The organism is Salinicoccus carnicancri Crm (genome assembly GCF_000330705.1).
In the GTDB taxonomy this organism is placed as follows: domain Bacteria; phylum Bacillota; class Bacilli; order Staphylococcales; family Salinicoccaceae; genus Salinicoccus; species Salinicoccus carnicancri.
This window is the reverse complement of sequence record NZ_ANAM01000010.1, coordinates 115,343-173,013: the sequence shown is the minus strand read 5'-3', so window position 1 is coordinate 173,013 and position 57,671 is coordinate 115,343. Positions and strand designations below refer to the sequence as shown.

General features: G+C 49.1%; 57 protein-coding genes and 1 pseudogene (1 of these 58 cut by a window edge). 39 read left to right on the top strand and 19 right to left on the bottom strand.

The features are described from left to right. Positions 1-431, bottom strand: partial view of a bifunctional hydroxymethylpyrimidine kinase/phosphomethylpyrimidine kinase gene (thiD, locus tag C792_RS0113290; RefSeq protein WP_017549951.1) — the 5' portion only. Its footprint begins 400 nt before the window's first position; 431 of the gene's 831 nt are visible here — the first part of the coding sequence; the start codon lies at positions 429-431; the stop codon falls past the left edge of the window. Positions 432-545: 114 nt separating this feature from the next. Here thiD and C792_RS0113285 point away from each other — a divergent pair, with 114 nt between their 5' ends. From C792_RS0113285 to C792_RS0113255, 7 genes are all read left to right on the top strand, one after another. Continuing rightward, the gene (locus tag C792_RS0113285; protein WP_017549950.1) at positions 546-1,199 is read left to right on the top strand and encodes a uracil-DNA glycosylase; all 654 of its coding nucleotides are present in this window, start codon (positions 546-548) and stop codon (positions 1,197-1,199) included. Next, the gene (locus C792_RS0113280) at positions 1,196-1,522 is read left to right on the top strand and encodes a DUF5327 family protein (RefSeq protein ID WP_017549949.1); all 327 of its coding nucleotides are present in this window, start codon (positions 1,196-1,198) and stop codon (positions 1,520-1,522) included. Before C792_RS0113285 ends, C792_RS0113280 begins: the two co-directional genes overlap by 4 nt. A gap of 27 nt (positions 1,523-1,549) precedes the next feature. Beyond that, on the top strand, positions 1,550-1,915 hold the full coding sequence (locus tag C792_RS0113275; RefSeq protein WP_017549948.1) for a DUF423 domain-containing protein: 366 nt from the start codon (positions 1,550-1,552) through the stop codon (positions 1,913-1,915). Between the two features lie 13 nt (positions 1,916-1,928). Then, a complete protein-coding gene (locus tag C792_RS0113270) occupies positions 1,929-2,144 on the top strand; it encodes a hypothetical protein (RefSeq protein WP_017549947.1) in 216 nt (71 codons plus the stop codon). Positions 2,145-2,278: 134 nt separating this feature from the next. Continuing rightward, positions 2,279-2,659 (top strand): GntR family transcriptional regulator, encoded by a 381-nt coding sequence (locus C792_RS0113265; RefSeq protein ID WP_017549946.1) that lies wholly within the window; start codon positions 2,279-2,281, stop codon positions 2,657-2,659. Then, a complete protein-coding gene (locus tag C792_RS0113260) occupies positions 2,652-3,533 on the top strand; it encodes an ATP-binding cassette domain-containing protein (RefSeq protein ID WP_017549945.1) in 882 nt (293 codons plus the stop codon). Before C792_RS0113265 ends, C792_RS0113260 begins: the two co-directional genes overlap by 8 nt. After that, positions 3,530-4,228, top strand: coding sequence for a hypothetical protein (locus C792_RS0113255; RefSeq protein WP_017549944.1), 699 nt, complete (start codon positions 3,530-3,532; stop codon positions 4,226-4,228). Before C792_RS0113260 ends, C792_RS0113255 begins: the two co-directional genes overlap by 4 nt. Before the next feature lie 195 nt (positions 4,229-4,423). Here the strand turns inward: C792_RS0113255 and hemQ are convergent, their stop codons facing one another. After that, a complete protein-coding gene (gene hemQ, locus C792_RS0113245; RefSeq protein WP_017549942.1) occupies positions 4,424-5,170 on the bottom strand; it encodes a hydrogen peroxide-dependent heme synthase in 747 nt (248 codons plus the stop codon). Positions 5,171-5,304: 134 nt separating this feature from the next. On the opposite strand from hemQ, the gene pta reads away from it, so the two are divergent. The 11 genes from pta (at position 5,305) to C792_RS0113190 (ending at position 16,572) form a co-directional block, all read left to right on the top strand. After that, the gene (gene pta / locus C792_RS0113240; protein ID WP_017549941.1) at positions 5,305-6,291 is read left to right on the top strand and encodes a phosphate acetyltransferase; all 987 of its coding nucleotides are present in this window, start codon (positions 5,305-5,307) and stop codon (positions 6,289-6,291) included. Then, positions 6,284-7,102, top strand: a complete 819-nt coding sequence (locus C792_RS0113235) for a lipoate--protein ligase family protein (RefSeq protein WP_017549940.1) — start codon at positions 6,284-6,286, stop codon at positions 7,100-7,102. The genes pta and C792_RS0113235 overlap by 8 nt, the downstream gene beginning before the upstream one ends. Positions 7,103-7,653: 551 nt before the next feature. Beyond that, a complete protein-coding gene (locus C792_RS0113230) occupies positions 7,654-7,875 on the top strand; it encodes a hypothetical protein (RefSeq protein WP_017549939.1) in 222 nt (73 codons plus the stop codon). A gap of 96 nt (positions 7,876-7,971) precedes the next feature. Further along, positions 7,972-9,273 carry an HD domain-containing protein gene (locus tag C792_RS0113225; RefSeq protein ID WP_017549938.1) on the top strand — a complete coding sequence of 434 codons (1,302 nt, stop codon included), beginning with the start codon at positions 7,972-7,974 and terminating at the stop codon, positions 9,271-9,273. A gap of 12 nt (positions 9,274-9,285) precedes the next feature. Further along, on the top strand, positions 9,286-9,810 hold the full coding sequence (locus C792_RS0113220; protein ID WP_017549937.1) for a YwhD family protein: 525 nt from the start codon (positions 9,286-9,288) through the stop codon (positions 9,808-9,810). Between the two features lie 212 nt (positions 9,811-10,022). Continuing rightward, positions 10,023-10,421, top strand: coding sequence for a YwiB family protein (locus C792_RS0113215; protein ID WP_017549936.1), 399 nt, complete (start codon positions 10,023-10,025; stop codon positions 10,419-10,421). Next, complete coding sequence (gene argS, locus C792_RS0113210) at positions 10,422-12,071, top strand: arginine--tRNA ligase (protein ID WP_017549935.1); 1,650 nt, start codon at positions 10,422-10,424, stop codon at positions 12,069-12,071. Positions 12,072-12,126: 55 nt separating this feature from the next. Next, positions 12,127-12,981: an ABC transporter substrate-binding protein gene (locus C792_RS0113205; protein WP_017549934.1), complete on the top strand. Its 855-nt coding sequence runs from the start codon at positions 12,127-12,129 to the stop codon at positions 12,979-12,981. Further along, positions 12,974-13,927: a FecCD family ABC transporter permease gene (locus C792_RS0113200; RefSeq protein ID WP_017549933.1), complete on the top strand. Its 954-nt coding sequence runs from the start codon at positions 12,974-12,976 to the stop codon at positions 13,925-13,927. Before C792_RS0113205 ends, C792_RS0113200 begins: the two co-directional genes overlap by 8 nt. Positions 13,928-14,018: 91 nt before the next feature. Further along, positions 14,019-15,974: a S9 family peptidase gene (locus tag C792_RS0113195; protein WP_017549932.1), complete on the top strand. Its 1,956-nt coding sequence runs from the start codon at positions 14,019-14,021 to the stop codon at positions 15,972-15,974. Between the two features lie 67 nt (positions 15,975-16,041). Beyond that, entirely contained in the window at positions 16,042-16,572 is a 531-nt protein-coding gene (locus C792_RS0113190; protein ID WP_040608946.1) for a sugar O-acetyltransferase, read from the top strand. 25 nt (positions 16,573-16,597) lie between these two features. Here C792_RS0113190 and C792_RS0113185 read toward each other — a convergent pair whose 3' ends face one another. Then, complete coding sequence (locus C792_RS0113185; protein ID WP_017549930.1) at positions 16,598-17,203, bottom strand: hypothetical protein; 606 nt, start codon at positions 17,201-17,203, stop codon at positions 16,598-16,600. A gap of 92 nt (positions 17,204-17,295) precedes the next feature. On the opposite strand from C792_RS0113185, the gene C792_RS0113180 reads away from it, so the two are divergent. Next, positions 17,296-18,420: a M24 family metallopeptidase gene (locus C792_RS0113180; protein WP_017549929.1), complete on the top strand. Its 1,125-nt coding sequence runs from the start codon at positions 17,296-17,298 to the stop codon at positions 18,418-18,420. Between the two features lie 56 nt (positions 18,421-18,476). On the opposite strand, the gene C792_RS0113175 is transcribed toward C792_RS0113180, so the two are convergent. Together C792_RS0113175 and C792_RS0113170 are read right to left on the bottom strand one after the other, a co-directional pair. Next, positions 18,477-19,379, bottom strand: coding sequence for a VOC family protein (locus C792_RS0113175; RefSeq protein WP_017549928.1), 903 nt, complete (start codon positions 19,377-19,379; stop codon positions 18,477-18,479). 169 nt (positions 19,380-19,548) lie between these two features. Beyond that, a complete protein-coding gene (locus tag C792_RS0113170; RefSeq protein ID WP_026090365.1) occupies positions 19,549-20,430 on the bottom strand; it encodes an EamA family transporter in 882 nt (293 codons plus the stop codon). Positions 20,431-20,539: 109 nt separating this feature from the next. On the opposite strand from C792_RS0113170, the gene C792_RS0113165 reads away from it, so the two are divergent. Both C792_RS0113165 and C792_RS0113160 read left to right on the top strand, forming a co-directional pair. Beyond that, positions 20,540-21,358, top strand: coding sequence for a ZIP family metal transporter (locus C792_RS0113165; protein WP_017549926.1), 819 nt, complete (start codon positions 20,540-20,542; stop codon positions 21,356-21,358). A gap of 61 nt (positions 21,359-21,419) precedes the next feature. Further along, positions 21,420-22,043, top strand: a complete 624-nt coding sequence (locus C792_RS0113160; protein ID WP_017549925.1) for an SDR family oxidoreductase — start codon at positions 21,420-21,422, stop codon at positions 22,041-22,043. A gap of 40 nt (positions 22,044-22,083) precedes the next feature. Here C792_RS0113160 and nhaC read toward each other — a convergent pair whose 3' ends face one another. The 4 genes from nhaC to C792_RS0113140 form a co-directional block, all read right to left on the bottom strand. After that, positions 22,084-23,547, bottom strand: coding sequence for a Na+/H+ antiporter NhaC (nhaC, locus tag C792_RS0113155; protein ID WP_017549924.1), 1,464 nt, complete (start codon positions 23,545-23,547; stop codon positions 22,084-22,086). 144 nt (positions 23,548-23,691) lie between these two features. Then, positions 23,692-23,892 (bottom strand): hypothetical protein, encoded by a 201-nt coding sequence (locus C792_RS0113150; protein WP_017549923.1) that lies wholly within the window; start codon positions 23,890-23,892, stop codon positions 23,692-23,694. Between the two features lie 113 nt (positions 23,893-24,005). Then, entirely contained in the window at positions 24,006-25,379 is a 1,374-nt protein-coding gene (locus C792_RS0113145) for an SLC13 family permease (protein ID WP_017549922.1), read from the bottom strand. After that, positions 25,379-26,575 carry a glycerate kinase gene (locus C792_RS0113140; protein WP_017549921.1) on the bottom strand — a complete coding sequence of 399 codons (1,197 nt, stop codon included), beginning with the start codon at positions 26,573-26,575 and terminating at the stop codon, positions 25,379-25,381. The genes C792_RS0113145 and C792_RS0113140 overlap by 1 nt, the downstream gene beginning before the upstream one ends. A 180-nt stretch (positions 26,576-26,755) precedes the next feature. Here C792_RS0113140 and relB point away from each other — a divergent pair, with 180 nt between their 5' ends. Both relB and C792_RS0113130 read left to right on the top strand, forming a co-directional pair. After that, complete coding sequence (relB, locus tag C792_RS14555; RefSeq protein WP_017549920.1) at positions 26,756-26,962, top strand: type II toxin-antitoxin system RelB family antitoxin; 207 nt, start codon at positions 26,756-26,758, stop codon at positions 26,960-26,962. Positions 26,963-26,988: 26 nt separating this feature from the next. After that, the gene (locus C792_RS0113130) at positions 26,989-27,186 is read left to right on the top strand and encodes a hypothetical protein (protein ID WP_017549919.1); all 198 of its coding nucleotides are present in this window, start codon (positions 26,989-26,991) and stop codon (positions 27,184-27,186) included. A 103-nt stretch (positions 27,187-27,289) separates the two neighbouring features. Here C792_RS0113130 and C792_RS0113125 read toward each other — a convergent pair whose 3' ends face one another. Next, positions 27,290-28,138 (bottom strand): SDR family NAD(P)-dependent oxidoreductase, encoded by an 849-nt coding sequence (locus C792_RS0113125; RefSeq protein WP_017549918.1) that lies wholly within the window; start codon positions 28,136-28,138, stop codon positions 27,290-27,292. 1 nt (position 28,139) lies between these two features. Further along, entirely contained in the window at positions 28,140-28,577 is a 438-nt protein-coding gene (locus tag C792_RS0113120) for an acyl-CoA thioesterase (protein ID WP_017549917.1), read from the bottom strand. Positions 28,578-28,737: 160 nt separating this feature from the next. Between C792_RS0113120 and C792_RS0113115 the strand changes: the two genes are divergently transcribed. Together C792_RS0113115 and C792_RS0113110 are read left to right on the top strand one after the other, a co-directional pair. After that, complete coding sequence (locus C792_RS0113115) at positions 28,738-30,765, top strand: glycoside hydrolase family 3 protein (RefSeq protein ID WP_017549916.1); 2,028 nt, start codon at positions 28,738-28,740, stop codon at positions 30,763-30,765. A gap of 117 nt (positions 30,766-30,882) precedes the next feature. After that, the gene (locus C792_RS0113110) at positions 30,883-32,082 is read left to right on the top strand and encodes an MFS transporter (protein WP_017549915.1); all 1,200 of its coding nucleotides are present in this window, start codon (positions 30,883-30,885) and stop codon (positions 32,080-32,082) included. Between the two features lie 55 nt (positions 32,083-32,137). Here C792_RS0113110 and C792_RS0113105 read toward each other — a convergent pair whose 3' ends face one another. Beyond that, positions 32,138-33,340 carry an acetyl-CoA C-acyltransferase gene (locus tag C792_RS0113105; RefSeq protein WP_017549914.1) on the bottom strand — a complete coding sequence of 401 codons (1,203 nt, stop codon included), beginning with the start codon at positions 33,338-33,340 and terminating at the stop codon, positions 32,138-32,140. 389 nt (positions 33,341-33,729) lie between these two features. On the opposite strand from C792_RS0113105, the gene C792_RS0113100 reads away from it, so the two are divergent. The 5 genes and pseudogenes from C792_RS0113100 (at position 33,730) to uxuA (ending at position 39,005) form a co-directional block, all read left to right on the top strand. After that, entirely contained in the window at positions 33,730-34,740 is a 1,011-nt protein-coding gene (locus C792_RS0113100) for a TRAP transporter substrate-binding protein (protein ID WP_017549913.1), read from the top strand. Then, positions 34,727-35,224 (top strand): TRAP transporter small permease, encoded by a 498-nt coding sequence (locus C792_RS0113095; RefSeq protein ID WP_017549912.1) that lies wholly within the window; start codon positions 34,727-34,729, stop codon positions 35,222-35,224. Before C792_RS0113100 ends, C792_RS0113095 begins: the two co-directional genes overlap by 14 nt. Further along, positions 35,221-36,529 (top strand): annotated as a pseudogene (locus C792_RS14550) (TRAP transporter large permease). The gene C792_RS0113095 and the pseudogene C792_RS14550 overlap by 4 nt, the downstream one beginning before the upstream one ends. Positions 36,530-36,557: 28 nt before the next feature. Continuing rightward, positions 36,558-37,955: a glucuronate isomerase gene (gene uxaC, locus C792_RS0113085; RefSeq protein ID WP_017549911.1), complete on the top strand. Its 1,398-nt coding sequence runs from the start codon at positions 36,558-36,560 to the stop codon at positions 37,953-37,955. An 18-nt stretch (positions 37,956-37,973) separates the two neighbouring features. After that, the gene (uxuA, locus tag C792_RS0113080; RefSeq protein ID WP_017549910.1) at positions 37,974-39,005 is read left to right on the top strand and encodes a mannonate dehydratase; all 1,032 of its coding nucleotides are present in this window, start codon (positions 37,974-37,976) and stop codon (positions 39,003-39,005) included. A gap of 481 nt (positions 39,006-39,486) precedes the next feature. On the opposite strand, the gene C792_RS0113075 is transcribed toward uxuA, so the two are convergent. Then, the gene (locus tag C792_RS0113075; RefSeq protein WP_017549909.1) at positions 39,487-40,656 is read right to left on the bottom strand and encodes an ROK family transcriptional regulator; all 1,170 of its coding nucleotides are present in this window, start codon (positions 40,654-40,656) and stop codon (positions 39,487-39,489) included. A gap of 97 nt (positions 40,657-40,753) precedes the next feature. On the opposite strand from C792_RS0113075, the gene C792_RS0113070 reads away from it, so the two are divergent. Continuing rightward, on the top strand, positions 40,754-41,596 hold the full coding sequence (locus tag C792_RS0113070; protein WP_017549908.1) for an SDR family oxidoreductase: 843 nt from the start codon (positions 40,754-40,756) through the stop codon (positions 41,594-41,596). A gap of 84 nt (positions 41,597-41,680) precedes the next feature. Here the strand turns inward: C792_RS0113070 and C792_RS0113065 are convergent, their stop codons facing one another. Together C792_RS0113065 and eda are read right to left on the bottom strand one after the other, a co-directional pair. After that, positions 41,681-42,694 carry a sugar kinase gene (locus tag C792_RS0113065; RefSeq protein ID WP_026090364.1) on the bottom strand — a complete coding sequence of 338 codons (1,014 nt, stop codon included), beginning with the start codon at positions 42,692-42,694 and terminating at the stop codon, positions 41,681-41,683. Further along, entirely contained in the window at positions 42,691-43,332 is a 642-nt protein-coding gene (eda, locus tag C792_RS0113060) for a bifunctional 4-hydroxy-2-oxoglutarate aldolase/2-dehydro-3-deoxy-phosphogluconate aldolase (protein WP_017549906.1), read from the bottom strand. Before eda ends, C792_RS0113065 begins: the two co-directional genes overlap by 4 nt. A gap of 111 nt (positions 43,333-43,443) precedes the next feature. Between eda and C792_RS0113055 the strand changes: the two genes are divergently transcribed. Beyond that, positions 43,444-44,409 carry a LacI family DNA-binding transcriptional regulator gene (locus C792_RS0113055; RefSeq protein ID WP_017549905.1) on the top strand — a complete coding sequence of 322 codons (966 nt, stop codon included), beginning with the start codon at positions 43,444-43,446 and terminating at the stop codon, positions 44,407-44,409. A gap of 70 nt (positions 44,410-44,479) precedes the next feature. Here the strand turns inward: C792_RS0113055 and C792_RS0113050 are convergent, their stop codons facing one another. Further along, positions 44,480-45,250: a class I SAM-dependent methyltransferase gene (locus tag C792_RS0113050; RefSeq protein ID WP_017549904.1), complete on the bottom strand. Its 771-nt coding sequence runs from the start codon at positions 45,248-45,250 to the stop codon at positions 44,480-44,482. 209 nt (positions 45,251-45,459) lie between these two features. On the opposite strand from C792_RS0113050, the gene C792_RS0113045 reads away from it, so the two are divergent. Beyond that, positions 45,460-45,867, top strand: a complete 408-nt coding sequence (locus tag C792_RS0113045) for a MarR family winged helix-turn-helix transcriptional regulator (RefSeq protein ID WP_017549903.1) — start codon at positions 45,460-45,462, stop codon at positions 45,865-45,867. 14 nt (positions 45,868-45,881) lie between these two features. Further along, complete coding sequence (locus C792_RS0113040) at positions 45,882-47,084, top strand: MFS transporter (protein WP_017549902.1); 1,203 nt, start codon at positions 45,882-45,884, stop codon at positions 47,082-47,084. Between the two features lie 86 nt (positions 47,085-47,170). Here the strand turns inward: C792_RS0113040 and C792_RS0113035 are convergent, their stop codons facing one another. From C792_RS0113035 to C792_RS0113025, 3 genes are all read right to left on the bottom strand, one after another. Then, positions 47,171-47,482: a nucleotide pyrophosphohydrolase gene (locus C792_RS0113035; protein WP_017549901.1), complete on the bottom strand. Its 312-nt coding sequence runs from the start codon at positions 47,480-47,482 to the stop codon at positions 47,171-47,173. Further along, positions 47,479-49,134, bottom strand: a complete 1,656-nt coding sequence (locus C792_RS0113030) for a DUF2075 domain-containing protein (protein WP_017549900.1) — start codon at positions 49,132-49,134, stop codon at positions 47,479-47,481. Before C792_RS0113030 ends, C792_RS0113035 begins: the two co-directional genes overlap by 4 nt. A gap of 252 nt (positions 49,135-49,386) precedes the next feature. After that, entirely contained in the window at positions 49,387-50,949 is a 1,563-nt protein-coding gene (locus C792_RS0113025; protein ID WP_017549899.1) for a BCCT family transporter, read from the bottom strand. Between the two features lie 721 nt (positions 50,950-51,670). Here C792_RS0113025 and C792_RS0113020 point away from each other — a divergent pair. The 5 genes from C792_RS0113020 to C792_RS0113000 all read left to right on the top strand — a co-directional run bounded on the left by C792_RS0113020 (position 51,671) and on the right by C792_RS0113000 (position 57,520). Continuing rightward, on the top strand, positions 51,671-52,711 hold the full coding sequence (locus tag C792_RS0113020; protein ID WP_017549898.1) for an ornithine cyclodeaminase family protein: 1,041 nt from the start codon (positions 51,671-51,673) through the stop codon (positions 52,709-52,711). A 342-nt stretch (positions 52,712-53,053) separates the two neighbouring features. Next, complete coding sequence (locus C792_RS14690) at positions 53,054-54,211, top strand: aromatic ring-hydroxylating oxygenase subunit alpha (protein ID WP_017549897.1); 1,158 nt, start codon at positions 53,054-53,056, stop codon at positions 54,209-54,211. A gap of 96 nt (positions 54,212-54,307) precedes the next feature. Then, positions 54,308-54,643, top strand: a complete 336-nt coding sequence (locus C792_RS0113010; RefSeq protein ID WP_017549896.1) for a Rieske (2Fe-2S) protein — start codon at positions 54,308-54,310, stop codon at positions 54,641-54,643. A 68-nt stretch (positions 54,644-54,711) separates the two neighbouring features. After that, positions 54,712-55,941 (top strand): NAD(P)/FAD-dependent oxidoreductase, encoded by a 1,230-nt coding sequence (locus C792_RS0113005; protein WP_017549895.1) that lies wholly within the window; start codon positions 54,712-54,714, stop codon positions 55,939-55,941. 148 nt (positions 55,942-56,089) lie between these two features. After that, the gene (locus C792_RS0113000) at positions 56,090-57,520 is read left to right on the top strand and encodes an aldehyde dehydrogenase family protein (protein ID WP_017549894.1); all 1,431 of its coding nucleotides are present in this window, start codon (positions 56,090-56,092) and stop codon (positions 57,518-57,520) included. The last annotated feature ends 151 nt before the right edge of the window (positions 57,521-57,671 follow it).

The window sequence follows — 57,671 nt, the reverse complement described above, 5'->3', positions numbered from 1 at the left end:
CCGGCTTCGAACAGGTTTGGAGTGATTACCGTTGCATGGGGCAGGAGGTGTTCGGCCATCGCGTCCACGAGCCCCGGGTTCAACACTTCGTCGTCACCTTTGCAGACCATGACCGGGTCGATGACAAAATGCTCTGCATTGCTGTTCAGGAATGCATTCTTGCTGCGTTCGATGACCTCCTCAGAAGGGAGCATCCCTGTTTTGATGACGTCAGGTGAGATCGACAGGGCCGTCTCAAGCTGCGCATCGACAACATCAAGAGGGATCGGATTCACACCGTGGGACCAGGTTTCAGGATCCATGGTCACAATGGTGGTAAGGGCTGTCATGCCGTATGTTTCATGTTCCTGGAAAGTTTTCAGATCTGCCGCGATACCGGCACCGCCGCTGGTATCCGAACCGGCAATCGTAAGGGTTTTTTTAAGTGCCATAGGAAATGTCCTCCAATATGATTAATAATAATATTCTACTATAATAAACGCCGTATTTCTAGAGACATGCCTGATGTAATGGTATAATCGAACTTTAGACAGAGGTGATATCCAATGGAATGGAAAGATGTCTTCAGATCGATAAAAGAAGCCCACGATTTCAGCGGGCTGGAAGCGGAACTGGAAGAAAGGTATGCAAGTGGAAAAGTGTTTCCGCCCCGCGAACAGATATATACAGCTTTCGAACTGACGCCGTTTGAGAATGTGCGTGTCGTGATTCTCGGACAGGACCCCTATCACGGTGAACGCCAGTCACACGGCCTCGCCTTTTCCGTGAACGAGGACGTGAAGATTCCGCCGTCATTAAGGAATATCTACAAGGAGCTTGAGAGCGATCTTGGCATCGTCCGCGAAGACGGCAGTCTGAAGGACTGGGCGAGAGAGGGCGTCCTGTTGCTCAATACTGTGCTGACGGTGGAGGCAGGTGAGGCCCACTCCCACAGGGAACTCGGCTGGCAGCCGTTTACCGACGGCATCATCAGGCACGTTTCGGATGCACTGGAAAACGTTGTCTTCATCCTCTGGGGGAAACCTGCCCAGCAGAAGGAAAGGCTGATCGATACGGACAGGCATCTTGTCATCAAATCGGTGCATCCGAGCCCCCTGTCTGCCTCCCGCGGCTTTTTCGGCACGGAGCCGTTCAGCCGGACGAACGATTATCTGGTGGAGCACGGGCGTGAACCGGTCGACTGGAGTGAGAAGAAATGAAGCAGCAGATCATAGCGGAACTGAAGCAGGAACTTCACCGTATGGAGGTATCCAGCCAGCCGCATGAATTCGACAAGCATCTGTATGCCATGGAGCGGCTGATCGGCCTTCTGAAGCAGGACGACAATGCAGCTGTCCCGCCTGTGGCGCCCGCCCCCCGGAAGGGCAGCAGCATGAGCGCGGATGACAGGGAAATGCTCCGCATGATGGGCGGGAGCACAGAAGAGCGCAGGGACAGCCCGGGACGGTCAGAACAGGTTCCGGCGGAAACGCTCGATACGGATGACGGATTCGGTAACGGGGACTCGCTTTTTGATTTTTAACAAATTTGTATCAAAGGAGAAGACGGAATGAAGTTATTCATAATATTCGGTGTAGTGAACGCACTGATTTCTGTTGCGCTCGGTGCTTTCGGCGCACACGGCCTCGAGGGCAGGATCAGCGAACACTATATGGGCGTATGGGAAAAAGCGGTGCAGTATCAGATGTACCATGCACTCGGTCTGCTGGCAGTCGGCATACTGATGCAGATCACCAATGCACCGCTGCTTGGTGCCTCCGGCTGGCTGATGCTGCTCGGCATCATATTCTTCAGCGGGTCGCTGTATATCCTCGCGGTCAGCGGTATTTCCATACTCGGGGCCATCACCCCGATCGGCGGCGTGCTGTTCCTCGCCGGCTGGATATGCCTGATCATCGGCATCGTGAAAATCTGAGCCAGATGGTGGTGTGATTATTTCGAAAAATGATGGTTTGAAACACTATCTGACGATATTCCTGCTGATCATGGCTGTCTTTCTGGCAGTGAAGGGGATTGTCAATCTGGTCACGACACAGACAATCAGCATCGGTGAGATACTGGCGATGCTCGGCCTGCTCCTGATGCTGGCAGTGTATATGAAAAACAGGCTGAAGAAGAAAAAAGCGCAGAAGGAAAGAAAATGATATATATTGGAACCCCGCTCCGGCGGGGTTTTTTAATTCTCCGTAAAAATTCAGGATGCGGGGTTTACAATTTCCACTACAGTGGTATATACTTATATACATAACTATATAACTAGGTGAGAGGGCGTGATGATTTGAGTGGACAGCTGAATGACCGCAAACCGATTTTTGAGCAGATCAAAGACTGGATCAGCGACCAGATCATTAGCGGCACATTAAGGGCGGATGACAGGGTCCCTTCAACCAATGAGATTGTACAGTTCTATAAAGTCAATCATCTGACGGTGGCCAAAGGTGTCAATCAGCTGGTGGACCAGGGCGTAATCTACAAAAAGAGGGGGGTCGGCATGTTTGTAGCACCGGATGCAAAGGAGCGGCTCATTAGCGAGAGGAAGCAGAGTTTCAAGGAGGAATACTTGAAACCGATGTTGGACGAAGCGCGCAAGCTTGGACTGACCGATCAGGAGATCGGTCAGCTTATAACCGAAATGAAAGGAAGTGATGCAGATGAATAGTGTGCTGAAACTTGAAAACGTGTCCCTTGATATCAAAAAGGATGGTATTTTGGAGAATATTTCCGTTGAGATGGAAGCAGGGAAAGTATACGGTCTCATCGGCCGCAACGGGGCAGGCAAGACGTCGATACTGTCGCTGGTTGCATCGTTCAGGAAACCGACAAAAGGGGCTCTGACCATCGACGGTGTGGACCCGTATGAAAATGAAAAACTGATGCCGAAAGTCGATTTCCTGTACGAAGTGGACTACTCGGATGAGTACGATACTGCCGGCAAGATGCTGCAGACGGCAAAAAGGTACAAAGAAGGTTTCGACATGGAATATGCGCTGGAAGTGATGGAAGGGTTCGGCGCGCCGGTGGACAAGGCGCTCCATAAGATGTCGAAAGGCCAGCAGGCGGCGGTCAATGCTGCAATCGGCCTGGCATCAAATTCGCCTGTAACGATATTCGATGAAGTGACAAACGGCATGGACGCACCATCCAGGGAATATTTCTATAAACAGGTGCTCGCAGCTAAGGAGAAAAGTCAGAGGATATTCATCCTGTCGACACATATCGTTTCCGAGATGGACTACCTGTTTGATGAAGTGATCATCGTGCATCACGGCAGAGTGAAACTGCAGGAACCGCTCGATGTGCTGCTCGAACGCGGTTTCAGGGTGAGCGGGCCGGAGGAGAAGGTCGCGCAATTCACAACAGGGAAGGAACTGCTGTCGACAGAACGCCTGGGGCCGATCCGTTCCGACATGGTGCTGGGCAGGTTGAGTGAAGCGGAACTTCAGGAGATTGACAGGCTGTATCTTGATATAAGCACAGTGAAGCTGCAGGACCTTTTCATCAGGCTCACAGAAGACAAGGAGGGTGTGGAATGAGTGGAAAGTCAGGCCTTGCAACAATGGATTATTCGAAGGAATTCGGCAAATGGAGCATGTGGTATATACCGATATTCGCCCTGGTCTACATCATTTTGAATGTATTCATAAGGGAATCGGAACTGAACGATATGTCATTCTTTGCCATGGCCCTGTCGGCTAACAGGGTATATATGCTGGTGCTCGGGATACTGGCGGTATACACGTTCCTGGAGTGGTCGCTGAGCCTCGGGCTGACGCGGAAGGACTTCTTCCGGGCAATGGTGTCCGCCGGGGTCATCGTCACTTTATTGGTCACGGCAGCCACGGCGGCCATATCATTCGTGTTCGGTCTCATGCCGTGGTTCGGCACGGGTATTCCGGAAGTGTCGGGAGGTATGGAAACAATCGTGCATGTGGGTGGATACATGCTGTCGACATTGCTCTACTTCCTCGGCGGCTTTCTGATCAGCGTGGGATTCTACCGTGGATTCGTCCCGGGAATGGGCACGGTGGTACTTAATATCATCCTGTTCATGGCAACGGATGTGATGTGGTCGAGGGAAGGCGCTGCCGGCATTCCGGCCATCGATTCCCTGGATCTCATGAGCGGCATGAACATGGGCGCGGCAGCGGTGATGACCCTTGCTGTTCTCGCCATCGTATGTGCTGTTCTTTATTATACGATCAGGGACATCCCCCTCAAAATCAAATAGGCATGAAAAAGCCCGGTCCACTGGACCGGGCTTTTTATATCATTTACGTCCGCCTTTATTGCGGTTTCTTATTTTTCTGATCAAAAAAGGCAGTGCCATGTATATGATTCTTCTGATCAATCGGCCCATCGTGATTCCTCCCGCTTTGGTTTTGTTTACTTATAACCGAATCTGGAAGGCTTAAAACCACCGGGATTACTGGAAGAAAGCCGGAAGTTCTTCAGCCGGCAGGTGGACACCTACGAAGAAGTCCCCGAACTCGCCGTAGCGTGCGGATACTTCGTCGAATCTCATCTCATAGATCAGCTTCTTGAACTGGATCATGTCATCCGAGAATAAAGTGACTCCCCACTCATATTCATCCAGACCGACGGAGCCTGTGATGAACTGTTTGACCTTGCCTGCATAGCCGCGGCCGATCATGCCGTGTGAATACATGAGTTCACGGCGCTTTTCCATATCGAGCATGTACCAGTTATCATTACCTTCGCGGCGTTTGTCCATCGGATAGAAGCAGATGTAGCGTGATTTCGGCACTTCAGGATAGAGGCGCTTTCTCACATGTTCGTTCTGGTATGGATCTTCATCGGAATCTTTGGCAAGATAGTTGCTGAGTTCGATGACGGAAACGTATGAATAGGATGGAATCAGGAAATCGCTGATGGCGAGTTTGTTGAATTCCAGCTCCAGTGTATTGAGTTCGTCAATCGTCGGACGGAGCATCCAGAGAATCAGGTCAGCTTTCTGGCCGGTGATATTGTAGAAAGAGTAGCTGCCTTCTTTTTTCTGATGCACTTCTTCCTGACGTTCCAGGAAACTTTGAAGTTCTGTGACCATCTTGTCCACTTCTCCTGATTCGAGAAGGCGGAGTGATGGCCAGTCTACGTTATAAAGAAGGTGAAGGCTGTACCAGCCATCCAGTGTTTGTGCTGCTTCATTCATTCAAAATCTCTCCTTTTATATTGTCACATCCAATTCTACTACTAAAGAAAACGTTTTAAAAGCGGATGGGGATGAAATAATGTGACGAAAAGAGTATAATATGGCATGTGTACAGGCTAACCAAGGAGGATATTATGAGTAACTTTTTAAACAATCTCAAATCTAACCTGGAAGGTAAAAATGTAAAAATCGTTTTCCCTGAAGGTACAGACCCAAGAATTTTGACGGCAGCTGTCGAACTCGCGGCAACAACATATGTGGATCCGATTGTACTCGGTGACAAAGAGGCGGTCGAGGGGCTGGCAAAGACAGAAAACCTGGATATCAGCGCTCTTGAGCTGATCGACCCTAAAGTTTGTGAATATAAAGGGGAACTTGCAGAATCGTTCGTCGAACGCCGTAAGGGCAAAGTCACGCACGAGCAGGCGGATGATATTTTGAATGATGTCAACTATTTCGGTACGATGCTGGTCTATACCGGCCATGCTGCCGGTCTCGTTTCCGGAGCGGTTCATTCTACACCGGACACGGTACGCCCTGCGCTCCAGATCATCAAGACAAAACCGGGTGTCTCCCGCACGAGCGGCGTGTTCTTCATGCTCCGTGAAGACGAGCTCTACGTGATGGGGGATTGCGCAATCAATCCTGAGCTCAACGCGGAAGAACTGGCGGAAGTCGCAGTGGAGACGGCAAAGACGGCGGAAAGCTTCAGCATGGACCCGCGTGTGGCATTGCTCAGCTTCTCCACAAGAGGCTCTGCCAAAACAGAAGAGACGGAAAAAGTGAAACTCGCAGCACAATATGCCAAAGAAAAACTGCCGGACACGCCGATTGATGGTGAACTTCAGTTTGACGCGGCGTTCGTTCCAAGTGTCGCCGAGAAGAAAGCGCCGGGTTCTGAACTGGAAGGCCGTGCGAACGTCTTCGTATTCCCTTCCCTCGAAGCGGGCAACATCGGCTACAAGATTGCACAGCGCCTCGGCGGTTTTGAAGCATACGGCCCGATCCTTCAGGGTCTGAATCAGCCGGTGAACGACCTCTCCCGCGGCTGTTCCAAAGACGAAGTGTTCAACCTCGCACTCTTCACGGCAACACAGGCTCTCACCCAGAACAATGGATAACCTGTTCGGCGGAGCCTGGCAGTATGTGCCGATTGAAGCGGCAAGCCATCCGTACCAGTCCTTTGCAATCGATGATCTGCTGCAGGAAATGGTGTCGGCGGACGGCATTCCGAAAATGCGTGCATGGGTCCATGACCCGTACGTCATTCTCGGACTGCATGATGCACGGCTGCCCTATCTGGAGGACGGACTGAAGTTCCTTGAAGATTCAGGATATGATTATATACTGCGGAACAGCGGCGGCCTGGGCGTAGTGCTGGATGACGGGGTGCTGAACATCTCCCTCATCCTGCCGAAATCCGCCGCACCACAGATTGATGACGGCTATGAACTGATGCTCGGGATGGTGCGGGCAGCGTTTCCCGATGCCCCGGTTGAGGCTTATGAAATCGTGAACAGCTACTGCCCCGGCAGTTACGACCTCAGCATCGGCGGCCGGAAATTCGCCGGCATCTCCCAGCGGAGGATCCGCCAGGGCATCGCAGTCCAGATCTATCTGTGTGTGAACGGCAGCGGCAGTCTCCGCGCTGAGATCATGCGTGACTTCTACCGACTGAGCAAGGCGGGGGACATTACACGTTTCACCTATCCCGATGTGCACCCCGAAGACATGGCCTCCTTGAATGAGCTGCTCGATGAAAGCTTCAGGGTGGAGGACGTCCTCCACAGGATGAAAGGCGTCATCGAAAGTTCCGGCGGCACATTGGGAGATCTGCCGCGACTCACGGGCGAACAGCAGGAAAGATATGACGGATTTCTGAAACGCATGAAACAGCGGAATGAAAAAATCAGGGCGGAAAAAGACGGTTAGATCTTCCCCGGGCTGTAATCATATTGGTGATGGACCGGCTTCCCCGGGGGAAGCCGGTTTTTATTGTGGGGGCGGGTGTCGTCGCATCAGTGATATTTTCCGATGAGGTACGCTGTGGAGCACTGTCCCTTATTCTCGGTCCGTGATCGACGACAAGAGAACGGCCTTGCTTATTACCGAAGTTGAATCGGTGATAAGAGAAACGTCTCTCTTATCATTGATCCGAAAACATTAATAGGAGACCTGCCCCCTCCTATCTTCGATCCGTGATCGACGACAAGAGAACGGCCTTGCTTATTACCGAAGTTGAATCGGTGATAAGAGAAGCGCCTCTCTTATCATTGATCCGAAAACATTAATAGGAGACCTGCCCCCTCCTATCTTCGATCCGTGATCGACGACAAGAGAACGGCCTGCCTTATCTTCAATCCGAAATCGATGATAAGCGCGACACTCTCCTAGTGCCCAGTCCCGTATCCGCAACCGCTGTCCTCCAGGGTTTAACCTCCTTTTCTGCGGGAATATGAACAAGAAAAAGGGGCTGGAATGATATGGCTGATGAAAGAAAAGATAGAATGACGACTGAAGAGGAGGAACGGGAGCTGTCCCGCCGCAAAAAGGATGGGGAAAACGGTCCGTATGGTGAAGTGAAGGAAGACGTGCCGCCGGACAGTCCGCCGGACGATGAACAGAAGAATGAGCTGGAGCGAGAAAGGGACGTCCAGAAGCAGAAGGTCAGGAAGGAAGATCTCTACAGTGACAAGGATAAATGATCTCCCCCCTTTACAGCAGGGGGATGAACCGGTTGCCTAATCTTTTGGCAACCGGTATTTATATGATATTATAGCAGTATGCAGGAGGGCAGCGGAATGATGATAAGTGAATACGGCAACAAGCAACTGACAGAAGAAAAAGTTTTCAAAGATCCAGTGCACCGGTATATTCATGTCCGTGATCAGGTAATCTGGGATTTGATAAAGACGAAGGAGTTCCAGAGGCTGAGGCGCATCAAGCAGCTCGGTACGCTGTATCTCGCCTTCCATTCCGCGGAGCACTCAAGGTTCAACCATTCCCTCGGCGTGTACGAAATCGTCCGCCGCATGGTCGTTAACTTCCAGGAGTTTGATGAATGGGACAATGACGACCGTCTGCTGGCACTCTGTGCGGCACTGCTCCATGACCTTGGGCACGGCCCGTTTTCCCACTGTTTCGAAACGATCTTCGATACGGACCACGAGGAGTTCACCCGCAAGATCATACTCGGCAACACGGAAGTGAATGCCGTACTGAAGAAGGTGAGCATCGATTTCCCTCTGGAAGTCGCGCGGGTGATCGACAAGACGCATGAAAACAAGCTGGTCATCAGCATGATTTCCTCCCAAATAGATGCGGACCGCATGGACTATCTCCAGCGGGATTCGTACTATACGGGTGTCAGCTACGGTAATTTCGACATGGAGCGCATACTCCGTGTGATGCGCCCGGCAAAGGATGAGGTGATCATCAAGGACAGCGGCATGCATGCAGTCGAGGACTACCTGATGAGCCGCTACCAGATGTATTGGCAGATTTATTTCCATCCTGTCTCAAGGGGCGGGGAGGTGCTCTTGAACCTGGCCCTGCGCCGCGCGAAATACCTCCATGAAGAGGGTTACGTATTCAAGCAGGCGCCGAAATATTTCATTCCGTTCTTCGACGGGACTCTCACGGTCCATGACTATTTGCGGCTCGATGAAATGGTAGTCAACTTCTACCTCCAGGAGTGGATACATGAAGATGACGAAGTGCTCTCCGACTTGTCGCACCGTTTCGTGAACAGGGACCTGTTCAAGTACCTGCCGTTCGACGGTTCGATCATCACGATCACAGAAATCGAAGAGCTGTTCAGAAAGGGCGGGGTGGATCCCGAGTATTATTTCTTCAGCGATTCCTATTCGGATCTGCCGTATGATTACGACCGGCCGGGATCAAAGAGCAACCGCTGGCCGATCCATCTTCAGAAGAGAAACGGCGAACTGAAGGAGATCAGCAGCCAGTCAGCGATCATACACAGCATTACAGGCATGCACCGCATGGATTCGAAACTTTATTATCCGAAAGAGAAAATACTTCAGATTGAAGACCCCGAGGTGAAGGGGCAGATCATCAATCTGCTGAATGAATTGGCATAGGAGCATGATAATATGGCAAATGAATCTGAAAATAAAAAACCGGGGTTTCAGTTCAACATCATAAAAGATGATCCGCTGACCGGCCACAAGGGTCAGAACATCGGGTCCATCAGCCTGGAGAATATCGCCCCTGTCTATATAGATATCGATACGCAGGAGACCTTCATCGACATGGCCGGCCTTCACGCCCGCGCCGAAGTTGAAAAGCGTGTGAAATGGGTGGCGGACAAGTCGGAAGTCGAAGGGGACGGCCAGAAGGAATACTGGATTGTCTGGGTGGCTGTGGAACGCAAGGATATCGGGCCGGTATATGCGGGTGTCGCAGCATGCTACCAGATGGTCAATAAAGAGCGTCGCCGCGGATATAAGATGATGCATGAGCATGTCAATATGCTGGACCGGGCGATGAAGAGCAAGATTGACGTCGGCATGATGGATGATGCAAGCAAAAGTTCACTGAAAAAGTTCCTCCAGAATCATAATATGGAAATATGGGAGAATTCGGGAGAATTGAAAAGAATATTGGAAAATCACTAATTGTGACGTTATTGTGTCAAAGTCATAAAAACATTGCAGATTTTTACATTGAAATATAGAATTGTATATAGTTATGCATCTGTATAACTAGGACACTGTGGGCAGGAGGAATCCTGTCCACTTTTTTTGTACGGCAATTGCTGAAAAGCGCCGTCTATAAATGTTTGGACTTTCTGATTATGTTATAATTTAGCTTACTTGAAGGTGATCATATGGATAGGAAACATTCACAATTCAAACTGCGGCAGACAGTGGAGATGAACGGCGAGACGAAGCGGTTCCGGCAGGATCTTGACGTCGAGTTGATCGAACAGAGGGACAAATATTACCGGTACACGGAAAAGCTCGATGGACATGAGGTGGCTGTCGTGCTCCGCGCAGGCGACGGATTCGTCAAAATCCAGCGGCGCGGCGTGATCAATATGAATTTTCATTTTGAAGAAGGCCGTACGACGGAGACTTTTTATGAATCCCCGGCAGGGAAGCACCTTTTCCGCATCTATACGAGCCGGCTGGATGTGGGGGATAATCTGGTTGATATCAAATACGAGCTGATCGAGAGCGGAGCAGTCATAGGGAAATATCATTACAAATTAGAGAAAGTGGGATAGATGATGGATCTGAAACAGCATTTGAAAACTTCAATTGAAAAAGCAGTCGAAAAATCCGGCCTTGTTGAAGAGGTGCCGCCGGTCAAAGTGGAAGTGCCGAAGGATAAGGCGAACGGGGATTTTTCCACAAACATTGCCATGGTACTCACAAAACAGGCGAAGCGTAATCCGCGTGAAATTGCCCAGTCGGTAATCGACAACCTTGATAAAGGCGGAGCACAGGTGAAATCCGTCGATATCGCCGGCCCCGGCTTCATAAACTTCAAAATGGAGGAGGCGTCTCTCACAGGTGTCATCGCCAAAGTCCTGGAGGAAAAAGAGCGGTTCGGCAGCACTGTACGTGAGAATGCGGAAAAGGTCCTGATTGAGTTCGTGAGTGCGAACCCGACCGGCGACCTCCATATCGGTCATGCACGCAATGCAAGTGTCGGTGATACGCTCTCAAATGTGATGGCGTTTGCCGGGTATGACGTCGAACGCGAATATTACATCAATGATGCCGGAAACCAGATCCACAATCTCGCACTGTCCATCGAGGCGCGCTACCTGGAGGCGCTCGGACAGGAACTCGACATGCCGGAGGACGGATACAACGGGAGAGACATAAAAGTGATCGCGGAGAAGCTTGCCAAGGAGTCACCGGAATATGCAGATCAGCCGCATGAAATGCGTGTGGCAAAGTTCCGCCAGCTTGGCGTGGATTATGAAATGGAGAAACTCCGCCAGGACCTCTCCGATTTCAATGTCCATTTTGACAACTGGTTCAGTGAAACCTCTCTCTATGAAAAAGGGGAGGTAGAAGAAGCGCTCGGCAAGATGACGGACAACGGGTATACGTTCGAGGAGGATGGCGCCCTGTGGCTCAGAACGACGGAGTTCGGCGACGACAAGGACCGCGTGCTCCGCAAGAGCGACGGCACCTACACATACCTCATGCCGGATATCGCCTATCATTATGACAAGGTGGAACGCGGCTTTGACAGGCTCATCAACCTTTTCGGGGCGGATCACCATGGTTACATCAAGCGTCTGAAAGGATCGCTCGGGGCGCTCGGCGAAGACCCGGAAACTTTGGAAATCCAGATCATGCAGATGGTGCGCCTGATTGAAAACGGCGAGGAAGTGAAGATGTCGAAGCGTACAGGCAAGGCGATCACGCTCCGCGACATCATCGAAATGATCGGTGTGGATGCGAGCCGCTACTTCCTCGCGATGAGAAGTCCGGATACACATTTTGATTTTGACCTTGAACTTGCGAAATCGGAATCCAGTGACAACCCTGTCTATTATGCACAGTATGCACATGCCCGTATCTGCTCGATACTGCGCCAGGCGAAAGAGAGTGGGTATGATGTGGACAAGGATGCCAACGTCGATGTGATCGTTAACGGACAGGCGCTGGAACTGCTCAAGAAACTCGGGGGATTCCCGGGTGTGGTACAGGGGGCAGCGGACAGTCGCGCCACAAACCGCATACCGAACTATATACAGGAGCTTGCCGGACTGTTCCATAAGTTTTACAATGCAGACAAAGTGCTCACTGACGACAAGGAGAAGACACTCGCCTATCTGGCGATGATCGAGGCAGTGAGGCAGACTCTGGAGAATGCGCTCGGTCTGATCGGTGTGAGTGCACCGGAAAGGATGTAGCGCCCAATCCCCCGCCTGTTGCGGGGGATTATTTTTAAAAGGGGAGTGGTAATGAATGGACCGTATGAAGGGAATGCTGGTGTTCGCCGCTTTTCTCCTGATGGCTGCCTGCAGCCCTGCGGAGGAAGGGGAAGGGACCCGCATCGTATCGCTCATGCCGAGCAACACGGAAATCATTGCTGAACTGGGGCTTGAGGACGAACTTGTCGGTGTGACGACTGAAGATGACTATCCGGAATCAGTGGCGGACGACGGGGACCTTCCGAGGCTTGATACATTCGAACTCGATGAAGAGCAGCTCATCGGCCTCGAGCCTACACATATCGTCGCCCATGAAGCTTCGGCCGGCATGCATCGGGAGCTGCTGGACCGTGTGTCGGAAACGACGGGGGCGGAAGTGATGACGGTGGAGGAAGCCCGCGATATCGAGGGGATCTATGAGTCCATCAGACAGATCGGATCGTTCTTCAGTGTGGAGAAGGATGCCGAGGGTGTGATCAGCGGCATCGCCCGGGACCTCGGTGATCTCAAGGGGCAGTACAGCGCCGAAGAGACCCGTGCGGCGTTCATCCATATTTCCGATCAGCCTGAAATATATACAGCCGGGGGCGGGACGTTCATGGATGATGCCCTCTCCTGGATCAATGTGGGGAATGTGTTTGATGATATGGAGGGCTACCCGGCTGTGAGCGCTGAAGATATAGTGGAGAGGAATCCGGATGTGCTTGTTTCTGTAATGGGACTCGATGATGATGCACTCGGGCGCTCCGTCAGCGATACCCCGGGGCTGCAGGGTATGGCCATCAGCGATCCCGAGAACCAATGCAACATCAATCCTGACCTGCTGACCCGTCCCGCTCCGAGAATTGCGGAAGGACTCAGGCAGGCGGCCGAGTGCGTGTATGAATAAGCACATCATCATCCTCGTGGCTGTCATCCTCATGACAGCCACGGCCAGTGTTTTTGCGGGATCCGCCTCCCTCGAAGCGCTGGATGATGACCAGCTCATGAGCATCGTCTTCGGCATCAGAGTGCCCCGCATACTTTTCGCATTCGTCCTCGGTGCCGCCCTTGCCATGAGCGGCGCAGTCTTCCAGATTGTTCTGAGAAACCCGATGGCGGACAGTTTCACACTGGGCATGGCGAACGGTGCGGTGCTTGGCAGCGCACTCGTTGTCGTCCTTGCGCTTCCCCTGTATCTGCAGCCGGTGATGAGCATCATGTGCGGAATCACCGGCATGCTTATCGTCCTGGGCGCCGCCCGCAGGATAGATGCCGGATACCGGCCTGAAACACTGATCATCACGGGTGTGCTGCTCGGTGCGATGCTCTCCGGCATACTGTATATACTTGTACTCATCCAGCCCGATAAGACGGAGTCCATCGCCAGGTACATGTTCGGATCGATGGCCGGTGCAACATATGGAGATGCCCTGGTGACCGCTGTACTTGCAGCAGTATCCGGAGGCATAGTCCATAAATACGGCAGGCAGCTGGACCTGCTCAATCTCGGGGATGCACGGGCATTCAGCCTCGGTGTGAATACTGCACGGCTGCGGGTCCTGCTACTGGCCGCAGCGTCCATTCCGCCGCTCGTGGCAATCAGTTTCAGCGGCATCATTGCACTTGTGGGAATCATCGTCCCGCAGATGATCCTCTATTTCAAACCACTGCTGTTCAGACCCCTCCTGATCCTGTCCTGTCTCTACGGCGGACTCTATGTCCTGTTCATCGACACGATCGGTCGCACGATTATGGCGCCTGTGCAAATACCGACGGGGGTCATGGTGATGATTTCGGCAGTGCCGCTTTTCATTTTCCTGATGCAGAAACGGGTATTGACCCATAGACAGTAGTGCTTAAGGCGGGAAAATTGGATATCCTCGTGATAAACTGGAAGAAAAGGCTGAAACTTTCAGTCTTTTCTTAATTTTGGGGGGATGAATGATGAAGAATAAAGTAGAGATCGGGGACATTTACAAAATCAGCTCCGTTTCCTCACCGGCAATCGTGCCTGGGGCGGAGGCCGTCACCTATCTTGTAACGACGCTTGATGAAGAGAGGAACGAATACCGGACGAATCTGTACCGCCATCATAATGGTGGGAATATGCAGCTTACATACCAGCATGAACGTATTTCCAATGTGAGGCATTCGCCGGATGGTACGAGTACTTTATTCATCGGCAAAGCAGAAGAAAAGCAGCAGGTTTTCCTGCTGCGCACAGCAGGCGGTGAAAGGGAACAGCTGACCGGGGAGGAAGATGGTGTCACCAGCGCTGAATTTTCCAAAGACGGAAAATCGGTCCACTATCATGTTTCGGTTGAAAAGGATTCAGAAGATGGGACAGAAGATAAGAAAGATGAAAAGGGCAGGAAGCCGGAGCCTGTCGTCATCGACCGGATGAAATACAAGGCCGATAGTATCGGACTGGTCAAAGAGAAATACCAGGCTGTCAGGACAATCGATATCACATCAAGGGAAGTCACGACACTCCTATCGGGCGAAGAGAACTTTTCGCTTCTGGATGCGGCCGGTGATGTTATGATCTATGCGACTGACGGGAGCGGGGAACCGGACTTCAATTTCAGCCAGAAACTGTATATGAAACAGGGGGAAGAGCAGCCGGTTGAGATTGAAAAAGGTGAAGGGATTGTGCTGGATGCAGCGTTATCACCTGATGGTTCGAAACTCCTCATAACCCATATGGGACGGGAGTTTGAGAATGCAACGCATGGCGTTATAATGATGTATGATACAGCGTCAGGCACTCTGCAGGAGCTCACGGGGAAACTGGACAAGCCGGTCGGCGACTATGCCGCAGCAGACACACAGCAGTCGGTGGAGATGGTGCCTGCAAAATGGGTTTCTGATGAACGGTTCGTATTCGTCGTCTCCGAAAACGGCAGTGTGAACCTGTACGGGGGAAACACTGACGGTGAAGTGGAACCGTTGGTCACCGGCAGACATCACATCTACGGGATGGATGCAGCGGCTGATCATGCAATGCTCACAATTTCAAGGCATGACTCGCCGGGGGAACTGTACAAGTTCGATTACAGCACCGGGAACCTTGAAAAACTGACCGGTTTCAATAAGGAATATGAGCAGAATACAGAGCTCGCCGACCCGGAGGATATCCGTTTTGAAAGCAGCGACGGCACTGAAGTGCACGGTTGGTTGATGAAGCCTGCAGACTTTGATGAAGGCAGGAAATACCCTGTGATCACCAATATCCACGGCGGTCCGCATGCCTTCTACGCCAATACCTTCTTCCATGAGATGCAGGTATTGGCTTCCCAAGGCTACGGAGTGCTGTTCGTGAATCCGCGCGGTTCCCACAGTTACTCGCAGAAGTTCGTGGATGCTGTGCGTGGCAATTACGGCGGTATCGATTATGAGGACATCTCAGCCGGTGTCGACTACATCACCGGGAAATACAGCTGGATCGACCGGGAGAACCTCGGGGTGACGGGCGGATCGTACGGCGGTTTCATGACCAACTGGATCGTCGGTCATACGGACAGGTTCAAAGCCGCGGTCACACAGCGCAGCATTTGCAACTGGGTGAGCTTCCGCGGTGTTTCCGATATCGGCTACTATTTCAGCGACTGGCAGATCAGGGCCGAGTTCAGTGATATCGATGCCATGTGGCATCACTCACCGATCAAATATGTGGATGATATCAAGACACCGCTGCTGATACTCCACAGTGAACGCGATTTCCGATGTCCGATGGAGCAGGCGGAACAGCTGTATATCGCACTGAAATATCAGAAGAAAGAAACTCGGTTTGTACGCTTCCCGGATGCAGACCATAATCTGTCAAGGACAGGGAAACCGAACCTCAGGGTGGAGCGGCTGAAGCATCTCACGGGATGGTTCAAAGAATATCTTGACTGATCCACCCGGATGATTTCCCGGGAAATAAATACGTGAAGGGGGTGACAGCGTGTCTGAAAAAGAAAAGATGCTGGCCGGCGAGTATTATGATCCCGAAGACCCGGCACTCAAGCATCTGCGTGAGAATGCAGCAAAGCTGATGGACGAGTACAACCGGCCGGAATCAAAGGATGAAGCGCAGATACTGGAAATGCTGATGGGCTACAGGGCGGAAGGGATAAGCATCCGGAAGCCGTTCTATTGCGACTATGGCATCAATATCAGAGTGGGGCGCAATTTCTATGCAAACTATAACTGTGTGCTGCTTGATGTCGGGCCTGTCAATATCGGGGATGATGTCTTCCTGGGCCCCGGCGTATCGCTGATCACTGTGAATCATCCGCTTGACCCGGCAGAACGCAGGTCCGGGAAAGAATATGCCCGGGCCATCAATATCGGAGATAACGTATGGCTCGGGGCAGACGTGACGGTGAACCCCGGGGTGACCATCGGGGATAATGCGGTCATCGGTTCGGGGTCGGTGGTTGTTAAGGATATTCCCGCCAATATGGTGGCCGCAGGCAATCCCTGCCGGCCGATAAAAAGTGTGGAAACATAAGGAAGCCGGGCCAAAGCCCGGCTTTCTAAGTTACCCACATGCTTAACGTATCCACTGCCCCCCACAGCCTGAACAGAAGGTAGGAGATCAGGTGGATGCAGGCGACGTACATCATGGACGGCCAGAAGATATCGATCGGGCGCCCTTTCACTGCAAGGTAGAACAGATAGCCCGGATAAAGGTTCAGGATCGTGAAGATGGCAACTATGGAGGCACCGAATATTATGAACACGGTGTGGCTCTCCACTCCGAAGAAATTAGACAGCACGAGTACAGCGGAGAAAAGGATGAGACTCGCGAAAAATACAGCTGTGGTGATGATTGCGTAATACGACAGCAGCACAGGGATCTTCACCCGTTCCCGTCTGAACCAGAGTATCATCAGGTAAAGGAAGGCGATGTTCAGGATGATGTACAGGAGAAGTATCGCAATCCGGAGAGAAAAGATTTCAAATCCGGGCGTGAACGGCTGATAATCATCGGCGAAGAGGTCCATTCCGATTATATGGCCGAACACACCTGATATGAGGGTATAGAGAATCAGAAGGGATATCGTGATGAAAGGCGGGATTTCCAGGCTTTTATTCAGGTTTCTGTGGATATCTTTCAGATAGGCGATCAATTTGGACATGGACAGACCTCCGTGTTTCATTAGTGACATATTATCACAAGTCCATGTAAATTAATAACGATGGAATCTATGGTATATTGGGATAAAGAGCAATGAAAGGGATGGTTACCATTACTGAAAAATATGTAAAAAGAGTGGAGGAACTGGCAGAATCACTCGATGTGGATGCGGTTGTAATCACCGATCCGGTGAATGTCTTCTATTTCACCGGATGTTTCATAGAGCCGCATGAAAGACTGCTCGCCCTCCTTATTGATGTAAAGACGAAAGACACTGCGCTGATGTATCCGGCACTGGACCAGGAAATCGTGAATAACCAGGCGACCGTGACGAATCATCTTCCGCACAATGACGGAGAGGATCCGTTTGACAGGCTGTTTGAGCATCTGGACCGGGGACAGGCCGGAACGATCGGTATCGAAGGTGCACACATGATATATGACCGCTATCAGCGTCTGCTCGATAATTATACGGCAGACCAGATCCATTCGGTGGACAAAGAGATCAATGCACTGCGTGGCAGAAAAGATGAGAAGGATAGAGAAAAACTGCAGGAAGCGGTGGACATCACTGAAAAAGCACTCGCTGATCTTGTGAACGGACCGGTATCCGGCAAGAGTGAGAAAGAGATTGCGGACTTCCTGCTGCAGAAAGTGAAGGAATACGGTGCAACAGGTGTGTCATTCGGGCCACTGGTGCTGGCGGGGGAAAATGCTGCCCTGCCGCACGGAAGGTCCGGCGACACGGTGGTGGAGCCGGGAGATTTTCTGCTCATCGACTTCGGTGTCGTGACCAAAGACCGTTATGTGTCCGACATGACCCGCACCTTCATCATCGGGGAGCCGACCGAAGAACAGGCTGCCATATACAACGCGGTGCTGAAAGCAAACAAAGCCGGGATCAGCCAGTCGCGTCTCGGCGAGCAGATGAACACACTCGACAAGGTGGCGCGGGATGAAATCCAGAAGGATGGATACGGGGAATATTTCACCCATCGCATCGGTCATGGCCTCGGCATCGGGCTGCATGAACAGCCGTCGCTTGATTCACAGAATACGGACAAACTGCAAAAAGGGCATGTGATTACCATCGAACCCGGCGTATACAAAGCCGGATTCGGCGGCGTGCGAATCGAGGACATGCTGTACATCGATGATGAGACACAGGTCCTCACATCATTCCCGAAAGACATTGAAAGCATAACGATAGAAGTATAAAAAGAGGCAGTCCATATAAGGACTGCCTCTTTTCTGTTCCTCCGTTCCCGTGCGGTTCAATCCTCTGCGTTTCCTTCAAACGCCTGTTCCAACTCTGCAATATCAAATTTCTTCATCCTGAGAAATGAAGCGGTCAACCTTTCCAGTTGTTCAGGTGTACCATGTTCTGCCATATCATCCATGACTTTCGGCAGAATCTGCCAGGATACCCCGTATCTGTCTTTGATCCAGCCGCATTGTTCTGCTTCGGGAACAGCGGATAGCTTATCCCAGTAATAATCGATTTCATCCTGGTCTTCTGCATTGATCATCAGAGAGATTCCTTCATTGAAATTGAAATCATGCTGTTCTGCACTATCCATTATGGAGAAGTGCTGGTTCTCGAGTTCGAATTCGCCGTGCATTACATGTGAAGGGAGGTTTGGTTCCATCCCGTCCGGATAGTTGTAGACTCCATCAGTCTTTGAACCTTTAAAAACATCCGTGTAAAATTCCACTGCCTCCCCGGCTTTACCGAGATTGTCATTGATGAACATGAAAGCAGGGATCATTCTCCCGGCCTGTGTCTCATCCGTCATTAAAAGCTGCCATGAAACCCCGTATTTATCCTGTACCCATCCATATTTTTCACTGAACGGATAGGATTGGAACGGCATGAGTGCTTCCCCGTCCTCCAAAAGCTTCTCCCAGACGTTTTCCATCTGTTCCAGTTCAATGGGGGCATATGTCACCAGAAATGAAATGGCGGGATTCTTGGTGAAATACGGGCCTGCGTTTATGGCCGTGAAACGGTAGCCCATCAGTTCAAACGTTACCTGTTCGGCATCCCCGGAAGGTGTATCCGGAAATACACAAGTATGGATATGGTTGGATGACGGGAAAATCTCCGTATAAAATGCGGCTGCTTCTTCTGCTTCGTCATCAAACCATAGATGAGGGACGATTCTTTGATAGTTCATCAGTATTTCCTCCTTGCCGATGAGTTTTTACGGTGTTGGCTGCTAAAAAACATGAACATGGCTTCAAAGTCCACAGTTTTCACTATCAGGAGTCCAAGGTCCACTCCATTATATTACATTTTACACCGTGGTGGAAGGGGAGCTCCTGCATGATGACGCATGCAGAGCTTCATGCTTCAGCGCCTGCTCTTTTCCTCCGGGGCCGCACTACGAGGAGCACGATGCCCATGAGCAGCATGAGGAGCCCCGTCCAGGACCAGCTATCGAGTATTTCCCCGACGAGAAAAACCCCGAGCAGGGAGGCTGTCAAGGGCTCTGCCAGTGACAGGGTGACAGCCGTCGAGGATTTGACGTTTCTGAGTCCGATGGCGAAGAGGTAATAGGCGAGCCCTGTGGCGAGGACACCGATATGCATGGCGGCAAGGAAGCCCTCTGTTTCAAGCAGCCATGAGCTGTCGTATATAAGTATGAAAGGGGACAGCATGATGGCGCTGGTCATGAATATGATTGCGGCGCTGGCGATCGGATGATGATTTTTCACGAGTCCGGAGTTCAGGATTGTGAATGAGGCGAATGAAATCCCGGCGCCGAGTGCCGACAGTATGCCGAGCGGATCGACGGTGACGGCACTGCTGTTGAACATGAGTATGATGCAGCCTGTCACAGCAAGGAAGGTGGAGAGCCACCAGACACCGGCCGGCCGGGTCTTGAAGACCATCCATTCAATCATGCCGGAGAATACAGGTGCACTGCCGATCGCTGTCACTGTGCCGACCGCGACTCCCGTCAGACTGACTGCGATGAAGAAGAACGGCTGGAAAAGTGCCATGGAAAGGGCGGCCAGGAGCACGCTTTTCAGAGGCCAGCCTTTCAAAGTCATCTTACCCATCAGAATGGCGACTGCCATCAGGACCAGGCCGCCGACGAGAAGACGCATCGCGCCGATGGATATGCTGTCCGCGCCTGCCGGTGCAAATGTCTTCGCCGTGCCGACTGTCCCCCAGAGCACCGCAGCGCTCAGAATCATAAATGGTGCCAACCACGTTCTCATGTACAAACACCCCCGTTGTTTATCTATATAATTCATATTATAGATAATATACGCCATTATGGAGTATAATTTCCATATGAATGAATTGAGAAATGAAAGGAACATATGAATGGTTGAAATGTTTATGGCGCTTGAGCCCTGGCAGCAGGCACTCACTGCGACATTGTTCACCTGGTGTATGACAGGTCTGGGCGCAGCTTTCGTCTTTCTGACGAGGGAGGTCAACGAACGCTTTTTGGATATCATGCTCGGTTTTGCCGGTGGGGTTATGATTGCGGCGAGCTTCTGGTCGCTGCTGTCGCCGGCCATTGAAAACAGTCAGGGACACTTCATCGGAGAATGGTTCCCGGCTGCCGTGGGTTTCCTCCTGGGCGGATTTTTCATCTATGGATTTGATAAAATGATCCCCCATACACACAGGAATGCACCGGATGACCGGACGGAAGGGATAGGAGCGGGGAACCGGCGACGGAGTACACTGCTTGTCTTCTCGCTGACTCTGCACAACATTCCGGAAGGCATGGCGATCGGCATCGCATTCGGGGCGATTGCCGCGAATGCAGACCCTGCAACGCTTGCCGCGGGGGCAGCGACACTGGCACTCGGTATCGGCATCCAGAATATCCCGGAAGGCATGGCTGTATCCATGCCTCTCAGAGGGGACGGCATGTCGCGGACGAAAAGCTTCTTCTTTGGATGGATGTCCGCAATCGTGGAACCGATGGCCGCAATGGTGGGTGTGCTGGCCGTATCACTCGTGGCCCCGGTCCTGCCGTATGCGCTCAGTCTCGCAGCCGGCGCGATGATCTTTGTGGTCGTTGAGGAAGTGATACCGAGTACCCAGAAAAATGGTCATTCCGATATTGCGGCCATGAGCCTCATGATCGGTTTTACACTCATGATGATCCTGGATGTCGCGCTCGGATAAAGTTTAACTCCCTGTGAATCAAGGTATATATGAATGTATACTAAAATGGAGGGATTTTTAAATGAGAGTTCTTGTAGTTGGTGCGAATGGACAGATCGGCCATCAGGTTGCGGAAAAGCTGAAAGAAAAAGGTCATGATCCGGTGGCGATGGTACGCAAGGAAGAACAGGTCGGCCAATTTAAGGACAAAGGCATTGAAACAGTGCTTGCGGATCTGGAAAAAGACTTTTCCCATGCATTTGAAAATATTGGCGCCGTGGTTTTCACTGCGGGTTCCGGTGGCAGTACAGGGGCGGATAAGACGATTGTCATCGACCAGGAAGGTGCAATCGAGACAGTGGACAACGCCAAGAAAGCAGGAGTGAAACACTTCGCCATCGTCAGCTCCATCGGCGCCGGCGATCCGAAAAACGCAGAGCAGATCAAGCATTATATGTACGCCAAGCACCGTGCTGATGAATACCTCAAAGCATCCGGTCTGGATTATACGATCATCCGTCCGGGCATGCTGCAGAATGGAGCGGGCACGGGCAGAGTGAAATTGTTTGAAGGCGAACCGGAAATCGGTAATGTACCACGTGAGGATGTGGCGGCAGTGCTGGTCCAGGCCATCGATAGAAACCAGCCGGCCAACAAAGTCTACAATCTCATCGAAGGCGATACACCGGTGGAAGAAAGCATATGATACTAAAAAAACTCTCCGGTCCGGAGAGTTTTTTTAGTATCTAAACTGGATCGATAGCCTCTTCATCCGTATCATCACTGTAATATTTCCTGATGAACGAATCCTTCTCTTCATCGGTAATCTTCTCAATGCCAATGCCTGTAGCAGCAAGGATCAGTGCAATCACCGGAACTGTGAAGTTGAGGATTGCAAAGGGGGCGTATTCCCAGGCGGCGACACCGAGAACACCGTATATATAGACGCCGCAAGTATTCCACGGGATGAAGACGGATGTGAGCGTCCCCCCATCCTCAAGGGACCTGGAAAGATTTTTGGAGTGCAGGTTCTTCTCTATATACGTCCGCAGGAACATGCGTGAAGGTACGACGACCGAAATGTACTGTTCGGAGCACGTTGCATTTGTAGTGAAGGCGGCAACAATCGTTGAACCGACCATACCGAAAGTGCCTTTGGCAACTTTGATGATCTGGGCCATGATGGATTTCAGCATGCCGCTGTACTCAAGTATGCCGGCAAAAGTCATCGCCACTACAGTCATCGATACAGTGAACATCATGCCCTGCAGGCCGCCGTTGTTGAACAGGTCGTTGATCATCTGGTTGTCCGTTTCAATGACATATCCGCTCTGCAGCGCACCGACCGCAGCTCCGAGATCCCCGCCCTGTACAAACAGATGGCAGAGGAAACCAAGCACAATACCTACGATAAGAGCGGGGATGGCGGACATTTTGAAGATCACGATGCCGAGAATCATGGCAAGCGGTACCAGCAGAAGCCAGGGAGAAATGATGAAATTCTCCTTCAGCGCCTCCATCATGCTGGTAACCTCCCCGGACGTGGCACCGCTCCCGCCGAACTGGCGCCCGAGGATAAAGAATGCGATGAGTGCAATGACGAGTCCCGGCACCGTCGTATAGAACATATGCTTGATATGTACGAAAAGATCCGTATTCGTAAGTCCCGCCGCCAGGTTTGTAGTATCCGACATCGGGCTCATCTTATCGCCGAAGTACGAACCGGAAATCACCGCGCCGGCAATCATCGCAGCAGGTATTTCCATGCTCAGACCGATGCCCATTCCCGCAACGCCGACAGTCGCCATGGTGGACCATGAACTGCCGATTGACAGGGAGACGATCGCACACAGTAGGACGATCGTCACCAGGAACAGTGCAGGACTGATCAGGGCAAGGCCATAGTAGATCATCGTCGCGACGATTCCGCCGCCGATCCATGAACCGATGATCAGACCGACCAGCATGATGATGACAATAGCCGGAAGGGCCAGACGTATCCCCTTGAACATCATCTTTTCTATATCATCCCACTTGTAGCCGTGGATCATTGCGACAACCGCCGCGGAAGCGGTACCAAAAATCAGTGGTATATGGGGGTCCTGACCCAGCCAGACCACCGTTGTCCCCATCGCCGCTATCATCAGCACAAGCGGTATCAAAGCCACAAAAAAATTGAATTCCTGTTTTGCATTTTCATTGATATTCATATTCCCACCTCGAAATGATTATACAACAGTCATAGGTGGGTGGGAAGAAATTTCAAAAAATTTAGAACTAAACTGTTTTGGGCGATTCATTTCCCGGGAAAATCTATGCAATGATTGTATTTCCTTTTCATTGAAAAAGCCGGTTCAGGAAATGTTATAAAGCAGCACCAGGCCTAAAATCGATACGGTGAAAACCACAGCGTTCATCACAAATAACTTATAGGCATTGACACCATCCGGCTCCCATATTTTCAGAAGTCTGAGGAGCGCCAGGATGGAAGTGAAGCCGAGCAGGAACAAAGAGAATCCGAAAATGACATACAGGATCATTATCAATATATCCATGGTTCAGGAACCCTCCAGCATGTATAAACTTTGATGCTCAAGAATAACATAATATAAATAAATTTCACATATAAATAGACATGTATCTGATGAAGAGGATACATGTCTGTCAATCAGTCCATCAAAGCGAGCCCCGCATGCTGCCAGAAAACGTAATACATGGCAGTCATCAAAGCGATGTAGATCGGCATGAGCAACAAACTGATTTTGACAAGATCGTGTGTTTCGAACGGTCTGTCATCTTCTTCGTAGAAGATCAGCAGTGCTTTTGAACTGACCGGCAATGTCACGCAGTAGTTGATACCGATGAGAGATATGAAGACGACTGCGGCCGGGTTCAGCCCGAACATCTCCGAAAATATGAGGAGCACCGGTATGAACACGACTGCACGTGTCGTGTGGCTTGTGATATACAGGTGTGAGGTGACGCTGATCAGGATGATGAGCATGAGCATGAGGAATTCATCACTGGCATCAAGCGTATCGAACAGGCTTAAAAATCTATCCTGGAAAAAATCTGTGACTTTATATGTGACGAGCAGTTCACCGAGTTGTGTGGCGCCGGCGACGAAGAATATGAGGCTCCAGGATACACTTTTCATTCCCGCTTTCCATCCGATCAGATCCATCTGGGGCAGCATCATGATCATGGCCATCAGCATAGTGACAAATGCGATGTCGAAACCGTGCAATGCTTCTGTCAGCCAGAGGACAAGAGTGATGCCGATGAGCCATGATGCTTTCTTTTCCCGGGATGAAAAAGGTTTTTTGCCGGTCTCTTCTTTCTCAACAGTGGGGAATTCCGTGTCTTCCAAATACCATTTCGACAGAAGATGGAGGGAGATTCCTCCGATCAACAGTCCGAACGGCAAGCCGTATACCAGGAATTCCATGTAGTTTATTTTCTGTCCGGTCTGTCCTTCCAGTATGCCGATGCCGATGACGTGGCTGCCTGCACCGATCAGTGTCAGGTTCGCCCCCATCAGGATCAGGACCGGCACAGCAAGTCCGAAGAACTTTCTGCTCCCCCCAAACTGTCTGCTGAACGCCCTGTAAACAGGGAGGAGGGCGGATGCCCTGCCTGAGGTGGAGGGGATTATGACAGATAGTATCTGTACCAGTACAAAGGTGAATAGAGTGATCCGCCCTTTCGAATAGCAGTTCCGCCTGACCCATCTGATAAGCCGTTCAAGCAATCCGCTTTTTTCCAGCACTGCTGCAATGATGAACGCCCCGATCATCAGCCATACGATGTGCCGGCTGAAGGATGTGAACAGAATATCCTGGGGCAGCCCGAACAGGACACCTGCGCTCAGGGCCAGCCAGGCTACGAGCCCGGCGGGAATACTGGAGAATATGAACATTCCAAGCGACAGTGAAAATATGACAAGGCTTAATTTCCCTGAATACCCGAGGTCACCGGCCAAGAAAACCGTGATCGAAAACCCTGTGAATAAACCGGATAGGATGATATTTTTCACGGACATCAGGATCTTACCTTCATGCCGCTGCCGTCATTCTCATCTATCGCTTCGGCGAGGGTGATTCCGATCGCAAGGTGTCTGAAGGCACTCTCCGTGCATCTCTGCAGCCATTTGGAGGCATCTGTCATTGATTTTTCAAGTGTTGCCGGTTTCGGGATGATGCTCGTGAACGCATCGATGCCGCTCTCATAATTGACCTCGGCTTTCCTGCCGATGGTACCCGCAAAAGCGATGACCGGTTTGTCATGGCTTTTGGCAATGCGTGCCACTTCAGACGGGATTTTACCATTGGGTGTCTGGAAATCGATGCATCCTTCTGCAGTGATGACAAGGTCTGCATTCTGTATCGCATCGGAAATTTCGACATATTTCCTGATGATATCGAACCTCGGATGAAGGACTGCACCTGTGAATCCGACAAGTCCGGCACCAAGTCCGCCGGATGCCCCGCCGCCGTCTGCTTTGGAAAGGTCTTCACCGGTCATCCTGAAAATCACTTCGGCCAGATGATCGAGGTTCCCGGAGAGTTTTTTGACAGCTTCGGGTGAAGCCCCTTTCTGCGGCCCGAACACGTGGGCGACACCATTTACACCGCAAAGTACGTTTTTCCAGTTGACGGCAACATCAATATCCGTGGCAGGAATCCTCGGGTCTATACCGGACATATCCACGGAATGGATTTTATCGATTTCGCCGCCGCCTTCGACGGAGATGCGACTGCCGTCATCATCCTTGAATGTCACACCGACTGCCTGCGCCATTCCGACGCCGCCGTCGGAAGTTCCTGAATCACCACAGCCGATCAGAATGCGCTCTGCACCATGGTCCAGGGCTTTGATGATCGTCTCACCCACGCCGTAAGTCGTTGTTTTCAGCGGATTCCTCTTATCACCCGGCACATGGCGGAGTCCTGCGATTGCCGCCATCTCTATCACTGCGGTCTTCACGCCGTTTTCAGTGAACAATCCAAAGAAGGAATCAATCCTTTTTCCCACCGGCCCCACAACATCAGTCGGAATCACGCGGCCCTCCTTCAGTTTAACAATCGTCTCCACAAATCCCTCTCCGCCATCCACCATCGGAATCACAGTCACATTATGCTGCGGATCCACATGCCTGATCCCTTTCTCAATCGCCGCACCGACTTCTTCAGAACTCAGGCTCTCTTTGAAGCCTGAAGGTATGACAACTACTCTCATGATCAATCTCCCCTGTCTGTAATATTTGTTGATACTTAATCTACACAGGGCTGGTTTGAGAATGCTTAGAGAAAAGTTAATAATCAATTAAATTTATATAAAGCGTTTTCATAATTCGGGATAAAGTATCGGAAGAAAAAAGGCTGTATGTTACACTGCATTATATGGAGGGGGTTAAAGATGACTCAGAACGAAACGCTTACGATAAACCTGTCGAAAGCAGATAAGGAAATCATCGCCAATTATGCACAGTCGAATGGCATAAGTGCTGCACAGCTGGTCAAAGAAGCCGCGCTGGACAGGGTTGAAGATGATATCGATCTGGAGTCCTACCGCAAAGCCATCAAAGAATATTATGACAGTCCCGGAGCGCATGGACTGGACTGAGTTGAAGGTATCCTGGGGTGAGCATCATGTCGAATGAAAACAAGAAAGCCTGGATCAGTATGATTGTTCCTGTTCTATATGTAATTCTTCTTTTAAATTTTCCTGGAATCAGAAACAGTATTTTTGTGTTTATTATAAGTTTGGCTGCTGTTGCAGTTATACAGCTCAATTTATCTAGATTTTTAAATAAAAAATTCCCGGCAAGTGAAGACCTGAAAGATTGAGCATGTAAAGGAATGGGGGAGACAGACCATGTGATCTGTCTCCCCCCCGTTTTTGCTGAAAGTGCATTATATGATATCAGATGAAACACTTGGGTGGCCTGATCTATCTTTCCATGAACCCGTCCAGATACAATTCGTATATTGTGTCTCCCATCAGCCTTTTTCTGGCATAATAGCTCCTGCCGTGCGGCTTCAGGCTGATCTCTTTGCCGGCGTGCATGTACATGCCGTCATATTTTTCTTTATCCCTCACGGCAATCAGGGTGGATTCCGCGCCTTCTTCCGGTGACAGGAAGAAGGGCTTGAGGGTGCCGTATACCAGGTTTCCGAATTTTTCATTCTGCTGTGTCTTGCCGAGGTTTGTGGCGACTGCACCCGGATGGACGGCGGTGACTCTGAGCCCTTTGGGACTGAACTGCTCGTGCAGTTCCTGCATGAAGTACAGTGTGGCCAGTTTTGAACGGCCGTACAGCTGCATCGGATTGCCTTTTCCCTTGAAATAATCCGATTTCAGGGTGGTGAAGCCATATGCGTTGGAGGACACGATCACAATCTGGGGTGCGCTGCTGTTCAACAGGACAGGCATCACATAGTGTGTGAGCAGGTAATGGCCCAGATAGTTCGTACCCATCATGAGCTCGTAACCGTCCGTCGTCTCCTGCTTTGACAGTGACACGACCCCTGCATTGTTGATCAGGCAGTCTATCCTGTCGTAGTTATCCTGTATGTGAAGTGCAGCTTTTTCGACGCTTGCGAGACTTGCCAGGTTGCATTCCACGACTGAGACCTTCAACGCGGGAGTCCCGTTTCTCAGCTCCTTTTTCAGGAGCTCGGCTTTGACCACGTTCCTGGCGAGCAGGACGATTTCATCAAAATCCGCTGCGAGTGCTTCGACTGTTGCTCTCCCGATGCCGGAAGTGGGGCCTGTGATGACGAGTGTTCCGTGACTCATATTATCCATCCACCTTAATCTGCTCATATTTGCCGAACCATTCCGGAAAGACCTTTTTGAAGGCGACGGGCTTGAATTCACCGTCCACTTTTTTTACGACGATGTGTGTCGTCGTGCCGAATGTGCACACTTCGCCGTCGCCGTTGACGATCTCAAACCCGTAATCCGTGCGCATGCCGGTGTTTCTGGCGACCCATGTCCTGACGAATGCACGGTCGCCGTATTTCAGGGATTTCCTGTAGGTGACGTTGATGTTGTAGACCGGGGCGTAGTAGCCCGAACGCTCCATGGCAACATAGTCGTAGCCGACATCCGCAATCAGCTGCATCCGGCCGACTTCGAGCCACTTTATATAACTGCCGTGGTAGATGACACCCATCATGTCGGTGTCTGCGTACATGACCTGTATTTCTTTTTCTGCAACGTATCCTTTTTCCATCGTCTATTACCTCTCGTTTCCTAGTACCTCTATCCATCCCATTATAGCACTGCAATGTTTTCCCCACGAACAGAAAGGAGAACGGATTTGAAAATTCTGATAGGAAAGGGGATAATATATTGTTAGTTGGACCGATAAACTATAAAATGGGGTGTATATATTGGCAAAGAAGCATGTACAGTCTAGAACAAAGGGAATAATTATTGAAAACGGGAGGGAGTTCCGGGATCTGAACGGGAATGGAATCGTAGACCCGTATGAAAATTGGGAACTGCCAACAGAAGAGCGGGTGCGGGACCTTGTATCCAGGATGACATTGGAGGAAAAGGCGGGGCTGATGACCGTTTCCTCGCAGTATATGCCGTTCTCTGAAGAGATACCGGGTGACCTGGAATCCAAGGAGACCGATGAGAGCGGACTGCTGAATGAAACGGATATCGTGCATACGACCCATCCGTTTTCGGAACCGGGTGATGAAAATTATGAGCTGCCCCGGCCGCTGCTCTATACGGCGGGCGCAACTAAAGGAGTCAGGGATCTCAATCTCCGCTATTTCATCATCCGGGACAATCCGGAAGCGCGCGACCTGGCTGTCTGGACCAACAAACTCCAGGAACTTGCAGAAAGTTCCCGTCTGGGGATACCGGCTGTCATGATTTCCAATCCGAGAAACCACATCGGCCATCTCTATCACGGCATGATGGAGGCTTCGGGAGAGTTCTCGCTGTGGCCGGGCGAACTTGGCATGGCGGCAACTTTCGACGCGGGGCTTGTACAGGAGTTCGGGGAAATCGCAGCGAAAGAATGGCGTGCCACAGGCATCCACAAGTTGTATGGCTATATGGCGGACATCGCCACGGATCCGCTGTGGATGCGCTACAACGGTACATTCGGTGAGGACCCGGAACTGTCCGCAAGGATGATAAGCGCGATTGTGCGCGGCTTCCAGGGTGACAGGCTGGGGGACGGAAGTGTATCCATTACGACGAAGCATTTCCCCGGCGGTGGCGCAAGGCACGGCGGCCATGATCCACATTATCCGTGGGGCAGTTTCAACCCCTATCCGACACCGGGCAGCCTTTATGACTATCATATACCGCCGTTCAAAGCGGCGATTGATGCCGGGACCACTTCGATCATGCCCTATTATTCCTATCCGAGCAACGCGCACAGCACAGTGCAGCTTGCGGACGGCAGCCTTTTTGAAGAGACCGGCTTCGCCTATAACAGAGTCATCATACAGAATATTCTGCGTGGTGAACTCGGCTTCAAGGGCTACATCAACTCGGATACGGGCATCATCAACATGATGCCATGGGGAGTGGAGGACCTTACACCGGAAGAGCGGTATGCGAAGGCACTCGAGACGGGTGTGAACATGTTCTCCGATGAAGCGGATCCTGCAACATTGATCAGGACGGTCCGGGAAGGTCATGTGAGTGAGGACAGGCTCGATGAGTCAGTGACATACCTGCTTACGGAAATGATGGAGCTCGGCCTGTTTGAAAATCCATATGTTGATGAGGATGCAGCGGCAGCCGATGCCAAAGATCCTGCGTCACAGGAAAAGGCGGATGAAGCACACAGGAAATCGGTCGTGCTGCTGCGCGATGATGAGCGTATGCTGCCGCTTGAAGATGAAAAAGTCAGAAGCATGAAACTGTATGTAGAGGTGTTTCAGAAAACGGATGCAAAAAAGATTACAGAAGAAGCGAGAGAAACAATCAGAAGGCATGACCCGGAAATTGAACTGACAGGTGATCTGATGGAAGCGACGCATGCCCTGCTGTTCATCTCACCGATGCCCGTGCCGGATCGCCCGGATGAACCGCTGTCGGTGGACCTTGATGATGCGACCGGTATCGATACAGAACGGGTCAGGATGATTGAGGGGAAGGTGCCGACAATCCTTTCCGTCAACATGACCAACCCATGGCTGATCGGCGGAATCGAGCCGGATGCGCAAGCGGTGCTGGCGACGTTCGGGGTGAAGTACGAGACATTCATCGATGTGCTGCGCGGCAGGCACAATCCGTCAGGGAAGCTGCCGTTCACGCTGCCGGCCGACAGGGAGGCGCTCGAGAGGAGTCCGGGGGATATCCCGGGGCATGCCCAACAGGACGGATACGCGTACCGTGATAAGAACGGCAATGAATACGGATTCGGATACAGCCGATCCTATGACTGAGCTGATGTTCTGAACCCTTCGCCATGAAGGGTTCTTTTTATCTCCGGGCAGCGGTTTAGAAGCTTTGTGCCGAAAAGTGTTAGTATTGAACTAAATAAAATTTTGGAGTCGAGTGAAATGGAATATATAGAGCAGGGGACACAGCAGTTCAGAAAAACGACATTCGCATTTTTTGCCGCGGGGTTCAATACGTTCGCGATCCTTTATACCGCACAGCCTCTCATGCCGATATTCACGGAAGTTTTCGGGGTCAGCGCGACCCTGTCGAGCCTGTCGATGACGGTGACGACGCTGGCGCTGGCTGTCAGCATGCTGGTTTTCGGTTCCATTTCGGAATCGCTCGGACGCAAGAATATCATGGTGATCTCCATGCTCGCAGCTTCCCTGCTCTGTATCCTCACCGCCTTCAGTCCGAACTTCTCTGTGCTGATTGCCCTCCGTGCCCTGCAGGGTGTGGTGCTGGCCGGTGTACCGTCGATTGCGATGGCATATATCAGCGAAGAGATCCATCCCCGGAGCCTGGCCGGCGCCATGGGGCTCTACATCAGCGGAAATGCACTCGGTGCGGTATTCGGCCGTGTGTTCTCGGGAGTCACGGCGGATTATATCGGCTGGCACGGGGCGATGTTCGGCATCGGTGTCATCAGCATCATCGCCACGGTGATCTTCTGGAGGAGCCTCAGGCCGCCGAGGAATTTTGAGGCTCGGGACTTCAATTTCATGCAGCTCAGCCGGACGCTGCTCGGCCATATGAAGAATCCGGTGCTGGTGTGCTTCTTCCTTGTCGGATTTCTTCTGCTCGGCGCCAACCTGTCCATATACAGCTATGTCACGTTCGTTTTCCTGGCCGAACCCTATTCGCTCAGCCAGTCCATCGTCAGCTGGATCTTCCTGATCTTCATCATCGGCATATTCAGTTCGATGATCACAGGCAGGCTGGTTGCAAAGTTCGGCAAGGTGATGTTCATATATATCGCACTCGGCATCACGCTGCTCGGAGTCATTCTTCTGTTCGTGCCGAATCTTCCTGTCATGGTACTCGGGCTGAGCCTGTTCACATACGGATTCTTCGCTTCCCATTCCATCGTCAGCGGGCTGGTTGGAGAGAATGCCGCGTCCAATAAAGCACAGGCATCTTCGCTCTATCTTTTCTTCTATTACACAGGGTCAAGCGTCGGCGGTACAGCGGCCGGCGTCTTCTGGGCAGACTTCGGATGGAACGGCGTCGCGGTGATGAACATAGTGTTCATCGGGCTCTGCTTCCTGCTGATCTCGGTTGCCATCAGGATGAAGCGGGGAAAATCGTCGGCGAATTAAAGAGAGGACGGAGAGTATTCGGGCTCCCTGTCCTCTTCATCATTGATATTGGATGCTATTGCATATTGTCCACCATTACAGAAATTCCCTGGCCGACGCCGATGCACATTGTGGCGAGACCGGTTTCAGTCTTTCTGAGTTTCATTTCATAGATGAGATCTGTGAGAATTCTTGCACCGCTTGCTCCGAGCGGATGGCCGAAGCTGATGGCACCGCCGTTGACGTTGACGATGTCCGGATCGAGTCCGAGCTGGTTGATGCACTCGAGGGACTGTGATGCGAATGCCTCGTTCAGTTCAACGAGTCCGATGTCCGCGATTGTCCGTCCTGTCTTACGGAGCAGTTTCTTCGTCGAGTCGATCGGGCCGAGTCCCATCACTGCCGGCTCGACGCCTGCTGTCGCAGAGAAGATGTATTTCACGAGCGGCGTGAGTCCGAGTGTGTCGGCTCTTTCCCTGCTCATCATGAGGAGGGCGCTGGCGCCGTCGTTGACACCGGACGCGTTGCCTGCTGTGACGGTGCCGTCCGGGAAGATCGTCCGGAGTGCACCGAGTTTTTCAATGGTCGTTTCCGGTCTCGGATGCTCATCCTTATAAACGATCGTTTCGTTGCCTCCGTGATCTTCTATCGTGACGGGAACCATCTGTTTCCTGAACTTTCCCGATTCGACCGCTGCCTTGGCCCGCTGCTGGCTCCGGCAGGCGAATTCATCCTGCGCCTCCCTTGAAATGCTGAAGCGCTGTGCTACGTTTTCAGCTGTCTGCGGCATGGAGTCTGTACCGTATTCACTTTCGATTCCGGGATGCGGGAACCGCCAGCCGATTGTCGTATCGACCATTTCCATGCTGCCGCGCGGGAATTCCTTCTCCGGCTTCAGCATGACAAAAGGCGCGCGTGACATGCTTTCGGTGCCGCCCGCGATGGCGACATCGATCTCGCCCGTAAGTATTGAGCGGGCGGCCATGGAAACAGTGTCGAGGCTCGAGCCGCACAGGCGGTTGACTGTCGTGCCGGCGATTGTCTCCGGCAGGCCGGCGATCAGTGATGACATGCGGGCGACGTTACGGTTCTCTTCACCGGCGCCGTTCGCGTTGCCGAACAGCACTTCGTCGATCTGATCCACATCGACACCCGGGTTCCTGTCGACGAGCGCCTTTATGACGAGGGCCCCGAGGTCATCCGGTCGTACGGATTTGAGAGCCCCCTTGTATCTGCCGATCGGTGTCCGGACCGCATCTATGATGACGACTTCCTTCATTAATATAACACTCCCTTCCAGTGTTTCTGCCGCGATGTAATACGCCTCTGTTTTCTCTTCCGCTTCTTCAAGTGCCGCCCCCGGAGAACCCGGGGGAGCGCTGTATGGCTGGGGGTGATGATGACGATTGTCTGTGATGTAATCGTCGTCACCTACAGCTTATGCGACCGTATGCTGCAAACCAAGGTCATTATATATACATTATGAAAGCGCTGTCAATTATTTTTTTGAAAAGTTGATGAAAATGGTGGTCGCCATAATGTCGGAATGCGCCGATATAATTGTTTAGAAGAAAAACTAAATATAATAATTTTTATTCAAGTACACATTGATTTATTCTATAATTAGTTGTACTATTAAACTATTAATAGAATATAGGAGTTTTATTTATGAGAAAATATTTCATGCTTTTTGTAAGCGTATCCATCTTTCTGCTTGCCGGATGCACTGACAGCGTTGCGGGCGAGGATGATAAACATAACCTCACTCTCGCTCATAACCATCCGACGAGCCACCCTGTGCACTCGTCCCTTGAAAAGTTCAAGGAGGAGGTTGAGGAGCGTTCGGATGGTGACATAACCATCAGCCTCTATCCGAACGGGGAACTGGGGGATGAGCGGGAAGTGATCGAGCTGACGCAGACGGGTGCCGTGGATATCACAAAAGTGAGTGCGGCTGCGCTCGAGAGCTTCCGTCCGGAATACTCGATCTTCGGTATCCCTTACATGTTCGACAGCGAAGAGGAGTTTGAAGAGAAGATGAACGATCCTGAAATTTCGGAAACGATCTACCAATCCTCAAAGGATATCGGGTTTGTCGGTCTGACATATTTCGATGCAGGGATGCGCAGCCTCTATACGGCCAACCGTATGGTTGAAACGCCTGAAGATATGGCCGGCATGAAAGTGCGTGTGCAGCCGAGTGCAACGAGTGTGAATATGATCGAGGCGCTGGGCGGTACAGCGACGCCGATGGCATACGGTGAAGTCTATACATCACTCCAGTCCGGCATCATCGATGCTGCGGAAAACAACCTGTCCTCACTCGTGAGCAGTAAACACGGTGAAGTGTCCAAGTACTGGTTCTACACCGAGCATGCGATTGTCCCGGATATGCTTATCATGAACAATGAACTCCTTGAAAAGATGTCGCCGGAACACCGGGAAATCATCCGCACATCAGCTGACGTGGCCAATGAATACCACAAAGGCGTATGGGATGAAGCGATGAAGGAAGCGAAGGACGAAGCGCAGAATGAAATGGGCGTGGAATTCCATGAAGTGGACAAGGAAGCATTCAAGGAAGCCGCCCAGCCGCTGCATGAAGAGATGAAGCAGGACGAGACGATGGCGCCAATCTATGAGATGTTCAAGGGGGATGACTCTGATGAGGAAAGCTAAAGAGATGCTGGACAAAGTGATGCTTGTGCTTGCGGGCTCTGCAATCATCATCATGACATTGCTGTCCACATGGCAGGTCATCGCCAGATACATCCTGAACAATCCGAGCACGATGAGTGAGGAGGTCATCAGATACTTGCTGATCTGGTTCACGCTGCTTGCTGCAGCCTATGTTTTTGGGAAGAACAAGCATATAGCGATTCTTTTCATAAGGGAGAGCATGCCGAAAAAGATCCAGGTCTTCCTGACCTATCTGTCACAGATCGCGGTGCTTCTGACGGTGGCTGTCGTCTTCATATACGGCGGCATCAAGATCACGCTGCTGACGATTCCGCAGATCGCCCCGGCAACAGGGATTTCGATGGGCTTCGTCTATGCGGCACTTCCGGTGTCAGGTGTGATCATACTTTTTTACACCTTCTACAACATCATGACGATAGAACGGGTTGTAAATAAAGAAGATGAGGATGTGAGTAGTCTATGAGTACGACGGTACTGGCAGGCATTATGATATTCGGGCTGTTGCTTCTGTTCCTGGCGATCGGGTTCCCGATTGCGATCGGAATACTGCTGAGCGCTATCTTCACCCTCCTCCTCATACTGCCGTTTGACACGACGATACTGACCGGCGCCCAGCGCCTTGTCACGGAAATGAACAGCTTCACGATGCTCGCGATCCCTTTGTTCGTCCTGGCTGGGATAATCATGAACAACGGCGGCATCGCATTCAGGCTGATAAACTTTGCGAAAGTGCTCGTCGGCAGGATCCCCGGGTCGCTTGCACACACTAACGTAGTCGGCAACATGCTGTTCGGCTCTATCGCAGGGTCGAGTGTGGCTTCGGCTGCGGCGATGGGGCGCATCATGGGACCGATGCAGGAGAACAGCGGATATGACAGGAAGTATGCAGCCGCAACGAACATCGCTTCCGCACCATCCGGACTGATCATCCCGCCGACATCCATACTGATCGTCTATTCCCTCGTCAGCGGGGGGAACATCCATCGCAGCGCTCTTCATGGCGGGTTACATTCCCGGCATACTGTGGGGACTGACGACGATGGCGGTGGCGTTCGTATTCGCCAGAAAGTATAAATATCCGGTATCGGAAAGCATTCCATGGAAGGATAAATTATACCTCACGCTCGATGCACTGCCGAGTCTCATGCTCATCGTCATCGTCATCGGCGGTATTGTCACCGGCATCTTCACGGCGACCGAGGGCGCTGCTGTAGCTGTGATATATTCCACGGTGCTGTCGTTGATCTACAGGAACCTCAAGGTGAGTGACATCCCTGAAATCATCAGGGAGACGGTGGAGATCACGGGAATGATACTGCTGCTGATCACAGCTTCAGGGCTGTTCTCACTTGTCATGTCCTACACCGGGCTGCCTGATGCGATGAGTGAAGGTCTGCTCGGCCTGACAGATAACCCGATTCTCATCCTGCTGCTCATGAACGTCTTCCTGCTGGCAGTCGGCACATTCATGGATATTACGCCGGCGGTGCTGATATTCACGCCGATATTCCTGCCGATTGCAATGGAAATGGGGATCGATCCGATCCATTTCGGTATCATCCTGACATTCAACCTGTGCATCGGCAATATCACCCCGCCAGTCGGCTCGGCACTCTTCGTCGGTGCGAGTGTGGCGGATATCAGGGTCGAGAAAGTGGTGCCGATACTGATGCCCTTCTTCATCGCGCTGCTCATCATGCTGGTCATCGTGACATTCACGCCGTTCTTCAGCATGTTCCTGCCGGACCTGTTCGGCCTGACAGAGTGACCATATAGATTGATAAGGAGAGATACAAATGATTGATAAGGATTTTCTGCTTACGACAAATACTGCCAAATGGCTGTTCCATGATGTGGCGGCGCATTTGCCGATTGTCGACTATCACAACCATCTCGATCCCAAGGAGATATACGAGAATAAGAACTACGGGTCCATAACAGACGTCTGGCTCGGCGGCGACCATTACAAATGGCGCGCGATGCGTGCTGCAGGGGTCGATGAGGAGCGGATTACAGGAGGGGCGGATGAAAAGGGGAAGTTCGATGCATTCGCAGAAACGATGCCGAAGCTCTTCGGCAACCAGCTGCTCCACTGGACGCAATTGGAACTCAGGACGTTCTTTTGCATCGACCGGTTCCTGTCTCCGGAGTCCGCGGATGAGATATATGAACAGACGAATGAAGCACTCAAAGAGGAGGCACTCAGGCCGCGGAATATACTTTCTTCGCAGAAGGTGAAGTTCCTGGGCACGACGGACGACCCGACGGATTCCCTGGAGTACCATCGGCTGCTGAAGGAAGACGAAACATTCGATGTACACGTTGCGCCCTCGTTCAGGCCGGATAAGGCCATCGCAATAGATGCGCCGGACTACGGGAGATGGCTCGACAGGCTGGAAGAGGCAGTGGGCTTTGAAGTGGACAGCTACGGGAAGTTCATGGAGGCCATGAAAAAGCGGATCGTTTTCTTTGATGAAATGGGATGCCGGGCATCCGACCACGGCATCAACGAAATGTTCTATGAGGAAGCGACAGAGGATGAAATGGAGGAAGTATTCGACAAGGTCCTCGCCAAAGAGGCGGTCAGCCGCATGGAAGTGGACAAGTTCAAGACGTATACACTCACAAGCCTTGCGAAAGAGTATCATGCACACGGCTGGGTGATGCAGCTGCACATCGGGCCGCTCCGCAACAACAATACGAGGATGTTTGAGAGGACGGGGGCGGACAGCGGTTTCGATTCCATCAACGACAAGCTCGTGGCTGAACCGTTGAGCCGCTTCCTGGATGCAATCGACCGCACGGATGAGCTGCCGAAGACGGTGCTCTATACACTCAATCCGAGGGATAACATCATCATGGCGACGATGGCCGGAAACTTCCAGTCGGGCGATATCCCCGGCAAAGTGCAGTTCGGCACCGCCTGGTGGTTCAATGACAACTATGACGGCATGATGGATCAGATGAAGACGTTGGCAAATGCGGGGGCATTCAAAACATTCATTGGAATGCTGACGGATTCAAGGAGCATGCTGAGTTTTACACGTCATGAGTATTTCAGGAGAATCCTCTGCGAACTGCTTGGGCAGTGGGCGGAATCCGGCATGGTTCCGGATGACGCGGATCTATTGAAAGAATATGTTGAGGATATATGTTACAACAATGCGAAAAATTACTTCGGTTTGGAAAACTGATCAGGAGGAGAGATTCAGATGGAAATGAGTTTTAGGTGGTATGGCAATGATGATCCGGTAACACTGGAGAACATCCGCCAGATTCCGCAGATGAAGGGCATCGTATCGGCAATCTATGATATTCCGGCAGGGGAAGTATGGCCGTATGAGCGCATCGTGGAGCTGCGGGACCAGATTGCGGCACACGGCATGCGCTTGAATGTGATTGAATCGGTGCCTGTGCACGAGGATATCAAGATGGGACGCGGGCGCCGCGACGAGCTGATCGAGAATTACAAGGAGACGATCCGCAACCTTTCCAAAGCAGGTATCAAAACCGTGTGCTACAACTTCATGCCGGTGTTCGACTGGACACGCATCGAGCTTGACGCACCGCTTGCGGACGGTTCTAATTCATTGAAATACGACGAGGCGAAAGTGAAGGGGATCGATCCGCTGAGCGGTGAGCTCACACTGCCGGGGTGGGATCTGTCCTATCAGACCGATGACCTGAAGGAAATCATCGATGCATACCAGGAAATCAGTGAAGATCAGCTGTTCGGCAATCTGATCTACTTCCTCGAGCGCATCATCCCGGTTGCCGAAGAGGAGGATGTGCTCATGGCCATCCATCCGGACGATCCGCCATGGAGCATCTTCGGACTGCCGCGCATCATTACCGGGGCCGCTGCGTTGAGGAGATTGTTCGATGCGGTGCCGAGTATGCACAACGGCATCACATTCTGCACAGGGTCATACGGCTCCAGTCCGACAAATGACCTGTTCGAAATCATAGACGCAGCCGCCGGACGCATCCACTTCGTACATGCGAGGAACGTGAAGTGGACGGGCGAACTTTCATTCCAGGAAGTATCACATTCCGTCCATGACGGTTCACTGGATATGGTCGGCATTATTGATAAACTCGTCGCATCAGGAGTCGACGTCCCGATCCGTCCAGACCACGGGCGCATGATCTGGGGAGAAACAGGCCGTCCCGGATACGGACTGTACGACCGCGCCCTCGGAGCTGCCTATCTGAACGGCATACTCGATACTTTGAAAAGGTAACCAGTTGGCGACGGTGGTCGAATAAAAGCCCGTTGGCGTTCTCTTGCCTTCGATTCGAAATCGGTGATGTGAGCGGGGTGCCTCTTATCCTCGTTTCCCGATCGATGATAAGAGGAGGCGTTCTCTTGCCTTCGATTCGAAATCGATGATAAGGCAGGGGGTGTCTCTTATCCTCGTTTCCCGATCGATGATAGGAGGAGGCGTTCTCTTGCTTTCGATTCGAAATCGGTGATAGGGCAGGAGTGCCTCTTATCATCGTTTCCCGATCGATGATAGGAGGAGGCGTTCTCTTGCCTTCGATTCGAAATCGGTGATAGGACAGGGAGTGCCTCTTATCATCGTTACCCGATCGATGATAGGAGGAGGCGTTCTCTTGCCTTCGATTCGAAATCGATGATAAGGCAGGGGGTGTCTCCCCGCCCTCCAACCTGCCCAAACCCACACAAAAATACCTCTCTGCATCTGCAGGGAGGTATCCGTATTAATGTGTATGGTGGTATTCATTCAGATCCAGGTGGCTGATATCCAAAAACCTTGCGAGCGGGACGATGGCTGCACCGAGGGCGCTGGAACGGTCGCCGAGTGACGATATGACGATTTCGTCATAATCTATGAATGACGATGACAGCTTCGGCTTCACTTCCTCGACAAGCTCGGGATACTTGGTGAAGATGCTGCTGTTGATGACGAGTTTTTTCGGGTTGAATATATTGATGATGTTGTTCAGTCCTACGGCGAGAAACGCAATGTAGTCATCGAAAATTGCGCTTGCCTGCTCGTTTTCCTGCAGCGATTCATAAGTCGGATAGTCGTAGAGCTCGATATCGTTTTCCGACAGGGCGCGTTTCAGAACTTCATCCGAAGCGTACCGTTCGAAACAGCCGTGGTTTCCGCACCTGCAGGGGATGCCGTCCTGCCTGATGATCATATGTCCGACTTCACCCGCATAGCCGGTGGATCCGCGGAATATTTCATGGTTGAGCAGGATGCCGAGCCCGATACCACTGGATAATGTCACACAATAGAGGTTGGGCTGGTACTCGGTGAATGCCTGCTCGGCGCGGACGGCCATGTTGGCATTGTTGTCGGCATAGATGGGTACATTGAAAGTATCCTCGAGTTTTGTGAGAAGCGGCTGTATATGGATCTGGTTCGGCGGAGCGTAAAGCAACTCCTTGCTCTCGTTGACAATCCCGTGGAAACTGATGCCGATGCCCACGAGTCTGTTGGGGCTGTACACATCATCATACTGGCTGATGACGGGCTGCAGAAGGCCGGGCAGAATGTCAATCAGCTGTTCGGTGCGCCTGATGTCGAAATCATGCATGTTGTTGTAGACGGTCATGCCCCTGAGGTTGACGATGACAATCCGGATATGATCCCGGTCGATGTCGATGCCTACGGTGTAGGTGCTCATGGGGTTCAGTTCAAGGTTGATCGGGCGTCGTCCGGGGGACTGGTAGTTCTCCACCGGCTTCTCGATGACGAGCGACTGTTCGATCAGTTCGTTCACCTGCGAGGAGACGGTCGCTTTGTTGAGCCCGGTCCGTTTGGAAATGTTGACTCTGGAAATGGACTTGTTCCGGATGATGTCTTCAAGAACAAGCCGGCGGTTCATGGTTTTGATGTAATTCGCATCACCGGTAAGCATAGAATATCCACCCTCATCTTGGTTTACTAATTAAACTGATTTTAACAAAATATCGCAATATCAGCAATTCGACATTAAATTATCAGGAGGTAATGACATGAATAATACAGACCTTTCAGGAAAGACGGCGGTTGTCACAGGCGGCGGGGGAGTGCTCGGTTCCCATTTCTGCAAAGCCCTGGCCGGGGCCGGAGCGAAAGTGGCAATACTCGGGCGTACGCTCGAAAACTGCGAAGCGGTCGCAGAGGAGATAAGAAAGGACGGCGGCGAAGCGGTCGGGATCAGCTGTGATGTGACGGACAAGACTTCGGTCGAAGCGGCAAGAAGCGAAATCAGTGAAAAATTCGGCACATGCGATATTCTCGTAAATGGAGCCGGAGGCAACAACCCGTCTGCATCGACTGACGATGAATACCTCGATACCGAAAAGATTGACGATCCGAACGTCAAGGACTTCTTCGAGCTCGACACCGACGGCATCGATTTCGTATTCAAGCTCAACTTCCTGGGCACACTCATCCCATCCCAGATTTTCGGGCGTGACATGGCGCCGAAAGAGCATGCGACAGTCATCAATATCTCATCCATGAACGCGTATACGCCGCTGACGAAGATCCCGGCATACAGCGGGGCGAAGTCTTCGGTGACGAACTTCACCCAGTGGCTGAGCGTATACCTTTCCAAAACAGGTGTCAGGGTCAACGGCATCGCACCGGGTTTCCTTGCCACCAGGCAGAATAAAGATCTCCTGTTCGACGGTGACGGCAATCTGACCGACAGGAGCCATAAGATCATCAGTGCCACACCGATGGGCCGTTTCGGCGAGCCGGAGGAACTCCTCGGCACGCTGCTCTATCTCGCCGACCATAAGGCGTCCGGCTTCGTCACCGGCATAACGATCCCTGTCGACGGCGGTTTCTCGGCATATTCAGGTGTTTGATATGTCACGAAATACTCCCTCCAAAATTTGGAGGGAGTATTTTTAAAATCAAAAAAAGACGGCGTTGCACCGTCCTTTCCAAAATCATCTTTTCACTTCTCTGGTCGCATCGAGCACACTGCCCATCGTGGCAATGTCTTCGGTCAGGAAATCCCCGCTGATCGTATGCTTGTAAAGCATGTTGCCGAGTGCGTTCTGCAGTGTATCTTCATAACCCATCTCATCATCCATCAGACCGTGGATGACCCCTGCTGTGAAGGCATCCCCTGTACCGATGCGGTCGAGGATTTCGACTTCGTAGGCGTCCGTTTCGTGGATGGAATCGCCTGTTGAGATCATCGCCCTGATGATATTCCTGTTGGAATGGACCACTGTACGCTGTGTGAACGCGATATGTGACACGCCGTATTCCTTGTGGATCTTCTCCAGTATCGGCTTGAGTGTATCAGCATCCGGGTTGCGCTCGAGTCCGTCCTTGACCTCTCTGCCGTCCTCGATCAGCTCGAGCGGCTCATAGCCGAAGATGACATCGCAGTATTTGACGAACTTCGTCATCGTCTTCCTCGCTTCTTCGAAGCTCCACAGGTTGCCGCGGAAGTTCAGGTCGGCGCTGATCTTCATGCCGCGCGCCTTTGCCGCTTCCAGTGCGTCCATGAGCACTTCCTGCATTTCAGTGTTGAGTGCAGGGGTGATGCCGCTGAAGTGGAACCAGTCATATCCTTGGAACGCATCGTCAAAATCGTAATCGGACCTGGTGGACTGCTCAAGGCTGGAGTATTTGCGGTCGTAGATGACAGAGGAGCCGCGGACGTTGAACCCCTTTTCAAGGAAATACGTCCCCATACGGCGCCCCTTCAGGTTGATGTGCCCTGTTTCGATGTCATTGCTTTTGAGCATGGATACAGTCCGCCGGCCGAAGCCGTTGTCCGGAAGGGAAGTGATCATCGAGACGTCCACGCCGGAAGCGGCAAGGCTCATTGCGACGTTCATTTCGCTGCCGCCGATGTTGATGTTGAAATGGCTGGCAGTCGTGAAAGTGTCAGCGGCTTCGGTGCTGAGCCGCATCATGATTTCCCCGAAAGTGATGAAGCGCATCATTCTTCCCCCTTCACTTGAGCTTCGTAGACAGCGACGAAGCTTTCTGTATTCGCTTTGACAACTTCAGGGTTGGAACCGTCATATCCTTTGGCAAGTGCACTGCCGATGCCGACGGCAAAAGCGCCGTTTTCCATCCATTCGGCCATGTTGTCCTTATTGACCCCGCCGGATGGCATGAGGTTAGCATGCGGCATCGGGCCTTTGATGTCTTTGATGAATGATGCGCCGAGCACGCCGCCCGGGAATACCTTCAGTACATCGACACCGGATTTCATCGCAGCGACAACTTCAGTCGCGGTGGCGCATCCCGGCAGGTAGGGGATCTGGTTCAGGTTGCACAGTTCGGAAACCCCGGCATCAAAATGCGGACTGACGATATACTGTGCCCCGCGACGGATCGCCTCGTCCGCAGTTTCACGTGACATGACCGTCCCGGCGCCGACGCAGATATCCCCGCGTCCGGCGAAATGCTCGATCAGTGCGCTCGCCCCCGGTGTAGTGTAGGTGATTTCAATGTTTCTGATGCCGCCTTCTATAATGCTGTCGATCATTTTAACAGTATCGTCGAACCCTTTGCCGCGGACGACGGCGACCAGATAATTCTTTCGGATTTTATTCAGAATGTCGAATTTCTTCATGATCTTCACTCCCAAGTGGATATTTTCTTGACTGCATGCTACGTTAAATGTAGATTGAAAATAAAAATAGAGCGTTTTACTAAAACGTTTTATCCTTAGGAGCATTATAACATGAAAAGGATAACAATCAAAGATGTGGCAGAGCGCTCGGGCGTCTCGGTCAGTACCGTTTCCCAGTATCTCAACGGGCGGTATAACTATATGGGGGAGGACACCAGAAACAGGATAAAAGAAGCGGTGGTCGAGCTCGGATACCGTCCCAATTTCATGGCCAGGAATCTAAAGAGCAGATCGACAAAGACGGTGGGGATCATCGTGTCGAACATCCTGCATCATTTTGCCGTATCACTCACAAGGAAGATAGAAGACTACTGTGATGAAAACAACTATAACCTGATCATATGCAATGCCGACGATGATCCCGAAAAAGAGGGGAAGTACATCAGCAGTCTGATGGAAAAGCAGGTGGACGGCATGATTATCATGCCGACGACTGCGAATGATGCCCTGTATAAGAGCCTTGCCAATCAGAATTTCCCGGTGGTGTTCGTCGACAGGTTCATGGAGCAGGTGGATATACCATCCTTCAAGCTGGATAACCACCATGCGATTGAAATGGCATTTTGGCATCTGCAGAACAAAAAGATCGAAAACTTCTATTATATCGGTACTTCGGATGAACTGGACATTACCCCGCGGGTCGAGCGCCTGGCCCGGTTCAAGGAACTGGCACCCGGACAGAAAGTCATAACGGGAGAGAATGATGCACTCTACTCACATATAGAAGCAGAGTTTACAGACGGGAGTCCGAATGGCATCATACTTGCCAATGACTTCGCACTTATGGCATTCCTGGAATTCGCGAATGAAGTACACCTGGATCTTGAAAAAAATCAGCTGATTGCGATAGATGATGTCCCGCTGGCAGATGTATATCGCCCGCGGATTTCCACAATTGTACAGCCGGTCGAAGAGATCGCCAAAAATGCATATATGGCATTAATGGATAAAGTCGAGGGTGGGGCAGGACCTGACAAAATGGTAAACAGCTATAAAGGGAAACTCATAGAGAGATGATCAGGAACAAAAGAGGGGGGAGGATATCATCATGATATCCTCCCCCCTCTTATTTATACGGTATGCTGAATCACCATTTAACAGAGCTTAATAGTACAGCCTCTCCCTGAAACGATTCGATTTTACCTGCATCTGACTGGATGCGGAACTTCTGTGTCACTTTTTCATCTGCTTCAAGCATTATGCGGGTCAGTGTTCTCTTCTCCTGATTCGTCAAATGCATCCGGTTGCACCAGTCTTCAAAGTCAAAGTGTTTTTCGAAGCGGTGCATCTCGACAATCTCGAAGGCGGTATGTTCAAGCATGCGCAGCCATTCCGTCTTCTTCCAGGCCCGGTGATGACTGTAGTCGCGTATTTTTTCGATCTTATTATAGAATTCATCGAATGCATCCTCTTCAGGTGCAACATTATCATCCAGCAGGAAGCGGCCGCCTGGTTTCAGTACACGGTATACTTCCTTTATGAAGTCCCCGATATTCGGGAAGTGATGGGGTGCAATCCGGCAGGTGACAATGTCGAATGATTCATCCTCAAACGGCATCTTCTCGGCATCGCCTTCGACAAACTCTACATTACTGTGGCCATTGCCCTCAATGAATTTCCCGGCGTTTTCAAGCATTTCAGGTGTGATATCCATCGCTGTCACTTTTTTGACGAGTGGAGCGAGGGCGTTCGCCGTATGCCCGCCGCCTGTGGCGACGTCAAGCGCATATTCCGTTTCTTCAGCATGTGCCATTTCAATCAGTGCTGCAAGATCCCCGCCACTGCGATGTATTTTGCTGCTTACATAAAGACCCGCACTGCGCCCGAACTGTTTTTTAACATCCTGTTTGATATCCATGCATGTCATCCCCTTCATCATTTTGATAGAAGATTCAAAATACTCCTCAGAAATACTGTATCATACATCTAATAATAAGTTTAATCTATTATTAATATCATTAATGATAAGTTTTTATGATTTATGTTTTTAAGATAATTTGAATCTTGACTATATCGACTCTATGCTTTAAAATTAGTTAGTCTAACTAATTTTAAAGAGGTGTATACATGCGTATTGAACAGGAATTCTTTGATGCATATGTAGCTCTGTACCGCCCGTATATCAACAGGGCGAACAGCATTCTGACTGCATATAACCTGTACAGCTCCCAGTGGCTGATTCTGAAGGACATTGCGAAGCACGGCACGACGACGCTTGCGGATGTCAGCAGGCGGCGGCAGATCGAGAAGCCGACGGCGAACAAAGTGATCAAGCATCTGCTGGAGCTCGGTCTCATACAATCCGAGCAGGGTGAGGACCGGCGGGTCAAAAATCTGACGATGACAGAAGACGGGGTCCATCTTTATGATGAAGTACGAAAGAAGATGGACGAAATGCAGCGCGAAGTGCTGCAGGATGTAGACCGTGAACAGCTGGAAGCGATGATCACCAACTTTGAAAAAATGAAAATATAGAAAGGATCCTCAGTTTGACGAACAAAGAATATTTGAGCGACAGGATTTGGACGAAGGAATTTGTCATCCTGTTCCTGTATCATTTCATAATAATGTTTTCGATGTATGTATCGATTGTGACAATAGGGAATTTTGCGATAGAGAATTTTGATGCGAGTGCGAGCACCGCCGGATTGGTGGCAAGTATATTCATCGTCGGGGTGCTCATAGGAAGGGCAGTGTCCGGCCATCAGGTGAACCGCATCGGTGCAAGGAAGATCATGTATATCGGCACAGTCCTCTTCTTCCTTACTTACGGTCTTTATTTCGTAGAAGGCGGACTGGCACTGCTGATAGCAGCACGTCTCCTGAACGGGTTTGCGACAGGGGTGGTCAGCACGTCGCTGAACACACTGGCCACGATTTCAGTGCCCGAGAACCGGAGAGGGGAGGGCATCAGCTATTTCAGCCTCAGTTTTGTCCTCGGCTCGGCAGTCGGGCCGTTCCTCGGCTTCCTGCTGCTTGAAATCATGAGCTTCAATACGATGCTCATCCTCGTGCTGGCAGCAGTACTGATCGTTGCACTGATGACGCCGCTGGTCAAGATAAACAATATCAGCCGGGATTATAAACCAGAGACAGGACGGTTCAAAATGATAGACCGCAAGGCGCTGCCGATGGGCTTCTCCGTCCTGTTCATGGGACTGGCGTATGCCTCCATACTGTCATTCCTAAACCTGTACGCCATAGAAGTCAACCTGATCACAGCAGCCAGCTTCTTCTTCCTGGTCTACTCCGCAGTCGTCATGCTCACACGACCGGTGACAGGGAGGATATTGGACCAGAAAGGCGCAAACATCGTCATATATCCGACATTCATCTTCATGGCCATCGGATTCTACATCCTCGGAAATTCCACAACCAGTTTCGTCATGCTGCTCGCAGGCGCACTCATCGGGCTCGGATTCGGCAACTTCCAGTCCATGGCCCAGACACTCTCCGTCAACCTGGCGGACAAAGAGAATGTCGGACTCGCAACATCCACATACTTCATAATGCTCGAAGTCGGACTCGGGTTCGGCCCATTCTTCCTCGGCTTCCTCGTGCCGTCACTCGGCTACGGCGGACTGTACCAGTTCCTCGTATTGTCGATCATGGCAGCGATGGTGATATTCTACTTCGTGTACGGGAGGCATGAGAGCAGGGGGAGAAGCGCAGACGCGGAGAATGCTGGATAGAATCATATCTAATCAAGAAAAGCCGTATGTGCAATTCCTAAGGAGCTGTACATACGGCTTTTTGCATATCCTGCGTATTTGATTTATCAATGTGACGGATCATCATCTTTGACAGGGTATTTCACGGCGTTTTTCTTAAGTTTGTCTGAAATGGCTTCTCTCATATCTATATCCAGGTCATCTGCCATCATTAAGCCGTATATAAAAACATCAGCAAGCTCGTCTTTAATATTCTCCCTGTTTTCTGCTACAGCTTTCTCAGAGGATACCCATTGAAAATTCTCAAGAAGTTCCGAGGCTTCCAATGAGAGTGAGAGGGCAAGGTCTTTTGAATTATGGAATTGTCTCCAGTTGCGTTCATCCCGGAATTGATTGATTTCTTCTATTAAATCCTTCATTGTGATTTCCCCACTTTTGCTTCGTTTAAGGCTTTGCGCAGCTTCTCGTCACTGGCATAAATGTAAAGCCCCTTAACACCGCGTTTCATTAATACATTCACAGAATTTAAAATGATCTGCTCTTTCGACTCCTCGACGTTATACTCGACTGTCTTTTTCTTCGAATCCCTGAATGCCTCAGTGTCCTGATAATTTTGGGGCAATATTTTCAGTTCCTGTTTCCTTTCATCATATGAGACAGAAGGGCCGAGTATGACACCCACATAGTTCAAATCAAACCCCTGTATTGTATAAATGGAACCGACTTCTTTTATGGTTTCAGGACGTTCGGCCCATGTCCTTTTATCATTGGTTGAATTCCAGAGTCCCTTGAATCCGATTTCTTCAACGTAGTAATCTGCACCGTCCTTTTTATGTTCATAATCAAAAGTGGCAACGATTCTCGAAAGTGTATGCGTCTCGTCCTTGCGCTCGATCTCTTCAAACATTTCACCGGCGTCATCGAATATTTTGAGTTCGTAATCATCGGTATTCGCAGGGATGGGAGTTATTTTCTTACTGACGAAGTTGTCAATCCAATCCAATACTGAATCATCCGCCTGCATGCGGAACTGATCTGTCAGCTCAAACGTCTTGACTTCTGCCCCTTTTGTGACCTGCTTGAATAAATCTTCTGTCCAGTAACTTTTCAGTTTTAAAAATTGTTTTTCATCAAACACAATGATAGTGACTTTGCTCGAATGGATAATATCGTTTAAGTGATTATTACCTATATAGTTGTTATAGGAATCCTCTCTTGATAGAAGCAGGTGGGCCTCATCAACGAAAGTAATGTCTGAATTGATTTTACCGTCCCTCACTCTGTTGATGAAAGTCGTAGGTTTTAGGAAATTCTTCTTTTTCAGGTTAGGAAGACTTTCGGAAATCGTTTCATAAGTTTTGATCATTTCCTGGTGGTTCACGAGCAGATGATTCGTTGTTTTATACAGTTTTCCGCTCTCTTTATCATTGGCCAGATCCTGAATTGCGTTAAACGTTGAACTTAGTACGACACTCTTTCCAGTGCCGGCTTCACCTTTAATGAAATATACCGACGGTTTATCATTGTCTATATTATTTTTGCAGAACTCGAGGATATTTTCCTTCAGCTCTATCTGTGATTCGGACAACTCTTTGTAAGGCGATATTTTGAATATATCTTTGTTCTGAAGATACTCCAGGGTCCCGTCAACCAGTTCGTCTTTTCTCAGCCTCTCCCATAATTCTTTGAATATATCGTGGTCGTACTTCGGCTTCTCATAGTAATTATGGGTGACAGAAGAAGTGATCTGGCTTTTGTTCAATATCTGATACTTTTGATCTGCGATAAAGAAGTTGATCAGATTGGTTTCAATATTGTATGTGGCGGACTGGTTGAAGTGATTGTGTGAAATTACGACCGCCTTGTCCAATTTATTTTTGACAGGATCCTTGCTGTGGCTGTACAACCTGTTTCTGATTTGGACAGTTTCACCAATATAGGCACTGGCTTTCTTCTGATCATTGTGGAGTATGTAAACAACAGGATAATTATTGAAAGCCGCACTGCTCAAACCTGAAATTGAATTTTTGTTGAATTGAAATGAGGAAATCTCTACATCTATCTCTTTCATAAAAAAATCTCCTTGAATCATTTGAGTCCATTATAACTTATTTGGCTATAAGAGAGTGGCTCCCAGACACAGAACGGTAACTCTTACATATAGTAAAGCAAGAATTCCAGGCCTTGCCACATTATCTGATTGCCCTAGGGCAATCAGATGGAGTCCCTATTCCACCCATCTGATCGACCTTTTCAATAAGCAAGTCAAAGGCACGGAAAGTGCAAAGATGAACGCTAAAATGAATGCTCCTTAATATATCCCTTACACACGATTATTGATGTTACTTGTATCGATGTTGCTTGTATCATTGTACTGCTCTGATAAAACAACATTATGTTGAGTCATAATGTCTTTTTTCAACTCTTTGAATAAAGCCCAACATATAAATACTGAGATGATTGTAAATGGAATAGCAATAACAATAGAGATGCTCCTGACTGCTTCAAGACCGCCGGCCATGATGAAAACAACTGCAGCACCTGCTGTGAGCAATCCCCACACCATTTTGACCAAACGTGAAGGATTTGGGTTGCCATTACTGCTTAACATACCTAGTACAAAGGTAGCTGAATCAGCTGAAGTGATGAAGAAAATAAATATCAACATTAATGTTATTACAGCCAATACAGAATTTAATGGGTAGTACTCTAAGAAAGCAAACATAGCCCCATCCACATTGGCGTTCACACTTTCTGCTAAAGCAGTGTGACCTAAATCATGTATCAAATGGATTGAACTTCCTCCCATTACGGAAAACCAAATGAACGAAATAACAGAAGGAACGATCAAAACGCCTATGACAAATTGACGTAGTGTCCTGCCTCTTGAAATCCTTGCGATAAAAGATCCAACAAATGGTGCCCAAGTAGTCCACCATGCCCAATAGAATATGGTCCAGTTACCTATCCATTTATTCGCGCCATCATCAAATGCTTCCATACGCAGGGTCATAGGAACTATGTTTCCGACGTAGTTGCCCATATTTGAAATTAATACTTCCAGTATTTGTTTCAGTGGTCCAACGCTTAATAAGAAAATGAGTAGTACACCCATAATGATCATATTTAAGTTAGACAAAAATTTAATTCCTTTATCTAAGCCTGTCCAAGAGGAAACAAGAAATAGAAGAGTGGCAAACGATATGACTCCAAGCTGCAGTGTAATAGTATTGGGAATCCCCCATTGAGCATTCATACCATTTGTAATTTGTATAGTGCTTAGCCCAAATGTACTCGCTACACCAACCGCTGTAATAAAGACGGATAAAATATCTATCGTTTTTCCAAAAGGACCATAAATTCTTTCGCCTAATAACGGATGAAACAGTGAACTAATGGCGAAAGGGAGCTTTTTTCTAAAGTGGAAATACGCTAAGCCTAAAGCAACAATACCGAACAATGCCCACGGATGCACTCCCCAATGAAAAAAGGAAGATGTCATTGCATCATTTGCAGATTGGGATGTGTATCCTTCACCAGATATAGGGTTTGTATAATGCGAAACTGGCTCAGCTACTCCCCAAAATACCAAGCCCACTCCCATTCCAGCACTGAAGAGCATAGTAATCCATGACAAAGTGCTGTACACTGGTTTTTCTGAATCATTTCCCAACCTTATATCCCCAAATTTCGAAAACATTAAAAAGAGACAAAACCCTACAAAAAAAGTACCTACGAGAAGATAAAACCAATTAAAATTTGTTACAGCGATATCCAGAAATACCCCGGCCTGATCTTCTAACCAATCATTGAACAGGACACCTACTATTACGAAAGATATGCTTAAAGTTAAAGAAATGTAAAGAATATTGCGCTCCTGATTCAAAAAATCTCCCCCTTTTAACCCCTTGAATTGACTCAATAATTACTACTGTTTAAAATTTCCTGATTGATAGTAAGGCACTAATGACTTATCTTTTTAACTTATGAAAGCGGTTTACAAATAAGATTATATTATAATCGTGATTTTTAGTAAATAATATTGTTAATATTTTTAATTTTCCAGAAACAATGAATTTAACAAGGCGATATATTTAATAGGGCTATTGTCGCATAAATAATACCACAGTTTTCAGGCAATTAATTTTATGTCAAATCCCAAAAATCAACAACTGCAAATAGAAGAAAGTCTTCGGTTATCGGTATAAATTTACAATATATTATCAGAGTCAGTGTGAAATGACCCTGTTGTAAATCTCTTTGTATAATAATCGGATTGGCAAAGTCTGCGGTCATCCTCATCTACTATGAAAGGTGTCTCACATTGAAGATTAAGGCTGGAAAATTAAGAAACTTGGAAATGATCAAACTCCGTTTATGTAATGTGAATTAATTAATGACAGAAAATTTAAAAAAAGTATTGCATAACATAAATAATCATGGTTATAATGTGATCACAATTAAATATAGCATCAGCGAAATCAGTATGAAATGGGAGGGAATTCCTATAAGTGCAGGATGGAAGGGTTAATTAGTTTTAATAAAGAGATACCTTTTGATGCAATGAAGAGAGATTATAAAAACTGAAGAAGGAAGGGGAATTTAAATTGAGTACAGATAAAGAGGTAAAAGTAACGTGGTTATCACAGGAAGAATGCATTGAGTCGGGAGCCAAGGATATGGGCATGATTCTGGAATATGTGGAAAAGGTCAACTTATGGTTAGCCGAGGATAAAGTGGTGGAACCAGAATTGTTGCACTTGCTGTGGGAAGAGGGGAATTATTCTGGCAAACGTATCGGGGTACACGCTGCCTTGATCCAATCCGAAGAAATGCGGGTCGCAGCAGTCAAAGGGATACCGAGTAATCCTTTAAATCCAGTGGAGAGACAAACCCCGCGTTCAAACGGCATGATCATTTTATACAATGAGGAGACGGGTTACCCATTTGCAGTCATGGATGACACAATTGTAAGCGCTTTAAGGACAGGTGCGTCAAGTGCTTTAGGCGCAAAATACTGTGCACGTCCAGAGTCAGAAGTATTAGGGTTAGTTGGTTGTGGAGTAATCCAAAATGCTCACATTGAGGCAACAAGTAAAGTGATGCACAATATTAAAACGGTACGCTTATATGATATGAACCCAGAAAGGGCAGAGCAATTTGCTGAAAAGTGGGCTCATCTTGGTTATGAATTTGAAATTTGTGACACCGTGAAAGAGGCAGTGGCAGACTCAGATATTGTATACACTGCAACGAATGTCAACTTGGGCAATGAGTATATTCCTAAAGACTGGATAAAAAAAGGTTCATTCCATTCCGGTGTCTCAATGTGGGACCATAAAGATGAAGCGATTTTAGAAGGTTTTAATAAATACTGTATGGACTATAAATTGCGATTAAAAGATGACAAATATCCTTTATCTGAATTGACTAAATCCGGTGATCTTAAAGAAACCGATATCATTGAATTAGGTGAAGTCATCAAAGGAGATGTGCCATGCCGCGAAAACGATGATGACAGTATTTTCTTTGTCACACTTGGTATCTGTGCCACCGATACAGCAAACAGCTATAAGATTTATCAAAATGCGAAAGAGAAGGGGCTGGGGACAGAAGTGAAACTGTGGTCTGAACCAGCAATGTTCTAGTGATTGTTACAAAGGACTATTATTTGATTACTGATCGGATCAATTAATAATGACGAATCAGCGGAGCAATTTTTAAATGCATCTTTCTGAGGATAAAACTAAAATGAATGATTTTGGTACCCGGACTTTTTTACAGAAGAGACAAATGGCATACCTAAAAAGAATAAGGAGGATTGCAACCTATTTTTAATGGTATTGTACCTGGGCCATCCCAGACATTCATTCTCTCAGGGGACTTTATACCTTTAGTGTAGGGCGAAAAAAGAACATTTGAAGATTCGTAGGCTTTTGTCCAAGCAAAATAATTATTGGATACTTTTAATATATGAGGAGGCTACTATTATGAAATCTATTGAAGGCGGTTTCCCTAGTCATGCGAAATTTGAACCTACTGCACCAGGAAGTGATTATTATGATCCAGGGCATTTCCGTGAAGAGCTGGAAAAGATTTGGTTTAAAACATGGCTGCTTGCTGGAAGAGATGAAGAAATCCCTAATAGAGGCGACTATAAGACAGTGCAAGTTGCTCATGAAAGTTTTATCATTACCCGCGCGTTAAGCGGAGAAGTAAATGCATTCTATAATGTATGCCGTCACAGGGGATCTCGCTTGTGCACTGAGGCTGCCGGTCATTTCAGTAAAGGGAATATTATCTGCCCGTATCATAGCTGGATGTACAATTCAGATACAGGTGAATTGGCAAAAGCACCAAACATTTCCGATGATGAAGAAGGATTTAATCCGGAAAACCATTCTTTAGTCAGTATTAAGGCTGAATCATGGGATGGATTTATTTGGATAAACGCTGATCCAGATTCTCCATCTCTTGCCGAAAGCTTTAATCTCCCCGAGTCCTGGTCAATTTATGAACAATATGAAATGCAAAGGCTCAAAGTCGGAAAAACAGGCACTTACCATGTAAAAGCCAATTGGAAGTTATTGATGGATAATGCAGAAGAATGCTACCACTGCGGTACGATTCATCCGGAGCTAAGTAAAGCTACGCCGCCTATGCAACCTAGGCAGTGGGTGGATGAAGAAGTGCCAGATACAAAAGTAATTAAACATGTAGGATCTATGGGATTACGTCCTGGGTTTGAGCGTGTAAACATTGATGGTAATGCTTATCGTCCAGTATTTCCAAGTCTATCTGAAGAAGACACGAGAAAGATTGCATATCTTCACATTTTTCCACATGCCTATATTTGTATGGCTTCTGATTATGTATTTATTGCTTCTATTTTCCCGGTTAAACCGGATGAATCAGTAGTCAAAGGTTACTATCTCTTTGATCCGGATGTTCTTGAAAAAGATGATGCCTATATTCAGGATGCTATCGATTTTTGGGATGCAACATGTAAAGAAGATTGGGCAGCATGTGAACTTGCTCAGGAGGGCAATGAGTCAAGGTCCTACCAAAGTGGAGGAACATTGACTCCGATTGACTGGAGAGTAGCGGATTTTAAGAAGTATGTTCAAGATGAATTGAAGAATAACTAATAATGGGGAATATGGTGATGTATAAAGGAAGCATCACCATATTCTATCTTTATATTATAAAACCATTCTGTCTATTGCGAGTGGAGGAGGGTGAATATGAATAGCAAAAATATACAATCAGAGACGGAAGAATATACATTTGTAGCAGCAAGTGCCTCACTTGAGGATGAAGATATGATAGAGGTCCTGGTTGGAAAAGAAACGTTATTAATAGCAAGAACCAATGGTAATGTACATGCTGTTGATGGAATTTGTTCGCATGCTTATGCAGAATTGGTCGATGGAGAATTAGAAGATCATTGTCTGTATTGTCCACTTCATTTTGCTGCCTTCGATATTCGAGATGGCTCTGTGTTGGAAGGGCCGGCCGATACGCCTTTATCTGTGTATGAAGTTTTTGAACAGGATGGCTCAATATGGGTGAAAGTTTAAAATACCATGATTTCTAGTAGAGTTCTCAACTATAAATTTATAATTAAATGTTAGGAGTGGAGATTAAGATGACTAATGTTAACGCTACCACTTTGATTGTCGGTTCAGGTATAGCAGGTATACATGCAGCAGAAACTCTTCGTGCGAAGGGTTATGGGGGGAGAATTGTATTAGCAGATAGAGATTCAAGCCTCCCTTATGATCGGCCGCCCCTTTCTAAAGAGTTTATGCTGGGAGAAGTCTCAGAGGACGAAATTGCACTAAAAACTGAAGAGTACTTACAAGAATTGGGCATTGAACTATGGCTTGGCGAAGAAGTTGTATCTGTTGATTCAAAAAAACAATCCGCAGTTTTATCTAATGGAAAAACATTGGAATGGGATAAACTTTTATTGGCTACCGGATCAGGGTTGAGAAAATTACCAGTGAAAGGCTCTGAACTCAATGGAATTTATTATTTGAAAACTTTAGCCGATGCAAACGCAATCAAGGAAAAATTAAAGAATATTGAACAGGTTGCGGTGGTTGGTGCTGGTTTTATTGGTGCAGAACTTGCATCAACTTTTAAAAAGTTGGGGAAAGAAGTAACCATAATAGAATGGTCACCTTTACCTTTAGCTCACATCCTTGGCGATGAAATGGGAGAGTACTTTCTCAAACTACACCAATCAGAAGGCATTCGCACTATTATGGGGGATTCAGTGACTGAATTCAAAGGTGATGGCGAGGTCGAAGAGATTGTAACAGGGCAGGGGAAGAGTATTCCGTGTCAAGCAGTAATCATAGGTGTAGGAGTGATGCCGAATACTCAGATCCTGAATGAGGAGCTCGATATTGAAAGAGGTTATATAGTTAATGAATTTGGTGAAACTTCCTTGCCGAACATATACGCCGCCGGAGATTGTTCAATGTGGCCTTTTTTAGGGAAACACATCAGTATAGAACATTGGGATCATGCGATGAATCATGGACAAAATGTAGCAACAAATATACTTGAAGAAAATTCAACTCCTTATGAAGCAGTTCCTTATTTTTGGTCTGATCAGTATGAAAAACGCTTACAGTACTTTGGGAATTCAAAGAATTGGAATCGTACTTTAATAAGGGGAGACAAGGATGAGGGGGAATTTTCATATTTTTACCTTGATGAGAATAATGTAATTGAAGCAGCTTTGCTTGTCAATCAACCAAGAAATGCTATCTCGGTACGCCGGTTAATTAAACAACAAAAACCTGTTGATTTGAATTTACTATCTGATTCCAATGTAAAATTAAAGAAATGTGTAGCCGATGCATAATAATGATCAATTGATAGGTTGGGTGTTGAACCAGCCACAGATCATTAATTTTGTTGGAAGGCATTGCAGGAGTCCAGTAGGGGTTTTATGAGTTTGAAACAATGGATTGGAGTCTGTAAATTAAAATATCCGAAGGAGGCTTTCATAAATGAGAACGAGTAACCAACAGTTCATCGATGGTGAATGGGTCAATAGCACGAGTCAAGAAACTATTGAAGTCATTAATCCAGCTACTGAATCAGTTATGGGAACAATTGCTAAAGGCACTCAAGAAGACGTGAATAAAGCTGTTGAAGCTGCTAAGAAGGCATATATTGATTTTAGACAAACACCCACTAAAGAGCGACAAGATATGCTTAATCGTATTGTAGAAGAATATAAAAAGCGTAAAACAGATATTATTGAAGCCATTACAGAAGAACTAGGTTCTCCACGCGAATTATCAGAAACGACACATTACATGAAAGGTCTGATTCACTTTTCAGAGGCGCGAGATGCGCTTGATGATTTTGCATTTAAAGAGAAAAGAGGTGATTCATTAATTGTCAAAGAAGGCATAGGTGTAACAGGTTTGGTCACACCATGGAACTTTCCAACGAATCAAACCTCTGTGAAATTAGCTGCTGCTTTTGCCGCAGGTTCCCCAGTCATTCTAAAGCCCTCGGTAGAAACACCATTTGCCGCTATTATACTTGCGGAAGTAATCCAAGCTTCCGGGGTTCCAAAAGGGGTGTTCAATTTAGTCAATGGCCGGGGTAGTGTCATTGGAGATGCATTGTCTTCTCATCCAGATGTTCGTATGATGTCATTTACAGGTTCAGAAAGTGCAGGTTCAAAAATTATGCGAAATTCAAGCCAAGACTTCAAAAGAGTTTCGCTAGAACTTGGAGGAAAGTCGCCTTATATTATTCTGGATGATGTTGACGTTGACAAAGCAGCTAAATCAGCGACAAAATTTGTCTATGACAACTCAGGGCAAGTTTGTGATGCGGCAACTAGAACATTAATACCAGAATCCATTAAAGATGAATTCATTGAGAAGGCTAAACAAAATATGGAATCAGTTAGAGTTGGTAATCCAAATGAAAAAAATATGGATATCGGACCTTTAGTCAGCAGGCAGCAATTCAACGCTGTGCAAGGGTACATTAAAAAAGGTATCGATGAAGGTGCTACATTGATTACTGGTGGGCTAGGCAAGCCAGAGGGACTAGAGAGAGGGTACTATGTTAAACCGACGATATTTAGTGATGTAGATAACGATATGACAATTGCCAAAGAGGAGATTTTCGGGCCAGTGATGTCAATCATCACGTATAGTACACTTGATGAAGCTATCGATATAGCTAATGATACGAATTTTGGTCTCTGCGGTTATGTAATGGGAGAAAACAGGGAGAATGTACAGAAGGTTGCGAATGCACTTGAAGCCGGAAGCATTGTAATCAATGAAAATGCGGGCACACCAGATCTTCCATTCGGCGGTTATAAACATTCAGGCATTGGGCGTGAATGGGGAGATTATGGAATCGAAGAATTTTTAGAGGTTAAAGCATTAAAAGGCTATTATGCTTGGTAAAAATATGATGTAAACTCAAGTGTCTCCTGACGGCAGATCGGAACGTTTCCAAGGGTTCATTTGAATGAGGCAAGATGTAGGCCGCACATTACAGCTGCTCCGTGTCGATATCATATATGGCAATCTATATGCTGCACGAGACTATCATAGT

Bases quoted from the DNA above. Each gene is read 5' to 3' on its own strand.
- C792_RS0113285 (WP_017549950.1), top strand. From the start codon at position 546: ATGGAATGGAAAGATGTCTTCAGATCGATAAAAGAAGCCCACGATTTC.
- C792_RS0113280 (WP_017549949.1), top strand. From the start codon at position 1,196: ATGAAGCAGCAGATCATAGCGGAACTGAAGCAGGAACTTCACCGTATG.
- C792_RS0113275 (WP_017549948.1), top strand. From the start codon at position 1,550: ATGAAGTTATTCATAATATTCGGTGTAGTGAACGCACTGATTTCTGTT.
- C792_RS0113260 (WP_017549945.1), top strand. From the start codon at position 2,652: ATGAATAGTGTGCTGAAACTTGAAAACGTGTCCCTTGATATCAAAAAG.
- C792_RS0113255 (WP_017549944.1), top strand. From the start codon at position 3,530: ATGAGTGGAAAGTCAGGCCTTGCAACAATGGATTATTCGAAGGAATTC.
- hemQ (WP_017549942.1), bottom strand. From the start codon at position 5,170: ATGAATGAAGCAGCACAAACACTGGATGGCTGGTACAGCCTTCACCTT.
- pta (WP_017549941.1), top strand. From the start codon at position 5,305: ATGAGTAACTTTTTAAACAATCTCAAATCTAACCTGGAAGGTAAAAAT.
- C792_RS0113235 (WP_017549940.1), top strand. From the start codon at position 6,284: ATGGATAACCTGTTCGGCGGAGCCTGGCAGTATGTGCCGATTGAAGCG.
- C792_RS0113230 (WP_017549939.1), top strand. From the start codon at position 7,654: ATGGCTGATGAAAGAAAAGATAGAATGACGACTGAAGAGGAGGAACGG.
- C792_RS0113225 (WP_017549938.1), top strand. From the start codon at position 7,972: ATGATGATAAGTGAATACGGCAACAAGCAACTGACAGAAGAAAAAGTT.
- C792_RS0113220 (WP_017549937.1), top strand. From the start codon at position 9,286: ATGGCAAATGAATCTGAAAATAAAAAACCGGGGTTTCAGTTCAACATC.
- C792_RS0113215 (WP_017549936.1), top strand. From the start codon at position 10,023: ATGGATAGGAAACATTCACAATTCAAACTGCGGCAGACAGTGGAGATG.
- argS (WP_017549935.1), top strand. From the start codon at position 10,422: ATGATGGATCTGAAACAGCATTTGAAAACTTCAATTGAAAAAGCAGTC.
- C792_RS0113205 (WP_017549934.1), top strand. From the start codon at position 12,127: ATGGACCGTATGAAGGGAATGCTGGTGTTCGCCGCTTTTCTCCTGATG.
- C792_RS0113200 (WP_017549933.1), top strand. From the start codon at position 12,974: ATGAATAAGCACATCATCATCCTCGTGGCTGTCATCCTCATGACAGCC.
- C792_RS0113195 (WP_017549932.1), top strand. From the start codon at position 14,019: ATGAAGAATAAAGTAGAGATCGGGGACATTTACAAAATCAGCTCCGTT.
- C792_RS0113190 (WP_040608946.1), top strand. From the start codon at position 16,042: ATGCTGGCCGGCGAGTATTATGATCCCGAAGACCCGGCACTCAAGCAT.
- C792_RS0113185 (WP_017549930.1), bottom strand. From the start codon at position 17,203: ATGTCCAAATTGATCGCCTATCTGAAAGATATCCACAGAAACCTGAAT.
- C792_RS0113180 (WP_017549929.1), top strand. From the start codon at position 17,296: ATGAAAGGGATGGTTACCATTACTGAAAAATATGTAAAAAGAGTGGAG.
- C792_RS0113175 (WP_017549928.1), bottom strand. From the start codon at position 19,379: ATGAACTATCAAAGAATCGTCCCTCATCTATGGTTTGATGACGAAGCA.
- C792_RS0113170 (WP_026090365.1), bottom strand. From the start codon at position 20,430: ATGAGAACGTGGTTGGCACCATTTATGATTCTGAGCGCTGCGGTGCTC.
- C792_RS0113165 (WP_017549926.1), top strand. From the start codon at position 20,540: ATGGTTGAAATGTTTATGGCGCTTGAGCCCTGGCAGCAGGCACTCACT.
- C792_RS0113160 (WP_017549925.1), top strand. From the start codon at position 21,420: ATGAGAGTTCTTGTAGTTGGTGCGAATGGACAGATCGGCCATCAGGTT.
- nhaC (WP_017549924.1), bottom strand. From the start codon at position 23,547: ATGAATATCAATGAAAATGCAAAACAGGAATTCAATTTTTTTGTGGCT.
- C792_RS0113150 (WP_017549923.1), bottom strand. From the start codon at position 23,892: ATGGATATATTGATAATGATCCTGTATGTCATTTTCGGATTCTCTTTG.
- C792_RS0113145 (WP_017549922.1), bottom strand. From the start codon at position 25,379: ATGTCCGTGAAAAATATCATCCTATCCGGTTTATTCACAGGGTTTTCG.
- C792_RS0113140 (WP_017549921.1), bottom strand. From the start codon at position 26,575: ATGAGAGTAGTTGTCATACCTTCAGGCTTCAAAGAGAGCCTGAGTTCT.
- relB (WP_017549920.1), top strand. From the start codon at position 26,756: ATGACTCAGAACGAAACGCTTACGATAAACCTGTCGAAAGCAGATAAG.
- C792_RS0113130 (WP_017549919.1), top strand. From the start codon at position 26,989: ATGTCGAATGAAAACAAGAAAGCCTGGATCAGTATGATTGTTCCTGTT.
- C792_RS0113125 (WP_017549918.1), bottom strand. From the start codon at position 28,138: ATGAGTCACGGAACACTCGTCATCACAGGCCCCACTTCCGGCATCGGG.
- C792_RS0113120 (WP_017549917.1), bottom strand. From the start codon at position 28,577: ATGGAAAAAGGATACGTTGCAGAAAAAGAAATACAGGTCATGTACGCA.
- C792_RS0113110 (WP_017549915.1), top strand. From the start codon at position 30,883: ATGGAATATATAGAGCAGGGGACACAGCAGTTCAGAAAAACGACATTC.
- C792_RS0113105 (WP_017549914.1), bottom strand. From the start codon at position 33,340: ATGAAGGAAGTCGTCATCATAGATGCGGTCCGGACACCGATCGGCAGA.
- C792_RS0113100 (WP_017549913.1), top strand. From the start codon at position 33,730: ATGAGAAAATATTTCATGCTTTTTGTAAGCGTATCCATCTTTCTGCTT.
- C792_RS0113095 (WP_017549912.1), top strand. From the start codon at position 34,727: ATGAGGAAAGCTAAAGAGATGCTGGACAAAGTGATGCTTGTGCTTGCG.
- uxaC (WP_017549911.1), top strand. From the start codon at position 36,558: ATGATTGATAAGGATTTTCTGCTTACGACAAATACTGCCAAATGGCTG.
- uxuA (WP_017549910.1), top strand. From the start codon at position 37,974: ATGGAAATGAGTTTTAGGTGGTATGGCAATGATGATCCGGTAACACTG.
- C792_RS0113075 (WP_017549909.1), bottom strand. From the start codon at position 40,656: ATGCTTACCGGTGATGCGAATTACATCAAAACCATGAACCGCCGGCTT.
- C792_RS0113070 (WP_017549908.1), top strand. From the start codon at position 40,754: ATGAATAATACAGACCTTTCAGGAAAGACGGCGGTTGTCACAGGCGGC.
- C792_RS0113065 (WP_026090364.1), bottom strand. From the start codon at position 42,694: ATGATGCGCTTCATCACTTTCGGGGAAATCATGATGCGGCTCAGCACC.
- eda (WP_017549906.1), bottom strand. From the start codon at position 43,332: ATGAAGAAATTCGACATTCTGAATAAAATCCGAAAGAATTATCTGGTC.
- C792_RS0113055 (WP_017549905.1), top strand. From the start codon at position 43,444: ATGAAAAGGATAACAATCAAAGATGTGGCAGAGCGCTCGGGCGTCTCG.
- C792_RS0113050 (WP_017549904.1), bottom strand. From the start codon at position 45,250: ATGGATATCAAACAGGATGTTAAAAAACAGTTCGGGCGCAGTGCGGGT.
- C792_RS0113045 (WP_017549903.1), top strand. From the start codon at position 45,460: ATGCGTATTGAACAGGAATTCTTTGATGCATATGTAGCTCTGTACCGC.
- C792_RS0113035 (WP_017549901.1), bottom strand. From the start codon at position 47,482: ATGAAGGATTTAATAGAAGAAATCAATCAATTCCGGGATGAACGCAAC.
- C792_RS0113030 (WP_017549900.1), bottom strand. From the start codon at position 49,134: ATGAAAGAGATAGATGTAGAGATTTCCTCATTTCAATTCAACAAAAAT.
- C792_RS14690 (WP_017549897.1), top strand. From the start codon at position 53,054: ATGAAATCTATTGAAGGCGGTTTCCCTAGTCATGCGAAATTTGAACCT.
- C792_RS0113010 (WP_017549896.1), top strand. From the start codon at position 54,308: ATGAATAGCAAAAATATACAATCAGAGACGGAAGAATATACATTTGTA.
- C792_RS0113005 (WP_017549895.1), top strand. From the start codon at position 54,712: ATGACTAATGTTAACGCTACCACTTTGATTGTCGGTTCAGGTATAGCA.
- C792_RS0113000 (WP_017549894.1), top strand. From the start codon at position 56,090: ATGAGAACGAGTAACCAACAGTTCATCGATGGTGAATGGGTCAATAGC.